Origin of the sequence: Paraburkholderia sp. BR13439, from assembly GCF_040948805.1 — a bacterium.
Lineage (GTDB): Bacteria > Pseudomonadota > Gammaproteobacteria > Burkholderiales > Burkholderiaceae > Paraburkholderia > Paraburkholderia youngii.
Genome location: NZ_JBFPKN010000001.1, coordinates 228227 through 284881 on the forward strand (window position 1 = coordinate 228227; position 56655 = coordinate 284881).

Sequence of the window (56655 nt, forward strand, 5' to 3'; positions counted from 1 at the left end):
CGCTGCGCATGCAGGGGTTCGCGCTCGTGCAGGATCATGGCGTGCTGAAAGTGGTGCCCGAGGCCGACGCCAAGCTACAGGGCGTGCCGACCTACGTCGGCAACGCGCCGACGGCGCGCGGCGACCAGGTCGTCACGCAGGTCTTCACGCTGAGGAATGAGTCGGCCAACAATCTGCTGCCGGTTCTGCGTCCGCTGATCTCGCCTAACAACACGGTCGCGGCCTACCCCTCCAACAATACGATCGTCGTCACCGACTACGCCGACAACGTGCGGCGCATCGCCCAGATCATCGCGGGTGTCGATAGCGCGGCCGGCCAGGCGGTTGCAGTCGTGCCGCTGAAGAACGCGAATGCGATCGACATCGCGCAGCAGATGAACAAGATGCTCGATCCGGGTTCGATCGGCAGCACGGACGCGACGCTCAAGGTGTCGATCTCGTCCGATCCGCGCACCAACTCGCTGCTGATGCGCGCGTCGAACACCGCACGCCTCGCGGCGGCCAAGGAGCTCGCCAAGCAGCTCGACATGCCGACCGCGATGCCGGGCAACATCCACGTCGTGCCGCTACGCAATGCCGACGCGACGAAGCTCGCGCGCACGCTGCGCAGCATGCTCGGCAAGGGCGGCGGCGAGGGCTCGTCGGGCGGCGCGAACGAGGCGAACTCGTTCAACCAGAACACGAGCGGCGGCGGTGGTGGTGGTGGCGGCGGTGGCGGTCTGTCGAACAGCAGCTATTCGACGGGCTCGTCGGGCACGCCGCCGTTGCCGTCGGGCGGCCTCGGCGGCGGCTCGATGAACTCGCCGATGGGCGGCGGCGCTTCGGGCTCGAGCAGCAGCAGCGGTGGTTTTCTGAGCAGCGACAAGGAGAAGAGCGAGGACCAGGGCGGCGGCATGATCACGGCCGATCCCGCGACCAACTCGCTGATCGTCACGGCGCCCGAAGCGACGTACCGTAACTTGCGCGCAGTGATCGACCAGCTCGATGCGCGCCGCGCGCAGGTATACATCGAGGCCCTGATCGTCGAGCTGAACTCGAATACGAGCGGCAACCTCGGCATTCAGTGGCAGGTCGCGAACGGCAACCTGTTTGCCGGTACCAACCTGGCGACTGGCTCGGGCAACAGCATCATCAACCTGACGGCCGCGGCGGCCGCGGCGGGCTCGACCGGCGGTCTCGCGACGGCGCTGGGCAGCCAGGGCCTGCAACAGGGCCTGAACGTCGGCTGGATCCACAACATCTTCGGCGTGCAGGGTCTCGGCGCGCTGCTGCAAGCGCTGTCGCAGACCGCCGACGCGAACGTGCTGTCCACGCCGAACCTGATCACGCTCGACAACGAAGAGGCGAAGATCATCGTCGGTACCAACGTGCCGATCCAGACCGGTTCGTACTCGAACCTGACGAGCGGCACGACGAGCGCGGCGTTCAATACGTTCGACCGTGTCGACGTCGGTCTGACGCTGCACGTGAAGCCGCAGATTACCGACGGCGGCATCCTGAAGCTGCTGCTCTACACGGAAGATTCGGCGATCGTGAACGGTACGAACAACGCGGCGACGAACCCGGCGGGCCCGGAATTCACGAAGCGTTCGATCCAGTCGACCGTGCTGTGCGATAACGGCGAGATCATCGTGCTCGGCGGCCTGATGCAGGACAACTACCAGGTCAGCAACAGCAAGGTGCCGCTGCTTGGTGACATTCCGTGGCTGGGCCAGCTGTTCCGCTCCGAGCAGAAGACGCGCAACAAGACTAACCTGATGGTGTTCCTGCGCCCGGTCATTCTCGCCGACCGCGACACCACGCAGGCCGTCACGGCGAACCGCTACGACTACATCCAAGGTGTGCAGGGCGCGTACCGTCAGGACAACAACATCATGAGGGATCGCGACGATCCGGTCGTGCCGCCGATGCCGCTCGGCCCGAGCCAGGGCGGGGTGCCGGCGTTGAACCTGTTCGACCTGAACCAGATGCGCCGCCAGCAGATGATGCCGCAGCAGGCACCGCAACAGGTGCCTCAACAGGTACCGCCGCAGGCCGTACCGCAAGCCGGCGCGCCGGCCATGCCGCAAGCGGGCGTCCAGACCACCACCCAACCCGTGCCCCAGACGGTGCCGCAAACCATGCCGCAACCGGCCGTCGTCGAGCCGGCGAGCGGCCCGGTGCCGAGCACGGTGTCGCCGGGAGCGCGTCCGTGACGCAGATGCCCGCGCAAACCGCGCCCTCGCAACGTCCGCTGAACGGCGATGCCGCGGCCGGCGAGCGCGCGGCGCCCTCGCCGCTTGCCGCCCGGCTCGTGCCATACGGTTTTGCGCGTAGCGGCCAGATCCTGGTCGCGCATCAGCATGCCGATAGCCTCGAAGTCTGGATCAGCGAACGCACGAGCGAAGCCGCGCTTGCCGAAATCGCGCGCAACTACGGCGTAGTGTCGGTCGTGCGCGTGCCCGCCGACGATCTCGCGCAGGCGATCAACCAGGCCTATGCGCGCCAGGACGGCAGCGCCGCGCAGGTGGTCGGCGAAGTGGAAGGCGAAGTCGATCTGTCGCGGCTGATGCAGGACATCCCCGAGGTCGAGGATCTGCTCGAATCGGAAGACGACGCGCCGATCATCCGCATGATCAACGCGCTGCTCACCCAAGCGGCGCGCGAGCAGGCATCCGATATTCATATCGAGCCGTTCGAGAATGCGTCGGTAGTGCGTTTTCGCGTCGACGGCACGCTGCGCGACGTGGTGCGGCCCAAGAAAGCGCTGCACGGCGCGCTGATCTCGCGGATCAAGATCATGGCGCAGCTCGACATCGCGGAAAAACGTTTGCCGCAGGACGGCCGCATCACGCTGCGCGTCGGCGGTCGTCCGGTCGACGTGCGGGTATCGACGCTGCCGACGGGCCACGGCGAGCGCGCGGTGCTGCGTCTGCTCGAGAAAGACGCGGCGCGGCTCAATCTCGAAGCGCTCGGCATGGCATCCGACACGCTCGGCCAGTTCGACAAGCTGATCGGCAAGCCGCACGGCATCGTGCTCGTGACGGGCCCGACCGGCTCAGGCAAGACGACGACGCTGTATGCGTCGATGTCGCGACTGGAGACGGCAACCACCAACATCATGACGGTGGAAGACCCGATCGAATACGACCTGTCCGGCATCGGCCAGACCCAGGTCAACGAGCGGATCGGCATGAGCTTCGCGCGCGCCTTGCGCTCGATTCTGCGTCAGGACCCGGACGTCATCATGATCGGCGAAATCCGCGACCTCGAAACCGCGCAGATCGCGGTGCAGGCATCGCTGACCGGCCACCTGGTGCTCGCCACGCTGCACACGAACGACGCGGCATCGGCCGTCACGCGTCTGACCGACATGGGCGTCGAGCCGTATCTGCTCGCATCGTCGCTGCTCGGCGTGCTCGCGCAGCGGCTGGTGCGGCGGCTGTGCCCGGTGTGCCGCGAAGAGCGCACCGAAGAAGATGGCAGCAAACGCTGGCATCCGGTCGGCTGCGACCGTTGTGGCCAGTCCGGTTACGCGGGACGCCGCGGCGTCTACGAGCTGTTGCTGATCGACGAATCGATCCGCTCGCTGATCCACCGCAACGCGGCCGATGCCGAAATTCTCGAAGCGGGCCGCGCCCAAGGCATGCGCACGCTGCGCGAGGATTCGGAGCGCTGGCTCGCATCGGGACTGACGTCGCTCGAAGAAGTGATTCGCGTGACGGGCGGAGCATAAGCGCATGCCGGCATTCCGTTTTGAAGCGATCGACGCGGCGGGCAAGGCACAAAAAGGCGTGCTCGACGCCGACAGTGCGCGCGGCGCGCGCACCAACCTGCGTTCGCAGGGACTCACGCCGCTCGTCGTCGAACCGGCGGCGTCGCGCACGCGCGGCGAGCGCAATCAGCGGCTCGCGCTCGGGCGTCGTCTGTCGCAGCGCGAGCAGGCGATTCTGACGCGGCAGCTCGCGAGTCTGCTGATCGCGGGCCTGCCGCTCGACGAAGCGCTCTCGGTGCTGACGGAGCAGTCGGAGCGCGACTACATCCGCGAGCTGATGGCGGCGATTCGCGCCGAAGTGCTCGGCGGTCATTCGCTTGCGAACGCGCTGCAGCAGCATCCGAAGGATTTCCCCGAGATCTACCGGGCGCTCGTCGCGGCCGGCGAACACACGGGCAAGCTCGGCCTGGTGCTGTCGCGGCTCGCCGATTACATCGAGCAGCGCAATGCCCTGAAGCAGAAGATCGTGCTGGCGTTCACGTATCCGACGATCGTCACGATCATCGCGTTCGGCATCGTTACGTTCCTGCTCAGCTATGTGGTGCCGCAGGTCGTCAACGTGTTCGCGAGCACCAAGCAGCAACTGCCGTTTCTGACGATCGTGATGATGGCGCTGTCCGGTTTCGTGCGGCACTGGTGGTGGGCGATGCTGATCGGCGTGATCGTGGTCGTCTATCTGGTGCGCGCGACGCTCAGGCAACCGGGGCCGCGCCTTGCCTTCGACCGCTGGCTGCTGACCGCGCCGCTGCTCGGCAAGCTGGTGCGCGGCTATAACACCGTACGCTTCGCCAGCACGCTCGGCATTCTGACCGCGGCGGGCGTGCCGATTCTGCGCGCGTTGCAGGCCGCGGCCGATACGCTCAGCAACAACGCGATGCGCGAGAACATCGACGATGCGATCGTGCGGGTGCGCGAAGGTACGTCGCTGTCGCGCGCGCTCGGCAACACGAAGACGTTTCCGCCGGTGCTCGTGCACCTGATCCGCTCGGGTGAAGCGACCGGCGACGTGACGACGATGCTCGATCGCGCGGCCGACGGCGAAGCGCGCGAACTGGAGCGTCGCACGATGTTCCTGACGAGCCTGCTCGAGCCGCTGCTGATTCTGGCGATGGGGGGCGTGGTACTCGTGATCGTGCTTGCGGTGATGCTGCCGATCATCGAACTGAACAACCTCGTGCAGTAGCAGCAGCCGTAGCGCGAGGAAGGAAAAGAAAGGATTGGCGCGGCGTGCCGTATCAGCCGCGCAACCGCTTCAAGTTTCAGCGCACGTAAATGGTGGGACCGCTGGAATTGGCGGGCAGGAAGATTTCCGAGTGGGCGCCATTGCGGTCGATGATGATCGAGCGGGCGCGAACTTCGGAGAGCCTGGTGCCTTGCATCAGCGTGCTGCCGAGCGACACCGCGTGCGGCGGCTCGCCACCGACGCTGACGATCGCCGCGGCGCCTTCGCTCAACGCGAGGATGCCGAACAGATGGATGTCCTGATTGACGTTGCGCGCGAGCTGTCCGCCGAACAGCGTCGCGGCCTGGTCGGTCGAGACCTGCGCGTGTGCGGCGGCAGCCGGCAGCGGCGCGCCGGACATCGTGGTGAGCGTGATGACCCAGTAGGTGAGCGTCGCGCAGAAAGCGGCGAACAGCGCGAGCGACAGGAGGCGGATTTGGATGGCGTTCATGCGCACATTGTACGGACTATTGTGAATATTGCGGTGGGTTGAAAGCCTTCAACTGCATGACATTAAAATGACCGGCCCGGCGTGTTCAATTTGACAACCCGAGCCGAAAATTTCACCTGAAAAGAGGTAGCAAGCTATGCAACTGTCGACCATTCGCCGCGCTGACAACGCGGGTTCACGCGGCCGTCGTCAACGCGGTTTCACGCTGATCGAAATCATGGTCGTGATCGCGATTCTCGGCATTCTAGCCGCGCTGATCGTGCCGAAGATCATGAGTCGTCCGGACGAAGCGCGGCGCGTCGCCGCGAAGCAGGATATCGGCACCGTGATGCAGGCGTTGAAGCTCTATCGCCTCGACAACGGCCGCTATCCGACCCAGGAGCAAGGCCTGCACGCGCTGATCGAAAAGCCGTCCACCGACCCTGTGCCGAATAACTGGAAGGACGGCGGCTATCTCGAGCGTCTGCCGAATGATCCGTGGGGCAATGCGTATCAGTATCTGAATCCGGGCGTGCACGGTGAGATCGATGTGTTCAGCTACGGTGCCGATGGCAAGCCGGGCGGCGAAGGCAACGATGCCGACGTCGGGTCCTGGCAATAAGCACGGCGAACAGAGCATCCCGCCAGGCTCGATGATGTTCACGCACGCGCCCTCGTTGCCACTGGGTTGGCCGCTGGTTTCACCGGGCGCCCTGCCCGCCGCGCCGCAATTTGCGTGGCGCGACGAAGCGTGCGTGCTTCACCGATGCATTGCTGTTTGAATATTCGTTGATCGTCGATGGCCGGCACTATGCGCACGTCCGCTTGCAAGTCCCGTGTGGACACTCCGTGTACGGCTTCACGGCCGCGCTCCCGGCAACGCCGCGGCCGCGCGGCTGGCTTCACGCTGCTCGAAATGATGGTCGTGCTCGTGATCGCGGGTCTGCTCGTGTCGCTGACCGCGCTGACGATGACCCGCAATCCGCGCACCGATCTGAACGAGGAAGCGCAGCGTCTCGCGCTGCTGTTCGAATCGGCTGGCGACGAAGCGCAGGTGCGGGCGCGGCCGATCGCGTGGCAGCCGTTCGAAGGCGGCTTCCGTTTCGATCAGCGCACCCAGGACGGCTGGCGTCCGTTGCGTGACGATCTGCTCGGGCCGCGCAAGTGGGAAGGCGGCGTGACCAGTGTCGCGATCAGTTTCCCGGGTTCGGATTCGCACGCCGATCGCATCGTGTTCGGTACCGAGGCGATCGACGTGCCGGTGCAGGTCACGCTGTTTTCGGCGGCCGGACAGGCGACGATCGTCAGTACCGGCAATGGCCGCTACGAGGTGCGCTGACATGCGGATGCGACGTTATGGCAGGCCCGCCCATGCCTCTTCTCCTTGCAACACGCGCGCTATCGCGCGCCGCAACCAGCGCGGCTTCACGATGATCGAGGTGCTGGTCGCGCTCGCCATCATCGCGGTGGCGCTTGCCGCGTCGCTGCGCGCGGTCGGCAGTCTGGCGAGCGGCGAAGCGGATTTGCACCGGCGTCTGCTCGCCGGCTGGAGCGCGGACAACGCGCTCGCGGACCTGCATCTGAAGCATGCATGGCCGGACATCGGCTCGACGAGCTTCGATTGCTCGCAAGGCAATCTGCAACTGCGCTGTACCGAGCATGTGACGGCGACGCCGAATCCGGTGTTTCGCCGTGTCGAAGTGATGGTGACGATGCCCGGCCAGTCCGGCAATCTCGCCCAGATGGTCACGGTGGTCGCGAATGAAATCAACCGCTCGCTGTGAGCGCCGCCGCCGTTACGGCGCGCGCGGCTTCACGCTGATCGAACTGCTGGTCGCGATCGCGATCCTCGCGGTGATCGCCGTGCTGTCGTGGCGCGGGCTCGATCAGATCATCCGTGCCCGCACGACGATCACGAACGCGATGGAAGACGAGCGGGTGTTCGCCCAGCTGTTCGACCAGATGCGCATCGACGCGCGCCAGGCCGCCAGCGACGACGAAGCCAGCCAGGCCGCGGTCTCGGTCTCCGGCAACACCCTGCAGATCGTGCGGCACATGGTGCTACCGGGCACCGCGCCGCGTCTGCAGGTGGTGCGCTATCAGATCTCGAACGGCCGCGTGGTGCGCTATGCGTCGCCGCCGATCGGCAACGTCGGCGACTTGCGGCGCGCGTTGCACGGCAGCGACGAAGATTGGACCGCGGTGCCGCTGATGGGCGGCGTCGGCTCGATCTCGGCGCGCATGTATGTGCCGAAGCTCGGCTGGACCATCCAGATGAACGACGTGCAAACCGCGATGAACCAGGCCGTCAACAATCTGAAGGTGCCGCAACTCGGCAACGCGCCGATGCCACGCTCGGTGACGGGGCTCCAGATCAGCATCGGCGCGACATCGCTCGCAAAGCCGGTCACGCGCGTTTTTCTGGTCGGAGAATGACATGACGTTCTCCTCGTCGTTGCCGAAGAAGTCCCCATCCGCTTCGCGCGCACGTGCACGCGAGCGAGGCGCCGCCATCATCAGCGCGCTGCTCGTCGTCGCGTTGTCGGCGATCCTCGTGTCCGGCATGTTGTGGCGCCAGCAGGTGCAGATCCGCCGCATCGAGAATCAGCGGCTGCTGTCCCAGGCGCAATGGGTCGCGCGCGGCGCGCTCGACTGGACCCGGCTGATCCTGCGCTCCGAAGGCGACACGTCGGCGGGCATCACGTATCTGGGCGGCTTGTGGGGCGTGCCGATCGCGAAAACGCGGCTGTCGGATTTTCTCGGCCAGATCGGCGAGGTGCGCGCTGAGCAAGGCGCGGCCACGTACCTATCGGGCTCGATCGAGGACGCGCAGTCCAGATTCAATCTACGCAATCTGGTCGCGAGTCCGGCGCCCGGCGTGACGCAAATCAGCGCCGAGCAGATGGCCGCGTATCAGCGCCTGCTGGTGTCGCTCGGCCTGAGCGGGCAGCTGGCCAAAGTGACCGCGCTGCACGTGCGCGCGGGGCTGTCACAATCGGCGACGCGCTTTCAGACCGGCACGTCCATCAGCAGCTCGCCGCAGGTCGGCGGCGGCGGGATGACGGGCGGCAACTTCACGAACCAGCCCGGCATCGAGGACGGCGAGGACAACGTGGCGGTCGCGCCGCTCTTGATGACGGGCGTCGATTCGCTGCTCGACATTCCGGGCTACACACCGGAGATCGTCGCAAAGCTGCGGCCGTTCGTCTCCGTGCTGCCGACCGTCACTGCGATCAACATGAACACCGCGTCGGCCGAAGTGATCGCGGCGGTGGTGCCGGGCATGACCGTGTCGCAGGCGCAGGCCTTGGTCGCGCGGCGCCAGACCGTGTTTTTCCGCAACGCCGGCGACGTGCAGCTCGCGCTGACTGCCGCCGGCGTGCAATCGGCGTCGATCGATCCGAATCAGTTCGACGTCAATTCGAGCTACTTTTTAGTCCACGGCAGTGTGCAGCACGAGCGCGCCGAAGTGGATCGCACGACACTCGTCTATCGCGATCCGCTGACTCACACTACGCGTATCGTGCGGGTACAAGACCAACTATGAATAACGCAATCCACAGAGAGAGTGGCCTTTGAGCACGCTGATCGTCCTATTGCCGCCGCGTGATCCGGCGGTGCCCTCGCAGGAGTGGCAACTGCCCGAGCTGCCGTTCGTGCTGCTCGACAAGGCCGAGCGCACGCAGCGCGCCGGGCGCTCGGCGCTCGCGCTGCTGCCGCGCGCGAACACGACGGTGCTGATGGTCGCCGCGCGCGACCTGCTGCTGATGCCCGCGACGCTGCCGCCGCTGCGCGGCCCGAAGCTGCGCCAGGCGCTGCCCAATATCGTCGAGGATCAACTGATCCAGGACCCGCAGACCTGTCATATCGCGGTCGATCCGCAGGGGCTTGGGGAAGGCCGGCACCTGCTCGCGATCATCGATCGCGGCTGGTTCCGTTTCATCTGCGAGGCGTTCACGGCGGCCGGTCATCGCAGCCTGCGCGCGGTGCCGGTCACGCGTTGCCTGCCGCCGGCGCCGGTGACCGAAGTCGCCGGGAACGTCGACGAAACCGCCGAGGCGCGCGAGCCGGTGATGGCTGGCGCGGCGAGCGTCGCGACGTCGCCGCCGGGCGTCGCGCCGGTGGTCGCGCCCGAAGCGCCGTCCATCGTGCCGATGGTGGCCGCGGTGCTCGGTGCGGTCGTGCAGACCGCGCCCGCGCTGCTGGTCGAAGGCGCGGTCGACAGCGGCGTGCCGCGCGTCGAACTGGCGATTGCGCGCGGCGTGCAGGGCGAGGGTCTCGCGGCCCCGGCCAATGCAGTGAACGCGACGCTCTCCGCACTGGCGGGAGCGGCGCCGGTGTCGCTGTACATGCTGACCGAAGTGCCGGGTACCGAGCCCAACCAACCCGCGACGAGTCCCGCGCGGCTCGCCTCGCATATCCACGGCGCGAGTCCGCTGCCGTTCGAGCAGCTCGCTCGGCGCGCGCTCGAATGCCGCTTCGACCTGTGCCAGTTCGAATTCGCGTCGCAGCCGTGGCGCCTCGATCGCGCGACGCTGCGGCGTCTGCGTTTGCCGATCGTGCTCGCGGTCGCCGCGCTCGTCGTCGCGATCATCGGCGCGAACGTGCAGTGGCTGATGCTCGCGCGTCAGCGCGACGCGATCAACACGCAGATGACGGAGCTGCTGCTCAACACGTTCCCGAAGACGACCGTCGTGCTCGACGCGCCCGATCAGATGGCGCGTCAGTTGCAACAGCTGCGCGTCGCGGCGGGCGAGCTGTCGCCGGAGGATTTCCTGTCGCTCGCCGACGGCCTCGCACGCTCGTTGTCGCCGCTGCCGGTCAACGGCATCGCCGCGCTCGACTATCACGAGCACCGCCTCGACGTGACCTTCAAACCCGCGATCAAGGTCGACCCCGACTTCGCCAAGCGCCTCGCGCGCAACGGCCTGACCGGCGCGATCGACAGCAGCACCGGCAAGTGGACCATCAGGAACGGACAATGAAAGCTGAACTCGCTCAAACATGGGCTGGCTTCTGGGACCAGCGCACCGATCGTGAAAAGGCGCTGCTGACTTGGGGCGGCGCCGCGCTCGCGGTTGCGATCGCGTGGTCGGTGCTATGGGCGCCCGCGCAGGAAGGCCGCGCGCATTTGCGTCAATCGCTGCCCAGCCTGCAGCGGCAGCTCGCGCAGATGACCGCGCAGGCGAACGAGGCGCGTTCGCTGTCGGCGGCCGCGCAAGGTGTCGCGCCGACCGGCGCGGCGCTGAAGGACGCGCTCTCCGCATCGCTCAGCGAGCATGGCCTCGCCGCGACGCAGGTGCAGTTCGTCGGCAACGCGGTGCAGGTGCAGATGAAAAACGTCGCGTTTCCGGCCTGGACCGCGTGGGTCGATGACGTGCGAAAGCAGTTCAAGGTGCAGGTCTCCGAGGCGCATATCACCGCGTTGAAAGACGACGGCCAGGTGGATCTGACGGTCGCGCTGCAACCGTCGAGCGCGAAATAACGACGCGCCGCTCGCTACAGGATCTCGCATGAATTACTGGATGTGGCGCCTGCGTAGGGCGCTGCCGTGGCTGGTGGTCGCCGTTTTGTCGGTGGCGGCCGTGACGCTCGCGTTGCTGCCGGCCGCGTGGATTACGCCGCAGTTCGCGCGCCAAACGCACGGGCACGTCAATCTCGTCGACGCCGAGGGCTCGCTGTGGCACGGCTCGGCGACGCTGATGCTGGCCGCCGGCTCCGATATGAGCGCGGCGACGCTGCTGCCTGGGCGGATCGAGTGGCGCACCGCGTTCTGGCCGCTTTTCACCGGACGCGTGCGCATGGTCATGCGCCATAGCGAGGCAATGCCCGACCCGATCACGGTCGATGCGACGCCGCGCGGCGCAACCGTCACGCCGGGCGTGCTCGCGGTGCCGGCGTCGCTGCTCGCGGGGCTTGGCGCGCCATTCAACACGCTCGATCTGCAGGGCAACGTGCAGTTGTCGTGGACCGACTGGCGCAGCTTCAACGGCGAAGCGTTCGGCCAGCTGACGATGACGCTCGACGACGTCAGCTCGCGTGTGTCGCTCGTGAAGCCGCTCGGCTCGTACCGGGTCAGGTTTCAGGCGCAGGGCAAGTCGTCGGCGCTCGATCTGAGCACGATCAAAGGACCGTTGACGCTGACCGGCAGCGGCACGATGTCGGCCACATCGACGTCGTTTCGTGGCACGGCAAGCGCCGCGCCGGAACAGCACGATAACCTCGCCGGCCTGCTGAATCTGCTTGGCCGGCCGAGCGGGCCGGATACGGTGGCGCTGACGTTCATGCACTGAGGTGCGCTTCGCGCGCGTAGCGCGATGAAAAAAGAGGCATGGCCGCGAATCGCGGTCATGCCTCTTCTATATTGCGATTCGCTGCGCGCCGGGCGCAGCGGGCAATTATTTGCTTTGCACCCGCGCTTGCGGCGCGTTGCCCTGTGCGATGGACGCCGCGCCGACTGCCGCTGCCGCAGCCGCCGGAGCCGATGCCGGCAGCGGCGCGGGCGCCGCGACATCGCCGGTCTCGCGATTCATCTGCGACGCATCCCAGCCGCCGCCGAGCGCCTTCACGAGCCCCACCGACGACACCATCCGCTGCCCGGCGATATTCTCGAGCTTCTGTTCGGCCGTGAACGCCGTGGTCTGCGCGGTCAGCACGTTGACGAAGCCGACCGTGCCCGCCTTGTACTCGTTCGTCACGATGGCGAGCGCCTGGCGCGCCGAGTCGACCGCCTGCCGCTGCACGACGATTTCCTGCTCGAGGATGCGCAGCGACGCAAGGTTGTCCTCGACGTCCTGGAACGCGGCGAGCACCGTCTGCCGGTAGGTCGCGACATCCGCGTCATAGGTGGCGCGCGCGGCCTCGGTTTGGGCCTTGCGCAGGCCGGCGTCGAAGATCGTCCCGGCCAGTTGCGGGCCGAGCGTCCAGAAGCGCGACGGCAACGTCAACAATTGCGAGAACACCGAGTTCTCGAAGCCTCCGGTCGCCGACAGCGTGAGCGACGGGAAGAACGCGGCGATCGCCACGCCGATCTGCTCGTTGGCCGCCGCGGCCTTGCGTTCCGCCGATGCGATATCCGGCCTGCGTTCGAGCAGCGCGGACGGCATTTGCGCGGGCACGGCGGGCGGCGTCGCGGTGAGCGGCATCGGCGGCAGCGAGAACATCGACGCGGGCACGCCGATCAGCACCGCGATCGCGTGCTCGTCCTGCGCGCGCTGGATGCCGTTCTCGATTGCGGCGGCCTGCGCCGATTGCAGCTGCGTTTGCGCCTGGATCACGTCCGAGCGCGCGGCGACGCCGGCCGCGTACTGATTCTGCGTGAGCTGCAGTGAGCGCTGATAGGCGAGAACGGTGTCGTCGAGCAGCTTCTGCGTGGAGTCGAGCGCGCGTAGCAGGAAGTAGGTCTGCGCGAGCGTTGCCTGAGCGGACAGGCGCGCGTTTGCGAGTTCGGCGGCCGCGCCCTGCTGGCCGGCTTTTTGTGCGTTGACCGAGCGCGTGACCGAGCCCCACAGGTCCGGCTCCCAGCTCGCCGTCATCTGGACGTTGAAGCTGTTATTGATGCCTTCGCGACTCGTCGCCGTCGTCGCATTGCCGCCGGTTTGCGTGCCGTTGCCCGAGCGGGTCGCACCCGCCGACGCACCGATGGTCGGGAAGTACGCGGCCCGCGCTTCGCCGACGAGCGCGCGCGCCTGCCGGTAGTTCGCGGCGAATTGCGCGATGGTCTGGTTCGCTGCGTTGAGCTTGTCTTCGAGTTCGTTGAGCTTCGGGTCTTCGTAGATCGCCCACCAATCGCCGCGGTCGTGTTGATCGGCGGGCTCGGCAACCTTCCAACCGGGCGCGGCCTCCTTGAACGACGCGGGGATCTCGGTGGCCGGCCGCTGATAGTTCGGGCCGACCGCGCAGGCGGCGACGAGTGCCGCGCAGGCCGCGCTGACGGCAAGGGATAGGACGCGCGGTGCAAATGCCCGCGCGCGCGAGATTCGAACAGACTGCATGCAATGAATTCCTTCTGGACGCCGCGGTATGGCTGGGGAAGGGCGCCAGCGACCGGGCGAGATCGTGGTCTGCCGGAATGTTAGCGTATGGGCCCGCGCGAGCGCGGGAAACCGAAAGCTGAAAGGTTAATGCGAGGCGGTGCGCAGGTGTGTTACTTGCGGTGACGCGATGGTTACGCGTTGTTACCGGCGGAGCGAGGGGCAGCGGGTTTGCCCTGTTTGAAATGGCGAGAAAGGCGCGGCGAATCGGTACCCCTTCAGAGCCTCGTTTCCGTGGATTGGGTCTGCTGGCGTTGACGCTGACGCTGACACGCGAGCTTGCCAGCCGAGGCCCGGCACGACGCACCACCGGATGCGATGCAAGCGTTGCCGCTGTTGGCTGTCGCGGCGACGACGTTTTCCGTCTCAATCGCGAAGCTTTCCTTCGGCAATACGATTTCGCTGGATTCCACGATTACTGCGTTGCCCTTCTTCGCCCGCTTCGTTTCCCGTCGATGCTCGGCCCAAGCGAGCAGCGCGACGCCCACGGACCCGCCCGGCAGCACGAACAATCCCGCGAATAGCGCGAGCTTCCACCAGCGGTGCCGGCCCTGGAAGCTATGGAGTGCGGAATCGGTCAGTGAGCGGCTGAGGCCGCCAAGCGTGTTTTTGAGGTACAGCATTGGGGAAATCCTTTGGCGCGCGTCGCGAGGCGGGCGACGTGCGGTCGATCGGTCAGAACATGGTCTCGAATGGCGCAGGACGCGCGAAACTCATTGCTTATCATAATATTGACCATGCAATCAAATTTCAAGATACTGTGGGGTGCAAATGATTCGACTGTTGTTTTTAGGCTGGCTCGTTGCGCACCGCAAAATGTGATTTGACTTGTCTGCTTAGGCAGCTAAACTTCGTCTTGCGTGGATGTTTCGGATACCCCATGGTTGATGGCCCCTACAAAGCGGACGAAGTCGAGCTCACGAGCAGTCTTGGCTACTACCTGACGAAAGCGCGCAATGTGCTGGTCGAGCGCACGGACCGTGCGGTCAAGCCGCTCGGACTCACCGCGCAGCAGATCGGCGTGATTCTGATGCTGTCGTCGCGACGCGCCAGCACGCCTTTCGAGCTGTCGCGCGCGATGTCATATGACAGCGGCTCGATGACGCGACTGCTCGATCGCCTGGAAAAGAAAGGCTTCGTCGTGCGCACGCGCAGCAACGACGATCGACGCATGGTGAAACTGGAGCTGACACCGCAAGGCCATGAGGCCGCGCGGCAACTGCCGAACCTTGGCGCGACCGTGCTGAACGACCAACTGCGCGGCTTTACCGCCGAGGAGCACGCGACGCTGATTCACCTGCTCGCCCGTTTCATCGCAAACGGTCCCGAGGGCGAAGCCGACGTGGATTGCGGACCGGCGCCACCGCCGGACGAGCCGCGGCGATGAGCCGAAGCATGCGTCGAGGCGCGGTCGTCGTCGGAGGGCCGCGGCGCTTCATCACGAAGTACTAGCAAGACAATCACAAGGCGCCTTTCCAAGGCGCCATTGTCATCAGATATCTGTCTGGGCAGAGGGTGATGCGGCATATAAGCATCCTGCCTGGGACGCCCGATAAAGCTGCCACGACAAGCTTTTGCCGCCTGAGGAGAACCAAAATTATGGATGCCACGGCTTCCAACGCCGCGCTGCCCGCAGCAGAACCCGCTCCGCTCGAAGGCGGCACGCTCGCGCTGCTGACCGTCGGCCTTGCGCTCGGCACCTTCATGGAGGTGCTCGACACCTCGATTGCGAACGTCGCAGTGCCGACCATTTCCGGCAGTCTCGGCGTCGCGGCCAGTCAGGGTACCTGGGTGATCTCGTCGTACTCGGTCGCTTCGGCGATTGCCGTGCCGCTGACCGGCTGGCTCGCGCGACGCGTCGGCGAGGTTCGGCTCTTCACGCTGTCGGTGTTGCTGTTCACGATCGCGTCGGCGGCCTGCGGTTTCGCGCATAACTTCGAATCGCTGATCGCATTCCGGCTTGCGCAAGGGCTCGTGTCCGGGCCGATGGTGCCGCTGTCGCAGACGATCCTGATGCGCTCCTACCCGCCCGCGAAGCGCGGCCTCGCGCTCGGCTTATGGGCGATGACGGTGATCTGCGCGCCGATCTTCGGCCCGGTGATGGGCGGCTATATCACCGATAACTTCACGTGGCCGTGGATCTTCTACATCAACGTTCCGATCGGCCTGTTCTCGGCGTTCTGCGCGTACCTGCTGCTGCGTGGCCGCGAAACGCAGACGACGCGCCAGCGCATCGACGTGGTGGGCCTCGTGCTGCTCGTGACGGGCGTGTCTTGCCTGCAGATGATGCTCGACCTCGGCAAGGACCGCGACTGGTTCAACTCGACGTTCATCGTCGCGCTCGCCGTGATCGCGCTCGTGTCGATTGCATTGCTGCTCGTGTGGGAGTTGACCGAGGAGGAGCCGATCGTCGACCTGTCGCTGTTCAAGGATCGCAATTTCGCGCTTGGCGTCGTGATCATCTCGTTCGGCTTCATGGCGTTCTTCGGCTCGGTGGTGATCTTTCCGCTATGGCTGCAAACGGTGATGGGCTACACGGCGGGCCTCGCGGGTCTCGCCACGGCACCGGTCGGACTGCTGGCGTTGTTTCTATCGCCGATGATCGGCAAGAACATGCATCGGCTGAATCTGCGCATGGTCGCGAGCTTCGCGTTCATCGTGTTCGCGATCGTGTCGTTCTGGAACTCGACGTTCACACTCGACGTGCCGTTCGGCCACGTGATCCTGCCGCGGCTCGTGCAGGGCATCGGCGTCGCGTGCTTCTTCGTGCCGATGACGACGATCACGCTGTCGAGCGTGCCCGACGAGCGCCTTGCGAGCGCGTCGGGTCTGTCGAACTTTTTCCGCACGTTGTCGGGCGCGATCGGCACTGCGATCAGCACGACGTTCTGGGAAAACGACACGATCTATCACCACGCGATGCTCGCCGATACGGTCAGCACGTATTCGGCCAACACCAACGCCTATACGAATGCGCTCGCGGGCGCCGGGCTGTCCGGCGACAGTCTCACCGCGCAGCTGAACCAGGTGGTGACTAGCCAGGCGTACATGATGGCCACCAACGATTTTTTCCGCATCTCGTGCGCGGCGTTTATCGTGCTGGCCGTGCTCGTGTGGATCACCAAGCCACGCAAGGGCAGCGGGCCCTCGTTAGGACACTGAAGCAAACACGCGGCAGCGGCGAATGCATTACCGCCGTCGCCACAGCTTCAGCTATTGCGACATCGCCTCGCCATTCGGCAGCCTGGTGGTCTTTCCGGGCATCGTCTCCGGATGCGTCGCATCGGGCGCGTTCTGCGATGGCGTCGCACTGCCTTGCGGCGCGCTGGCGGCTGTGCCCGTGGTGCCTCTCACATACTGCTTGAAATCAGCACCGGCTTCCCACGGATTCGGCTTGCAGCCGAGCGAGCTGTCGCAGTGCGCGGAAAAGCCGATCGTTACGGTGCCATCGGGTTCCGAGGCGCGCGTGATCTGAAACGCGAGAGCCCGCTTGCCACCGTCGGGGCCGGCGGTCTGGATCAGCGAGTCGTTAGCGGTCTCGATCTTGTACTTCGAATGACTCGCGACCCACGATTGCGCCCGTTGCCACCAGAGGTCGCATTCGGCCTTGTTCGAACACGTCAATGGCTTGGTCGCGATCTGCATGACGTCCGGATTGACCTGACCCTGCGTTGAGCATCCCGCAGTCGCTACGAGGCACAGTGCGGCCAACAGAGCTTTGTTCTTCACGTCGGTACCTCCCCTGCGAAGCCTGTCATAACATTTTGGACCACCCCATCCAGGCGGTGTTTCACTCAGATCAGAGAATCGCGACGGCGCGTGGAGAATTTGCCGATTGCGCGCGCTCGAAGAGAGCAATCCGTAGAGCTTACTTGCGGGTTTCGCACGACAAAGAAAAAGCGGCCACGTGGGCCGCTTGATCACTTCTCGAGTTGTTGTGGTCCGAGCGCTCAGACACTGAAGCGATTGAGCGTATAGGCCCGATACGCGGCGACGAACGCGTCGAACGAACCAACCTCGTCGCGTTCGAGCTTCGCCTGTTCGTCGAGCGATTGCACCGCGAGGTCCGCAAACGCCTTGGACTGCACGGCATCGAGCGGACGCGCGCGGAAGTACGCGGCGTGCGCTTCGCTTTGCGCGAGGCCGAACGCGAGAAAGCTCTGCTGCTGGTCACGCATAGTTTGCAGCACGCGCGCCGATGGCGTGAGCGATACGTCCGCGAGCTTCGCGCGTTGCGCGGCGACCGCGCGCGCGTGTTCGTCGCCGCCCCTCAAGCCGTCGAGCACGGTCGCCGCGGCGTCGATTTTCACGAGCAGTTCGTCGGCCCATTCGGTCATCGCGACCGGCCTGCCGTCGCGAACCAGTTCGAGGCCTGGCTTGCGGCCTTCCATCGTCACGCGGCCGAAGTTCTGATTCGCTTCGGTGTAGGCGGCCGGAGGCAATGGCGCGCTGTCGTCGAGCGCGCACACCAGCAGGTACGCGTCGAGAAAGCGCGACGTTTCGAGGGAAATGCCGCTCGGCTCGAACGGATCGATATCCATGCAACGCACTTCGACGTATTGCACGCCGCGCACGGCAAGCGCATGGAGCGGCCGCTCGCCCGGATAAGTGACGCGCTTCGGACGGATCGTCGAATAGAACTCGTTTTCGATCTGCAGCACGTTGGTGTTGATCTGCACCCACTCGCCGTCGCGTTGCGTACCGATCTGCTCGTAGGCGGGATACGGCTGGCTCACGGCTTTCGCGAGCGCGTCGAGATAGCCGGGCAGCGTGTCGTAGTCGGCGTGCAGCGCGGCCTGCGCGGTCGTGTTCGAATAGCCGAGATCGCTCATGCGCAGGCTCGTCGCGTACGGGCGATACAGCGTGTCGGCGTCGAACGTGTCGAGCGTGTGTTTGCGATCGCGGAGGAATCGACGATCGAGCGCGGGCGACGCGCCGAACAGATACATCAGCAGCCAGTTCGTGCGGCGGAAATTGCGGATCAGCGCGAGGTAGCGGTCGGACTGGAAGTCGACGGCGTTCGCGGTGGATTGCTGCTCGGCGTGCAGCAGGCGCCACACTTCTTCGTTCAGCGAATAGTTGTAGTGGATGCCCGCGATGCACTGCATCGTGCGGCCATAGCGCAGCGCGAGGCCGACCCGGTACACGTACTTCAGCTTGCCGATGTTCGACGTGCCGTAGTGCGCGATCGGAATGCCGTCGTCGGTGGCGGGTAACAGCCCCGGCATCGAGTTGTTCCACAGGATCTCGTCGCCGAGCTCCGCGTAGACGAAACGATGCAGCACGTCGAGCTGCGCGAGCGTTTCGGCGGCGTCCTGCTCGGCCGGCGTGATCAGCTCGAGCAGCGCCTCGGAGTAGTCGGTCGTCAGCGACGGATGCGTGAGCGCCGAGCCGAGCGCGCGCGGATGCGGCGTCATCGCGAGCTGGCCGTCGCGCGTTACGCGCAGGCTTTCCCTTTCGATGCCGCGCAGGCCGCGTATCAGCGCATCGCGCTGCGGGCTCGAGTCGAGCACGGACAGGCGGTGCGAAAGCACGTCGGTCGTGCCGGATGGTGTGGTGTTTGGCATTGATGCAGGTCGGGCGTTGCCGGTCGCCGTGTATCGCCAGACGATTCACAGGCGATACAGCGGCTGACAACGTTCGGCGGAATTTTCAGTAGCGGGCACTTTAACATCTCGCCAGATCGGCTGCTTGCGGCCGCTTCGGCGGGGTTTGAGCGCGCATGGCGGGGTCGCGCTGAACTGCGCCATCGCCATCAGCGCGTCGTGACGACGCTCAGCTCAACTCACCCGCCGCGCGCCGCGCCCGCCCGATCCGCTACCTCGTTCCACAGATGCATCGCGGCATACGCGCGATACGGCCGCCACGCGTCGCTGCGGCTGCGCTGCTGTGCTGGCCGTATCAGCGAAGGATCGCGCGCACAGATCGACTGCATCAGCACAAGATCCGACGCGGGCCATGCATCGGGATCGCGCCATGCGCGCATCGCGACGTATTCGACAGTCCATGGGCCGATGCCCGCGAGCGCGAGCAACGCGGCGCGCAGGCTCGCGGCGTCGACGGTGTCGCTGCTGTCGAGCGGGACGTCGCCGCTCGCGACCGCGCGCGCGAAGCCCTGTAACGCGGCGACGCGTTTGCCGGGCATGCCGATCTGCGCGAGATCGACTTCGGCGAGCGCGGCCGGCGTCGGAAAACGCCACGCGGTGTCCTGGTGCGGATGGCCGTCGATGCGTTGGCCCGCGCGCTGCACGAGCCGTCCGATGATGGTCGTCGCGGCCTTCACGCTGACCTGCTGACCGACGATCGCACGCACCACCAGTTCGAAGCCTGACCATGCGCCCGGCACCCGCAGGCCAGGCACCGCGGCGACGAGCGGCGCGAGCCACGGGTCCGCGGCGAGTCCGGCGGCGATCTTCTTCGGATCGGCGCGCAGATCGAACATCTTCGCGATCGGCGCGGCGAGTGCATCGGCATGCCGGCTCGCCGGCCCTTCGATGCTCGCGACGATGCAGCGCTTGCGCTGATGCAGCCGCACGCTGAGTGTGCCGCTGTCGCCGTTCCAGTCGATCGCGCGACGATACGCGCCGTCCTCGACGGCTTCGACGCCAGGCGTCGCGCGGCCGCTGAAAAAACGCAGCAGCCGCGGCCAGTCGAAGGGTGCCTTGAACGGTAATTCCAGAGTTGCGACGTCGTTAAGCGTGCTCAAGCGGCGTGATCCAGGTTGGAGTGGCGGGAATCGGCGTCGGGGCGGCTTGCGCGGCGGCGCGGCGCGTCGCCGGCTGAAGCGCCGCCTGCGTGCTGCGACTCATTGTCGAGCAACGCGGCCTTGCGCGGCAGCCCCCAGCGATAGCCGGCGAGCGCCCCGCCCTTCTGCACGACGCGATGGCAAGGAATCGCGAGCGCGACCGGATTTGTCGCGCAGGCACTTGCGACGGCGCGTACCGCGCGCGGCGAACCGACCGCCTCGGCGATCTGCGAGTAGCTGCGCGTTTCGCCGTACGGGATGCGTCGCAAAGCATCCCACACGCGCTGCTTGAACGCGGTCGACGCGATGTCGAGCGGCAGGTCGAAGTCCTGGCGCGTGCCGCGCAGGTACGCATCGATCTGCGCGATGAACGGTGCTAGGCGCCCAGCGTCCTCGCGCAGCTCGGCGTTCGAGAACTCGCCGCGCAATTCGTCGATCAACAGCGCGGTGTCGTCGCCGAAACCGATCTTGCAGATGCCCTTATCGGTCGCCGCGACCAGCACGAAGCCGAGCGAGGTGGGCGCGCTCGCATAGCGCACCGTGAGCCCGGCGCCCTTGCGCCGGTAAGCGGAGGGCGCCATGCCGAGCTCGGCCGGCGCGCTGTCGTACATGCGCGAAGGCGAGCCGAAACCGGCGTCGAGTGTCGCTCGCGTAACATCGGCGCCGCCCTGTAGCGCGTCGCGCAGCGCGGCGCCGCGCTGCGCGGCCTGGTACTGACGCGGCGACACGCCGACGACGCGCTTGAACAGGCGCTGCAAATGAAACGGGCTCACGTGCACGGCGTCGCTCAGTTGCGCGAGCGTGAGGCGCTGCTGCGGATCAGCGTCGAGCGCCGCGCAGGCCCTCGCGACGATGTCAAGCTCGCGTGGCAGGCCGCCCGGCTGGCAGCGCTTGCAATCGCGGAAGCCCGCGGCGCGCGCGGCGGCGGCATGGGTGAAGAAGGCGACGTTTTCGCGGCGCGGCTGGCGCGACGCGCACGACGGCCGGCAGAACACGCCGGTCGTCCTGACCGCGTAGAAGAATGCGCCGTCGGCATCGTGGTCGCGGTGGGTGACGGCGTCCCAGCGCTCGTCGTCGGTGCGCCACTGGGTCGCGTCGGCGTCCGCGGTGGTGCGCATGGGGGTGGAATGGCGAGTGGTGGCGTTCATGATGTCCTGGGGCCCGGATGGGCAATCAGTGTCGATGCTCATCAATCTAGGCCTGTTCGCTACACAGTACGCGCCGGTTCTTGCTCTGTCATTCGGACGCGCTTGTCCTCACCCATAGTGGGGTTAAACCGGGCAAATCGCAGTCCGAAACGCCGCGGAACGCCCCGCGGCCGGGCGTTTTGCCTCAAACTGCGACAATTTTGCACGATATCGGGTTTTCCCTTAAAAAGTTATTGCGTCGCACCAAGCCGATGTGTATATTAGTACCTGTCTCCTCCATGTCTCCTCCTGATATGGATTCAGCCCGCTCCATTTGAGCGGGCTTTTTTTTGCCCGCCGATCCGCCCCCCCGCCCATTCTCCTACACTTCCTAATCGGTTCTCCGAACTAGCAAAAGGGCGTTCAACATGAAAATCCACATTCGCGAGATCGACCACGTCGTGATCCGGGCGACGCACGTCGACACCCTCGCGCGCTTTTACTGCGACGTACTCGGTTGCAGCGTTGAAAAGGAGCAGCGCGAACTCGGCCTCACGCAACTGCGCGCGGGCCGATCGCTGATCGATCTGCTGCAGGTCGGCGCCAAGCTCGATCGCGCGGAAAACGGTGAGGCGGGCACGGGGCGCAACATGGATCACCTGTGCCTGCGCGTCGAGTCGTTCGACGCCGACGCGCTGAAGGCGCATCTGAGCGCGCATGGCGCGCGGCTCGGCGAACAGGGGGTGCGCTATGGCGCGGACGGGTTTGGACCGTCGCTGTATCTGTTCGACCCGGAGGGCAACATGGTCGAACTGAAGGGGCCGCCGGAGGCGGCGCGAATCACGTCGCTCTGAAAGCGAAAGCGAAACTGCGCAAAAACCGGTTCAGGCCGGTTCCATCACGCGTCGGCGGGCGCTTTCAGTACGGTCCAGTCGATCTTCACCGCGTCGGCTTCGGCACTGCCGAGCCAGGCTTCGCCGTCCTGCACCGTGCATTGCAGCCGCATCGTGCGCTCGGCGAGTGAGCCGAGCGATGCCGCGACGTCCTCGCCGAGCGTCCAGACCGTCACGTTGCGCAGGCGCTCGACCTTGTTGCGCACGCCCTGCCACCAGATTTCCGAGGTCCGCCCGCCATACGCGATCACGATCACGTGACTGGAACGGCCGCTCGCCTTCGCGATGCGGCGCTCGTCGGGCTGGCCGACCTCAATCCAGGTGTCGATCGCGCCGGTCAGATCCTTCGCCCACAGATCCGGCTCGTCGACATCCGACAAACCTTTGCAAAACTCCAGCCGCTCCTGTGCGAACAGCGCGAACGCGGCGACGCGGACCATCATCCGTTCGTCGGTTTCCGAGGGGTGACGGGCGATCGTCAGTGAATGGTCGGCGTAATAGTGCCGGTCCATGTCCGCGATCTGCACTTCGGCCTTGTATATCGTCGATTTGAGAGCCATGCCGTTGCTAAACCAGGCGCTCGCTCCACCGGAGCGCAGCGAAAATGAATCGTCGACGGCGCGTTGCCGTTTCTTGTGTTTGCTGTACATCGTCTGTTCCTCCCGCGCCGTCGGCCGGTGCCTATGACACGAAAGGAAGCATTTACCGGGCCACCACCGGTTCCATGGCGGTGCCGTACACGTCGCGAGCCGCCTCCCGCAGCGCCTCGAGCACGACGGCGGCCGCCGGAGACAACAGATGCGACTGGCGCGTGATGATACCGAATGTGTCCATCCTGCACGGTAAATCAATCGGTACGCGTTTCAATACCCCGTACTGTTGGTACTGACGCGCCACTTCATCGGGCAATACAGCCAACATGTCGCTTTGCAGCAGCAAGCTCGAAATCGCGAGGAAGTTATTCGTATTGACGACGTTCTGCGGCGGATTCAGGCCAATCTGCGAAAACATCAGATCGAAGCGGTGGCGCAGCACGCTGCCAGGCGGATGCAGCACCCACGCCGCGTTGACGATACCGCGCAGCGTCAATCCCGTTTCGTTTTCGAGCGGATGGCCAGGCCGGGCGACCACGCACAGCGGTTCGTCGGCGAGCGGCTCGTAGCGCACGTCGGTCTTGAACTGATTCTGCCGTTCGAGCACGCGGCCGATCATGATGTCGAGGTCGCCTTCGGCGAGCCGCGGCAGCATCACGTCGGAGGTCTCGACCTCGGTCCAGATCTGCAGCTGCGGATAGCGCTCCTTCACGCTCGCGATCGCGCGCGGCACCATCGTCGCGGCAGCCGCGGCGATCACGCCGATGCGCACCTGACCCGCGAGCCCCGAGCGCAGCGCCGAGATTTCGTCGTGCGCCTGGCTAAGGTTCGACAGCACCATGCGCGCGTGGCGGATCATCACCTCGCCGTACAGCGTCGCGTGCATACCGTGCGGCGTGCGGTCGAACAGGCTCACGCCGAGCATGTCCTCGAGTTCTTTCAACAGGCGCGACGCGGCCGGCTGCGTCATGCCGAGCACGTCAGCCGCGCGGCGCACGTTGCCCTCCTCCTCCATCGCGGCAAGCAGCAGCAACTGGCGCGTCTTCAGGCGCGCGCGCACGAACCAGTTCGAATAGCTACGCGTCATCGCAGGGGTCTCCAGGTTTTTACGGGCGATGTTTGTACGTTCTGCTTTGAAGTTCCCATGATGCCATATCGAAACTGATATCGGAGAAGCCTAAAAAGGGATTGGAAAGTTATTGGGACGACTCATACCATTCGTGGACTTTTGTGAACTTCCGGTGCGCCTTTTCCGCCGATGAACCGCGATCCGCTCGTCCCCCTCGTTACCAGCCCGTTTCGCCATTACATCAATGGCGGATGGGAGACGGGTGCGACCGCGGGCGTGTCGCTCAATCCGTCGGACCTCGACGAACCGGTCGGCGAATACGTGCGGGCCGACGTGCGGCAGACCGACAGCGCAATCGAGGCGGCGCACGCGGCGTTTCGCGACTGGTCGCTTGCCTCCGCGCAGCGCCGCGCCGACGCGCTCGACGCGATCGGCAGCGAAATGCTCGCGCGCCGCGAGGAACTGGCGCGTCTCCTCGCGCGTGAAGTCGGCAAGGTGCTGCCCGAGGCGCTCGCCGAAGCGACGCGCGCGGGGCAACTGTTCAAGCTGTTCGCCGCCGAGGCGCTGCGCGCGTTCGCCGAACCGCTCGCGTCCGCGCGTGCCGGCGTCGAAATCGACGTGACGCGCGAGCCGCTCGGGGTGGTCGGCGTCATCGCGCCGTGGAGCGCGCCGCTCGCGATCGCCGCGGCGAAGATCGGTGCCGCGCTCGCGCATGGCAACTGCGTCGTGTACAAGCCGGCCGAATCGGTGCCGGCCTGCGCGGCGGCGCTCGCGTCGATCGTCAGTCGCGCGGGCTTGCCGGCCGGCGTGTTCAACCTCGTGATGGGCAGCGGCCGCAAAGTCGGTGCGCGAATCGTCGCGCATCCGCTCGTCGCCGCGATCAGCTTCACCGGTTCGTCCGATACCGGCACACGTGTGCTACAGGCCGCCGCGACGCGCCAGGCGCGCGTGCAGCTCGAGATGGGCGGCAAGAATCCGTTCGTCGTGCTGGCCGACGCCAATCTCGACGGCGCGGTCGATGCCGCGCTGACCGGCGCCTTCAGCGCGACGGGCCAGCGCAGCACCGCGGCCGCGCGGCTGATCGTCGAGCGCGCGGTGTTCGCGCAGTTCGTCGACGCGTTGCAGGCGAAGCTCGCGAAACTCACCGTCGATCACGCGCTGAAGCACGGCACCGACATCGGCCCGGCGGCGAACGCCGCGCAGCTCGAACGCAATCTCGAATACGTGCGCATCGGCGAACAGGAAGGCGCGCAATTGCTGCGCGGCGGTAGGCAGCTGCAGCGCGCGACGCGCGGCTATTTTTTCGAGCCGGCGCTGTTTGTCGGCGAACCGGAGCATCGCATCGCGCGCGAAGAGATTTTCGGGCCGCTCGCGGTCGTGCTGCGTGCGGACGATTACGAACACGCGCTGCATCTCGCGAACGACACCACCTACGGTTTGTGCGCCGGCATTTGCACGCGCTCGCTCGAACGCGCGCGGCATTTCCGCCGCCACGTGCAGAGCGGTCTCGTCACGATCAACCTGCCGACCACGGCCGTCGAACATCACGGACCCGGCGGCGGGCGCAAGGCGTCGGCCTATGGCGCGAGCGATGCCGCGTTCTGGACCGCCGTGAAAACGGCGTACGTGGCGGGCTAGAACCGATGAGCCGCACCACGGTTTTCGCCGCGCCACTGGCCGTGCGCCCCGCTTCACGAATCGCCCGGCTTGCCGAGCCGAGATCCACCCCGATCCGCGCGTCGGCTGGCGCCGCCCGCGTTACCCCGCTGCAACTACCACGACATCAATGCAGCTTTTCAACCTCAGGAGACAGTAGATGACCAGCAAGCTTCGCCGTTTGACTCTGACCGCGATCGCCGCCGCCGCCCTCGCCGCGCCGTTTGCCGCGCAACTGTCCGCGCATGCGGACGAGCCGCTCAAAGTCGGCTTCCTCGTGAAGATGCCGGAACAGGCATGGTTCATCAACGAACAGAAAGCCGCGACCGCGCTCGGCCAGAAGGACGGATTCTCGGTCGTCAACATCGGTACGCCCGACGGCGAAAAAGTGCTGGCCGCGATCGACAACCTCGGCGCGCAAGGCGCGAAGGGCTTCGTGATCTGCGCGCCCGACGTGCGTCTCGGACCGGCGATCCAGGCACGCGCGAAGCGCTACAACATGAAGTTCGTGACGGTCGACGACCAGCTGGTCGATTCGACCGGCAAGCCGCTTGCCAACGTGCCGCACCTCGGCATGTCCGCGTTCAAGATCGGCAATCAGGTCGGCACGGCGATCTCCGAGGAAATGAAGCGCCGCGGCTGGAAGCCCGAGGAAGTCGGCGCGCTGCGCATCACCGACTACGAACTGCCGACCGCGAAGCTGCGCACCGACGGCGCGACGCAGTCGCTGCTCGCCGGCGGCTTCAAGAAGGAAAACATCTTCGACGCGCCGCAGAAAACCACCGACGACGAAGGCGGCTTCAACGCGGTGTCGCCGGTGCTCGCGCAGCATCCGAACATCAAGAAGTGGGTGATCTTCGCGCTCAACGAGGAAAGCGTGCTCGGCGGCGTGCGCGCGACAGAACAGCTGCACATTCCGGGCACAGACGTGATCGGCGTCGGCATCAACGGCGCGGGCGAGGCGTTCGCCGAGTTCCAGAAGAAGGAACCGACGGGCTTCTACGGCACGATCGCGGTCAGCTCGACGAACCACGGCAAGGAGAGCACCGAAAACCTCGTCGAATGGATCAAGGACGGCAAGCAGCCGCCCGCCGATACGCAGACCACCGGCAAGCTGATGGTCCGTAGCAACTGGCAGGACGTGCGCAAGGAACTGGGTATTTAAGCGAAGTTCTCGCAGCAGACGGCGGGCCGCATCGCGCGTTGCGTTTAGCGTGAGCGTGGCCCGCTCTGGTTACATCCGTTCGAGGTTTTTCCGATGACGTCCTTATTCACCGGGTCTCATGCCGGCGACGCGGCGCTTGCGCCCTCGCCTGCCCCGACGCCCGCATCCGACGCTCCCTATCTCCAGCTCGAGGGGATCACCGTGCGCTTCCCGGGCGTGCTCGCGCTCGACCAGGTGTCGCTCGAAGTGCGCCGCGGCGAGGTGCATGGCCTGATGGGCGAAAACGGCGCCGGCAAGTCGACGCTGCTGAAGGTGCTGTCCGGCGTCAATCACCCCGTGTCGGGCACGCTGTCGCTCGATGGCGTCGAGCAGCAGTTCGCGACGACCAAGGCGGCAATCGCCGCGGGCATCGCGATCATCTATCAGGAACTGCATCTGGTGCCGGAGCTGACGGTCGCCGAGAACCTGATGCTCGGCGCGCTCCCGAATCGCTTCGGGGTTCTGGACGAAAAGGCCTTGGTCGCGCGCGCGATGCGCGAGCTCGAACGGCTCGGCGAAAAGCTCGATCCGTCGCAGCAGGTCAAGCATCTGTCGATCGGTCAGCGGCAGATGATCGAAATCGGCAAAGCGCTGATGCGCGACGCGCGGGTGATCGCGTTCGACGAACCAACCAGCTCGCTGTCGTCGCGCGAAACCACGCAATTGTTCCGCATCATCCGCGCGCTGAAGGCCGAAGGCCGCGCGATCATTTACGTCACGCACCGGATGGATGAAGTCTATGAACTGTGCGATCGCGTCACCGTGTTTCGTGACGGCCGCCGCATCGACACCTTCGAGGCAGGCGCGGGACTCGATCGCGATCGGCTGATCAGCTGCATGGTGGGCCGCTCGATCACCGATGTGTACGGCTATCGCGCGCGCGAGCACGGCGACGTGCAGCTTCAGGTCGACGGCCTGATGGGGCCGGGCCTGCGCGAGCCGGCATCGTTTTCGGCGCGCAAGGGCGAGATCGTCGGCTTTTTCGGGCTCGTCGGCGCGGGCCGCTCCGAGTTGATGAAGCTGATCTACGGCGCGGTCAAGCCGAGCGCCGGCGGGGTCGCGCTGAAGGGCAAGCGCGTGCAGTTCGCCACGCCGCGCGACGCGGTGCGCGCCGGTGTCGCGCTGTGTCCCGAGGATCGCAAGCAGGAAGGCATCGTTTCGATTGCGTCAGTGTCGGACAACCTGAACATCAGCTGCCGCCGCCACTTCAGTCGCTTCAACGTGCTCAACGGCCGCAAGGAAGCGCAGACCACGCGTGAGTTCATCGGCAAGCTCGCGATCAAGACCCGCAACGGCGACACGCCGATCGGCACGCTGTCCGGCGGCAATCAGCAGAAGGTGATCCTGTCGCGCTGGCTCGCCGAAGAGATCGACGTGTTCCTGATGGACGAGCCGACGCGCGGCATCGACGTCGGGGCTCGCAGCGAGATTTACGGGCTGTTGTATGGGCTCGCCGAGGCGGGCCGCACGGTCATCGTCGTATCGAGCGATCTCGCCGAAGTGATCGGCGTGACCGATCGCGTGATCGTGATGAAGGAAGGCCGCATCGTCGGCGATCTGCCGAAGGCGCAAGCCACGCCGGATGCGCTGATCAAGCTGGCGTTGCCGCGCTGATCGGCTAACGGCTCTCGCCACCAGACCTCTTATCGAATACCGCAACGAAAACGGCATTGAATGGAACAGACATCATGAGCATACCTTCCACCGATTCCTCGACCCCCGCCGTCGCCTCTGCCGGTTTGACCGCGCGTGCCGCGCGCACCTGGGACCTGATCAACAAATCCGGCATCGTGATGGTGTTCATCATCCTGTTCGCGGTGCTGTCGTTTACGGTCCCGGGCTTTCTGAGCTCGCGCAATATCCAGGGCTTGCTGCTGTCGGTCACGCTGATCGGCTCGATCTCCGTCACGATGATGTTCGTGCTCGCGCTCGGCGAGGTGGACCTGTCGGTCGCGTCGATCGTCGCCTTTTCCGGCGTGGTGGCTTCTGTGCTGATCACCGCCACGCATAGCGTGTTCGTCGGCGTCGCGGCCGGCGTGCTCGCGGGCGGCGCGGTCGGGCTCGTCAACGGCACGCTGGTCGCGCGCTACAAGATCAACTCGCTGATCGTCACGCTCGCGATGATGGAGGTCGTGCGCGGCCTCGCCTACATCACGTCGAACGGCGACGCGGTGATGATCTCGGAGGAGCGCTTCTTCGATCTCGGCGGTGGCTCGTTCCTCGGCATTTCTTATCCGATCTGGAGCAACATCATCGGCTTCGTGCTGTTGGGCTTCCTGCTGAAAAAAACCGTGTTCGGCAAGAACGTTCTGGCCGTCGGCGGCAATAGCGAAGCGGCCGTGCTCGCGGGGCTGCCCGTCACGCGGATCAAGATCACCGTATTCGTGCTGCAAGGGCTCGTGACCGGCTTCGCAGGCGTGATGCTCGCGTCGCGCATGAGTCTCGGCGATCCGAAGACGTCGGTCGGGCTCGAACTCGGCGTGATTTCCGCTTGCGTGCTCGGCGGCGTGTCGCTGACGGGCGGTGTCGCGACGATCTCCGGCGTGCTGGTCGGCGTGCTGATCATGGGTTCGGTACAGGACGCGATGAGCCTGCTTAACGTGCCGACGTTCTATCAGTACCTGATCCGCGGCGGCATCCTGCTGCTCGCGGTGCTGTTCGACCAGTTCCGCCGCAGCAAGCGCGTGCACTGACGCGCCGCTGCACCTGGCCGGTTTCCTGCGCTTTGCGAGAAGGCGTACTGCCGATGCGGGTCGATAAAACCCGCATCGGCTTTTTTATTACGCGTGAAGCCTGGCCTGTATGAAAAGTAATAAAAAAACGGCTTGGCATCTGAATGCCCAAGCCGTCCTTTTTTAGCTCACGCGTTCACGGCTGCGACTTTAAAGCCGCAGTGGAGACGCATGCGACCGTGTTCCGGCTTTTGCCGGAATACCGGTGTTGTACTTATTGCTTGATAAATCGGTCGTTCGCCCAGAGCCCCTCGGTGTCGCTATTGGCCGCATTTACGAACTCGACGTCGTGGCCGACCACGCGCACCACCCGGAAACTCGAGTCGGTCGGTGTCGATACGCATTGATATCCGGAGAAGAATTCCTGCATCTGCTGCTGTTCACCGGCTTGCGCATGGTGATCGACGGCATCGAGCTTGTCCTTCGATACGCAGCCATACGCATTGGCCTTGAACTGGATCGTTTGCTGCGGCTTGATCACGACGTCTTGCGCCGGAACGCTAGCGGCAGCCAAACCCGCGATGGCGAAAACAACGGCAATTCGAGTTTTCATTTATTCCTCCGGGGTGGGCCGAAAAAATACTCGGTTAGCTATGTATTTAACTTTAACGATGGACCCACAGCTTGCACTTTAGGAGAATCAGGAAGAACGACAAGCACATCTTGTGTGCGGTCGCAACAGTGGCTAATTGTCGCACCCGCTGTCAGGGCTGATTAAAGCTTGAGCAGACGCGCGATCGAATAGCAATGAAAAGAATTACTAAAATTCCACCTCGCTCATCGCTTTAGCTGGTAAAGCTTTGCGCCCGCATTCGCGTAAACGCGTAGGGCCAATTAAGTGATTTAGTACAATTTAATCAACTTGTTTGTGCATCGCACACAAAGTCATTCGGCGGGCGAAAGCCGCTACGTGCAATAACGCGGCAGGTGCAGAAAACAAATAGTGCCAGCCGTCTCTCGCAGCTTTCGTGAAGGGCCTGCACCGGCTTGCGGGTACAGGCGCTGCTCTACAATTGGAACAAATCTCCCGGACCTGGAGGCTATCGTGAACGAGCACGTAATACTCGGGATTTTTCTGGTCGTTCCGCTGCTCATCGTGATGTTTCTTTTTTCCGACGAACTGTGGCAAGAACATCGCGACCTCCACGACGGTCGGCCGTTGTCACCGCGTCCCCGGCGCATCGACTGGCGGCATCCGCTACGCCGTTCTCGTGATCGGCTCTGAGACTGCGAGCGGACCCCTGAAGAAAAAAGCCTGCCACAAGGGCAGGCTAAAAAGAGATCCACACTCAATGCCTTGAACACAAGGCAATAGCAGTCTAGTCGCGACGCGCCAATCGGTGGTTTCAACGGCTTTTACAGTTGTTACCGCACGTGACCGTTATGGCTGGCGCGGCAATGTGTCGGCAGGCCCACACGTCGCGCTTCAATGGGCGCGCCAGTGTGCGCGAATCCGTTTGGCGAGCGCTTCAAGTGTGTCGGCGTCGGCGACCTCGCGCGCATGCAGCTTCAGCGGCTGGCCTTCCCAGCGCGGAATCACATGGAAATGCACATGCGGCACCGTTTGTCCCGCCGCCGCGCCGTTGAACTGGCCGATGAACACACCGTCCGGACGCAGCGCCGCGCGCACCGCGATCGCGAGCTTTTGCGCCATGCGCGCGGACGCGACGAGCGCCACATCCGACAGATCGAAAATCTCCGCGACCGCTTCCTTCGGCACGACGAGCAGATGACCGTCGGCTTGCGGCATCAAGTCCATGAAAGCCAGCGCCTGGTCGTTTTCGGCCACCTTGATGCACGGTAGTTCGCCGCGCAAGATTTTGGCGAACGGGTTGCTGTCGTTGTAGCTCATCGCGTTTCCTTTCGTTTGATCTGGTTTCGATTCATGGGTCGAGCGGGACGCTGCTGTTTCGCGCAGCTTCGCATCGCGGGCTTCCTATTTTCTACCCGAATGCTTACGGCACGCGTGCGGCGCGCCGGATCGCTTGAGGCGGCTGGCCGAACGCGCGCAAAAACGCGCGCCGCATCCGCTCGGGGTCGATGAAGCCAGTGTCGGCTGCGACCGTTTCGATCGAATGACGCCCGGTTTCGAGCATCGTGCGGGCCGCTTCGACGCGCAGCGCCTCGATCGCGCGGGCCGGCGACTGGCGAGTCTCGTCGCGAAACGCGCGGCTGAACTGACGGGGGCTCAGATGCGCGACGTCGGCGAGCTGCTCGACGCTCAGCGGCTCGCGCAGATGACTCTTCGCATACGACAGCGCGTTCTGGATCCGATCGGATTTCGGTTCGAGATCGAGCATCGCCGAGTATTGCGACTGCCCGCCGGTGCGGCGGTGATAGACGACGAGCTTTTTCGCGATCGCGCGCGACGCCGCGACGCCGAGGTCGTTCTCGACCAGCGCGAGGCACAGATCGATGCACGCGGTCATGCCGGCCGACGTCCACACCGAGCCGTCGACGATGAAGATGCGGTCCTCGTCGACCCGCGCGCGCGGAAAGCGCCGCTGCAGATCGCGTGCATGCGCCCAATGAGTGGTCGCGTGGCGGCCGTCCAGGATGCCAGCTTCGGCGAGGACGAACGCGCCGGTGCAGATGCTCGCGGTGCGGCGTGAGGCGGTGAGGGCGTCGTTCAGAAACGCGAGCAGTACCGGCGATGACGGCGCGATTTCCATCGCGCCGGTGACGATCACCGTGTCATAGGCGGGATCGCCGAACGGCCGCGTCGCGACCTCGACGCCCGCCGAACTGCGCACCATGCCGCCGTGCTCGGAGATCACCGTGACGTCGTACGGGGGTTCGTCGGTGTCCTGATTGGCGAGTTCGAAAATCGATACCGCGACCATGTCGAGGATCTGGAAGCCCGGAAACACCACTACACCGATGCGTTTCATTTACGATGTCCTGAAATGAGGGAAATACGACGTTTGAGACAAGACGGTACGCGCCTAGACTCAGCTCGTCAACACCGCCGGCCCAGCGCGAAACCCGCGAGACGGCGAGTTCACGGATGTTCCCATTCACCAGTCAGGGCGGTCGCATCGTGCGCAGCCCACAAGGAGAGCTTCAATGGCAACGCAGGCAGAGAAGGGCGTACAAGGCGATTCGAACGGAGGTAAGGGCACGGCGGTGGTCACTGGCGCATCGTCGGGGATCGGTGCGGTGTACGCGGACCGGCTCGCGCGACGCGGCTACGATCTGCTGCTGATCGCGCGCGACGGCGCGCGCCTCGGCAGCCTCGCCGAGCGGCTGACGAAGGAGACGGGCCGGCGCGTGAGCACCGTCAGCGCCGATCTGACCAACAAGGCCGACGTGCGCCGCATCGAGAATCAGTTGCGCGCCGAGCGCGGCATCACGATGCTGGTCAACAATGCGGGCGTCGGCGCGACCGCGACGCTGCTCGACTCCGATATCGATGAACTCGAGAAGATGATCGACCTGAACGTCACGTCGCTCACGCGCCTGACGGCGGCCGTGTTGCCGGGTTTCATCGCGCGTGGCGCGGGCACGGTAATCAATATCTCGTCGATCGTCGCGCTGTCGCCGGAATTGCTGAACGGCACCTATAGCGGCACCAAGGCGTACGTGCTGAACCTCACGCAGTCGCTGCATCACGAGGTGGGTGGCAAGGGCGTGCGGTTGCAGGCGGTGCTGCCGGGCGCGACGAGTACCGCGTTCTGGGATCGCGCGGGTCTCGCGGTCGAGAACCTGCCTGCGCAGATCGTGATGAGCGCCGAGGACATGGTCGACGCGGCGCTTGCCGGTCTCGACCAGGGTGAGTTGGTGACGATCCCGTCGTTGCCCGATGCCGCCGACTGGGAGCGTCTGAACAGCGCGCGTCTGCATCTGCAGCCGAATCTGTCGCGCAGCGCGCCGGCCGAGCGCTATACGCGCGCCGTGGCGGCGTGAAACAAAGGGGGTAGGGCAGCGCAAGACTCAGCCGCTCACCGCGACCTGATTCTTGCCGTCGTGTTTCGCGCGATACAGGCCGACGCTGGCGGCCTCGATCAGCGACGTGACCGGTTCGGCCGCCGACGGCAGCACCATCGCCGCGCCGATGCTGATCGTGACGACACCCTCTGCCGAGCCTGCATGCGTGATCGCGAGGTCTTCGACCGCGATGCGGATTTTCTCCGCGAGCAGGCGCAAGCCGCCCGCCGACGTGCCCGGCACGACCACCGCGAACTCCTCGCCGCCGAAGCGCGCGGCGAGATCCGGTGAATGGCCGAGGCACGCTTCGATCGTGTGGGCGACGCTCTTCAGCACTTCGTCGCCGGCGACGTGCCCGTAGGTGTCGTTGTAGGCCTTGAGGTGATCGACGTCGATCATCAGGAGGCCGAGGCCGGTCTTGTCGCGCGTGCCGCGGCGCCATTCGTCGGCCAGATGCTGGTCCAGGTAGCGGCGGTTCGACAGGCCGGTCAGACCGTCCGAATGCGTGCGCCGCTGCAACTCCAGATTGGTCGCCAGCAGTTGCTGCTGTGACTGCCGCAGCGCGCGGTATGCCTCGTCGCGCTGCTGCAGGTTCAGATACGAGCGCGAGTGATAGCGGATGCGCGCGATCAGCTCGATGCGATCCGGCAGCTTGACGAGGTAATCGTTCGAGCCGGCCGCGAACGCCGCGCTTTTGACGAGGGGCTCTTCTTTGGTCGACAGCGCGATGATCGGGATGTCGCGCGTGGCCGGGTTCAGCCGATATTGCCGCACCAGCGTCAGACCGTCGGCGCCCGGCATCGCGAGATCTTGCAGAATCACTGTCGCGCGCGTTTCCTCGGCGCAGCGCACCGCGTCTTCCCAGGACGCGCAGTAGTGAAAGTCGACGCCCGGCTCGTCGGCGAGCGCCTCGCGCACCGCGTCGGCGATGACCGGCTGGTCATCGACCAGCAGCACCGTGATCGGGCACTCGCCCGCCGGCGGCTCGGCGAGGATGCGCGCGAACGAGTCGTCGATGGCGAGACGCGGTGGATCCTCCGCGACGAGCGCATGCGCGTGCGCCTGTACTTCGTCTGCGGGATGCAGCGTTGCGACGTTCTGGGGCGGTTTAGAGGTGTCCATGTGGTTCAGCCCGAATGACGGTCAGGGAAGGCACGTTGCGGAGAGGCGGGGCGCTCTTTGACCATTGCCCTTGGTCAGATAATAGTCGGCGGCCGCGACAAGACCACCCCGGCTGAAGCCACGCAATGCTCTGCGTGGGCTGACGCATCCGACGTTATGCGCCTGTTACAGAGTTAATGTCCGGTTACCAACTGCAGCATCTATTTCCGCCAGCGCCAGCGACAATTCGTCCATGCCTGAACGGCGGGAGCTCAATATGAAAAAGATCGCAGTGGCGTTGGTAATGGCGGGTAGTTTGACGGTGGCGGGCCAGGCGTCCGCGCACGGACACGGTGACGACGTGGTGGGTGCGCTGATCGGCGGCGCGGTGCTGGGCGCGGTGGTCAGCTCGGCGTTGACGCCGGCACCAGTGGTCGCGTATCCGCAGCCGGTTTATGCCGAGCCCGCGTATCAGCCCGCGCCGGCCTACGTGGCACCGCCGCCCGGGTATTGCTATGACCAGTATCAGCGCGCCTATGTCGCGTGCGGCGCACCGCCGCCGGGACAGTACGGCTATGCACAGCCGCAACCCGAGCCGCAGTGGTGAACGTGGCATGGCTGTGATGCGCGGAAGATCCAGACTGGCAGCGCGCAGACAAAAAGGCCGTCGCCCGATGCGACGGCCTTTTTTCATTGAGGCACGCCTTAATGCTTGTGATGCAGCCACTCCGCGTAATGCGTGTCGAGCCAGCGCTCGAGCTTGGGCGGTTTGGACGGGTCGCGGTGACGCGACATCATCCAGATGGCAAAGCCGACCACCAGCATGACCGCAGGCCCCATCAGATAGGCGAGCATTGATTCAGGCATCGAAACCTCCGTATCTGCTTGCATCCATCTCTCAGTGTAGGCGAAGGAAGCGGGGAAAGAACGATGATGTGAAACAGTCGTGAATAGCGGAAAAAGGCGCATTTTCGCGCGGTTTAGAAACCTTATTTTTTAATGACTTTCCTTTGTTCGATTAGGTTTGCGACGAGGTCGCATCGGCCTGTGTACCATCCCGCTTCCGGCATGGCGGCAAGCGTCACATCTCGCCAAAACCCATGACGATGCCGTCAAGCCTTCCCGTTCGCGGTCTGCCGTGCGATTTCCATCTGGCTATCGACAAAGTCCGCCCAACTCTGAAGCATGCGACGGTCCCGCGCTGCGTCGTCGGTTGCTTCACGATTCGTGATGTCGCGTGTCGCGGCTGATTGCTGCTCCATGTCGCGCAGATGCGTCGACGCGGTGCGACGAAAGTCATGCAGCACGAAATGCTCCACGTCGAGCCCCAATGCCTTGACCGCCTGGTTCAGCGTACTTTTCGCGATCGGCCGATCGTCGCCCCTGACGCTCGGGAACACGAACGTCTCGCTGGCGCGCGCGCGCTGCAGCTCGCTCAGCAGCGCAACCGCCTGCCGCGGCAGACGTACGATGCGGTCCTCGCGCGCGTGCAGGCGGGCAGCGGGGATTGTCCATAGCGCGTTGTCGAGATCGAACTCGGCCCATCTGGATTCGATGAGGTCCGATTTGCGCGCCATCGTCAGCACCAGCAGGTGCAGCGCTAGCTTCAGCGGGCGGCGGATATTCGACGTATCGATGGTGCGCAGCATGACGCCGATCTCGGCGCCGGACAGCACGCGGGTGCGGCTGTCGAAGGTCGCGATCGAGCGCGCCGGCACGACTTCCGCGGGGTTGCTGGTCGCAAGCTGACGTGCGATCAGGTATGCGTACAGGCGCTTCACGACGTTGCGCGTGTGCAGCGCCATTTTCGGCGCGCCACGGCTTTTGATGCGCTCGCAGATCGCGACGATGTCGTCAGCGGTGACCGCGCCGATCGGCTTGTTGCCGATCGCGGGCAGCACGTCCTTGTCGAGCGCGCGCCGGGTGGTGCGGCGATATTCGTCCGACTTGCCGGCCAGCGCCGTCGCGACATAAAGCTCGGCCGCTTCGCGCAGCACGTCGGCCTTGCTTTCGGCACCTCGATCGCGCCGCGCGGTCGCGACCGGCGAGATGCCCTGCGCGACAAGTGCCGCGTACCTCTGGGCCTTCGCGCGCGCGACGCGCAGCGAAATCATCCGGTAATCGCCGATCGTCGCGAGCGGCTGACGCTTGCCATTCAACGTATAGCGGAAGCGCCAGACCTTGGTGCCGGTCGTCATGACTTCGATCACGAGGCCGTTGCCGTCGGCGACACAGTAGCGGGTCGCGCGCGGTTCGAGCGCGCGGATCTCGGATTCGGTGAGCGGGGTGGCGAGGCGGGGCATGCTGTGGGGCGCTGTACGTCGTTTAGGTTCGGACAGCGGGGATTTTAGACTTTTACCACGGTTGTGTACCAAAAATCTGAGGGGTTTTTGGTTGACAGAATGCAATTTTCGATTGCCTGGCAGTAGCGGCTATTCGACCGCAGAACGTCATGCCGCCGCGCAATCTTGCCGATTCACGAGTTCGGCGTTACTTGCCGATGCAGAATCGGCTGAAAATCACTCCGAGCAGATCGTCCGAGCTGAACTCACCCGTGATCGAATTCAACTGATCCTGCGCGAGCCGCAATTCCTCGGCGAACAGATCGAGTGCCTGCGCGTTCTGCTCCGCATGCGCGGCGGCGGTCGCCAGATGCTCGCCGGCCGCGCGCAATGCAATCAGGTGACGCTCGCGCGCGAGATAGACGCTCTCCGCGCCCGCCTGCCAACCGGCAATCCGCAGCAGTTCGTCGCGCAACAACGAGACGCCGTCACCCTTCTTCGCCGACAGCCGCACCTCGCTGAGTTCGAGATCGGCGTCGAGCGCCTGCGTGGCGGGCGCGAGTCCGGTCAGGTCGGTCTTGTTCAGCACACGCACGACCGGCACGCCGCGCGGAAAACGTCCGGCGATCGTTTCGTCGTCGGTCGTCATGCCGGCGCGCGCGTCGAGCAGATGCAGCACCACGTCCGCGCGCTCGATCTCGCCCCATGTGCGCTCGATGCCGATCTTCTCGACCTCGTCCTCGGTGTCGCGCAGGCCCGCCGTGTCGATCACGTGGAGCGGGATGCCTTCGATCTGAATTGTCTGCGCGACCTTGTCGCGAGTCGTGCCGGCGATCGGCGTGACGATCGCGAGTTCTGCGCCAGCGAGCGCATTCAGCAGCGACGACTTGCCGACGTTCGGCTGTCCCGCCAGCACCACCGACAAGCCCTCGCGCAGCAGCGCTCCCTGGCGTGCCTCGCTCAGCACATCCGCGAGGCGCTCGCGAATGCGTGCGAGCTTGCCGCGCGCGTCGGCGGCTTCGAGGAAGTCGATTTCCTCTTCCGGGAAGTCCAGTGTCGCTTCGACCAGCATCCGCAGCGTGATCACTTCTTCGACCAGCGCGTGGATGTCGCGCGAGAACGCGCCGTCGAGCGAGCGGCCGGCCGAACGCGCGGCGGCCTCGGTGCTCGCCTCGATCAGATCGGCGACGGCTTCGGCCTGCGCGAGGTCGAGCTTGTCGTTCAGAAACGCGCGACGCGTGAATTCGCCGGGCTCGGCGAGCCGCAGGCCGAACGCGCGGCCGGCGTCGATGCAGCGCTGCAGGACCAATTGCAGCACGACCGGCCCGCCATGGCCTTGCAGTTCGAGCACGTGCTCGCCGGTATACGAATGCGGCGCCGGAAAGTACAGCGCGATGCCGCGGTCGAGCGGATTGCCGCTCGCGTCGAGAAACGGCACGTAGCTCGCGTGACGCGCCGCGAGCGTCTGGCCGGTCAGCGCCTGCATCAAAGGCTGGGCCGCCGCCGCGCCGGCAAGGCCGCACGAAATCCGCACGACGCCGATGCCTCCCCGGCCGGGCGCGGTAGCAATGGCAACGATGGGATCGGAGTCGGTCGTGAGCATGTGAAGTCTGCGAAACGGGAGGGGAAGGGCAGGGCCGCGTTGGTCGAGTCGGCGCGAGGCATTGTAACGCGCGCGCTTCCGACGAAAGGGCTCGCGGGAAGGACACGAAGCGGATGACGCGTCTGTTTTCGCTACCGTTTGAACATCTCAGATTTATCCCAAGTAAGCTAGGATTATTATCGCGCTACTTAAGAATAATTGAGACTTGGCAGCACCTGCTGTTCAGGCAAAGCCAAGCCAGGCAATAAAGAGATGAAAAAAATCGAATTCGCGCAACGCTTTATCGGGCGCACGCTGCAAGCTAAAACTATCTCAAATAAGAGAAAACAAAGCTTGGTCGGTTGTCAACTGGTTGAACGCTGAATTGCACAATCTCGCCCATGCCGACCGACAAAGAAAAAGCCGCCTTCGCCAAGAGGCTGAAGGATCTGCTCGAGCCGCTGAAAATCCGCGGCGGGACCAAACTCGCCGAGCAGTTCAATCTTCGCTATCACGGCGAGCGTCCCGTAACACCCCAGACCGCGCACAAATGGCTGACGGGTACGACGATTCCGAAGCCGGACAAGTTGCGCACGCTCGCCGAATGGTTGAACGTCAAGGAGCACTGGCTCCATTACGGACCGCCGCCCGGCGCCAGCGCACGGCCGATGGCACGTGGCGAAAAATATCCGCCGACACCCGAAACGATCGAGCTCGCGTCGAAGATTGCATCGTTGACCCCAAAGGATCGGAATCTGGTCGAGGAAATGATCGTGCGCTTTTACGGCGAAGATTCCGACGAAGAGTGAACGTCGAAACCGTCGCATTTGCTTCGACCGCACCATGAAAAAAGCCGCCCGGTTCGCGCCGGGCGGCTTTTCGTTTTCAGCTTTGCGACACGGCGGCCATGCAGGCCGCCGTTGCGACGCAATATCAGGCCGGCTTCGCCTTCGAAGTGCCCATCATCCGCGTGATGTAGTACTGCTGCGCGATCGACAGCACGTTGTTCACGACGTAGTACAGCACGAGACCCGCGGGGAAGAAGAAGAACATCACCGAGAACGCGATCGGCATGAACATCATCATCTTGGCCTGAACCGGGTCTGGCGGCGTCGGGTTCAGCTTGGTCTGCAGGAACATCGATACGGCCATCAGCACCGGCAGGATGAAATACGGGTCCTGCTGCGACAGATCCTGAATCCACCAAATCCACGGCGCGCCGCGCATTTCCACCGACGACAGCAGCACCCAGTACAGCGAGATGAACACCGGAATCTGGATTACGACCGGTAGACAGCCGCCGAACGGATTGACCTTCTCGGTCTTGTACAGCTCCATCAGCGCCGCGTTCATCTTCTGCGGATCGCCCTTGAAGCGCTCGCGCAGTGCCTGCATGCGCGGCGTGATCGCCTTCATGCGCGCCATCGACTTGTAGCTCGCGGCCGACAGCGGGAAGAACACCGCCTTGATCAGCAGCGTGAGCAGCACGATCGACCAGCCCCAGTTGCCGACGTAGCTGTGGATCTTCGAGAGCAGCCAGAACAGCGGCTTCGCGATGATCGTGACCCAGCCATAGTCCTTCACCAGATCGAGGCCCGGCGCGATGCCCGCGAGCATCTGCTCTTCTTCCGGACCGGCGAACAGACGCGCGGACACGCTGACGGTCTGGCCCGGCTGGATGGTCGGCATTGCCTGCTTCATACCGACGCGATACAGCGACGGATCGATCTTCTCGGCGTAGAAGTCACGCTTCACGCCTTCCTGCGGAATCCAGGCCGACGCGAAGTAGTGCTGGACCATCGCGACCCAGCCGTCGTTGGCCGACGCCACGAAGTTCTGCTTGTTCTTGTCGAGATCGCTGAACGTCATCTTCTGGAAGTGATGCTCGTCCGTGTAGACGGCCGGTCCGATGAACGTGTGCGAGAAGCGCGGCGTTTCGACCGGCTGGTCGTCGCGCACGAGCTCCATATAGACCTGCGGCGTCACCGGCGAGGTGCCGACGTTCTGGACCTTCGTCTCGACGCCGATCACGTAGCTGCCGCGCGTGAAGGTGTACGTCTTGATGACCCGGAGGCCGCCCTTTTCCGGCGACTCGAAACTCATCTGGAACGAGTTCTGACCTTCAGCCAGCTGGGTCGGCTGATTCGGCATCAGCGTGAAGACGTCGTTGTGATTCGGGAAGTCACCGCCGAGCAGGCCGGTGCGTGCGAGATACGTGTGGCTGTTGGTCTTGTCGAACAGCGTGATCACGAGATCCGGCTGCTTGCCGTCGCCCTGCTTGATGAGCGACAGGCGCGACAGTGTGCCGCCGCGGGTGTCGATTTCGCCGGTGTAGACGTCTGTGCCGAACTTCACGAGATGCGATTGCTCGGCCGCCGGCGCGTTGCCGGGCGCGGCCGCGTTAGTGGCCGGCAGGTCGGCCGGCTGGGTGCCCGGCGTCGTGGTGCCCGGCGCGGCAGTGCCGGCGGTCTGGGTCGGCGTCGTGCTCGGGAAGAACATCGACGGGCGTCCGTGGTCGCGTTGCCAGTTGTCGAACAGCATGACAGCTGACATAAAAAAGATGACCCATAGGACGGTGCGTTTGATATCCATGCGTTGTCTCAGTGTCGATGGAACGGCGCGTCAGCGCTTTTCAGAAGTGGGTGGCGGGACGAGATCGATGCCGCCCGCGGAAAACGGGTGACAGCGGCAAACACGCCTCACGGCGAGATAAGTCCCGCGCGCGGCGCCATGATACTGGATTGCCTCGCGCGCGTAATCAGAGCAGGAAGGGTAAAAACGGCACCGGTTGCCGAGCATGGGGCTCACGGCAAGCTTGTAAAAACGCAATAAAGCGAGAAGTACCGTTTGCATGGCAGATGCGGCCGTACGGCGCCGCGCAACGTGAAGTACCGGGCGACGCCCGCGCCCTGTAGCTGCCGGCGCAACGCCCGTTGCGGCGACCGCTGTGCGGGCGGTCACTGCGTCATTCCGTCCTGGGCGCCTCCGCGGGCGGCGCCTGACGACGGGTAATTTCGCGCGCTGCCTTGTCGAGCAACGCCTCGATTTCGCTGCGGCACAGCGCCTTCAACGGCGGCGATGACGCGCTCGGCAAAGCTTTTTTGTCGAAACGCGTGTGTAGACGCAGCAGCACATCCCAACCGCCGAATTCCGCGCGACGCAGCCGGAAGGCTTCACGCGCGATACGGCGCACCAGATTCCGCGTGGCCGCGCGCGGCGCATACTTCTTGCCGATCACGAGGCCAAGACGCGCCTCGTTGCCGGTGGGCCGGCCGTACACGACGAAGTGCGCGGTACGGCGCCACGGCCGCAAACGAAAAACGGATGAAAATTCATCCGTTTTTAGCAGCCTTGCGGCTTTGGGGAAGGCGGCTTGCGCTCGCAACGGAACCGAGCCCGGTTGCTGCGCCCCGGCCGCTCCCGCTTCGCCGCGGGCTTCGGTCACAGCGCGCAATCCGCTTGCCTTAGATCGCGAGGCGCTTGCGGCCCTTCGCGCGACGTGCGTTGATGACCTTGCGGCCGCCAGCGGTCTTCATGCGAACGCGGAAGCCATGGGTGCGCTTGCGACGGGTAACGGAAGGTTGGTAAGTACGTTTCATGTTGCTCTCACTTGATCGAAAAAAACCGCGCGATCATCGCTGAAAGCGCAATGGCCGGTGGTTTACTGGAATTGGTTTTCGCGGAACCCGCTATTTAAACCGGTTTTCCGTTGGCCGTCAATAGTTTAGCCTGCTTCTGACGCAGCCGGGGTTTGCCGGGCGCGGTGATCGGTCCCTGTGGATAACTCACTTTCGGGTCCGTTTTGGCGTTAGAATCTCGCCTTACTTCCCAAAAATGTTGCACGTCGCTCCGGCACGCTTGTCCCGCAGACCCTTGTGGCACAAGCGCCTGGGGCCGTCACGCCTGGCTGCTCAGGGCCTTGTTGCGGGCGCGCGACAGGGGCAGCGGCGACCGCCGTGCACACCATAACGATAGCAACTTGATGAACGAATTCTGGCAACACTGTTCCGCATTGCTGGAGCGTGAGCTTACGCCCCAGCAGTACGTGACGTGGATCAAACCCTTGGCCCCGGTCGCCTTCGACGCCGATGCGAACACGTTGAGCATTGCCGCGCCGAACCGCTTCAAGCTCGACTGGGTCAAGAGCCAGTTCTCCGGCCGCATCGCGGATATGGCCCGCGATTTCTGGCACGCGCCGGTGGACGTGCAATTCGTACTGGATCCGAAGGCCGGTATGCGCGCCCCGGCGGCCGCTGCGCCGACTCCGTCGTCGGCGCGCCCGGCTTCGACCGCGCCGCGAGGCGGTAATGCCGGCGGCGTCGCAGCCGTGGATGCCGCCGTCGGCGCCGTGCAGGCCGCGCATGCCGCGCGCGCTAATCCCGCAGCCGCGGCAGCGGCGCTCGCCGCGCAAAACGCGAATCCGCGCAGCGCCGCCGAAGATGCCGCCGACCTCGATCTGCCCAGCCTCGACGCGAACGAAGCTGCCGCTGGGCGCCGCACGTGGCGGCCGGGCCAAGGCGCGGGCGCGGCGGCAACCAGCGAGAGCGACTCGATGTACGAGCGCTCGAAGCTGAACCCCGTCCTGACCTTCGACAACTTCGTGACCGGTAAGGCGAACCAGCTCGCCCGCGCTGCGGCGATTCAGGTCGCCGACAATCCCGGCATCTCGTATAACCCGCTGTTCCTGTACGGTGGCGTGGGCCTCGGCAAGACACACCTGATCCACGCGATCGGCAACCAGTTGTTGATGGACAAGCCCGGCGCGCGGATTCGCTACATCCACGCGGAACAGTACGTGTCCGATGTCGTGAAGGCGTACCAGCGCAAGGCGTTCGACGACTTCAAGCGCTACTACCACTCGCTCGACCTGCTGCTGATCGACGATATTCAGTTCTTTTCGGGCAAGTCGCGCACACAGGAGGAATTCTTCTACGCGTTCGAGGCGCTGGTCGCCAACAAGGCGCAGGTGATCATCACGAGCGATACGTATCCGAAGGAAATCTCGGGTATCGACGACCGCCTGATCTCACGCTTCGACTCGGGCCTGACGGTGGCGATCGAGCCGCCCGAGCTCGAAATGCGCGTCGCGATTCTGATGCGCAAGGCGCAATCGGAGTTCGTGAGCCTGAACGAGGACGTGGCGTTCTTCGTCGCGAAGCATCTGCGCTCGAACGTGCGTGAGCTCGAGGGCGCGCTGCGCAAGATCCTCGCGTATTCGAAGTTCCATGGCCGCGAAATCACGATCGAACTGACCAAGGAAGCGCTGAAAGATCTGCTGACGGTGCAGAACCGGCAGATCTCGGTGGAAAACATCCAGAAGACGGTCGCTGACTTTTACAGCATCAAGGTCGCGGACATGTATTCGAAGAAGCGTCCGGCGAACATCGCGCGGCCGCGGCAGATCGCGATGTACCTGGCGAAGGAACTGACGCAGAAGAGCCTGCCGGAGATCGGCGAGCTGTTCGGCGGGCGCGACCACACAACGGTGCTGCACGCCGTGCGCAAGATCGCCGACGAGCGCAGCAAGGACGCGCAGTTGAACCACGAACTGCACGTGCTGGAACAGACACTGAAGGGCTAAATGGGCTGGCCGCACGCGATTGCGAAACGGACGGCGGCACCGATCGCTGTGACATAGAGAAACGGGCAGGGGACCAACAACCCGGCGGCGCAGCCGGGTCCTGACGGGGAATGGCAAGGAACACGACGGCAAGCGGGCAGAAGCGACGCAAAAACGCGGCGAACCCGCGATGAATTTGCGGTGAAACCGGCCCGAAGTGGCGGAAAAACGCGCCTGCGAACCGCTAGCGCCGGGCAGCGGCGTGAAAAACCGTCGGCAACCCGGACTACGCCCCGCAAAATCGACCTGTTTATTCCCGAACTCGCCCCCATTTTAGTGAGGCGGTCCCGTTTTCAGGCACAATACAGGTTTAACCGCCCGGCGGCGACGGGCGGATTTCACGCCGTGTCGGGCGCTTTTCAGGGCGCCGGCGGGGAGCCGTGGCTGCACGCTGAAATGCTTGTCCCGTAAGGCGTGCAGGCCGTTATATCAACGAAGGAACCCTATGCAACTGGTCAAGACCGAACGCGACAACCTCCTCAGGCCGCTGCAAACCGTGAGCGGCATCGTCGAACGCCGCCATACGTTGCCGATCCTCGCCAATTTGCTGATCACCAAGAACGGTCCTGACGTATCGTTCCTGTCGACCGACCTCGAGTTGCAGATCACCACGCGCGCCGATTTCGGCGTGGGTGGCGATTCGGTCGCGACCACGGTGGCGGCGCGCAAGCTCCTCGACATTCTGCGCGCCATGCCCGACGGCCAGGTCACGCTGACGTTGAACGACAAGCGCCTGACAGTGCAATCCGGCAAGAGCCGCTTTGCGCTGCAAACGCTCGCCGCGGACGAATTCCCGACCGTCGCTCAGGCTAAAGACTACGGCGCGAGCCTCGTGGTTCCGCAAAAGACGTTCCGCCAGCTGCTCGGCATGGTCCATTTCTCGATGGCCCAGCAGGACATCCGCTACTACCTGAACGGCATGCTGCTGGTGGTGGACGGCGATCAGCTGATGGCGGTCGCGACGGACGGCCACCGTCTCGCGTTCTCGTCGATGAAGATCGAGGGCTCGTTCGCGCGCCAGGAAGTGATCATTCCGCGCAAGACGATTCTCGAACTGCAGCGCCTGCTCGAAGACATCGACGACACGCTGAACATCGACATCGCGCAGACGCAGGTCAAGTTCACGTTCGGCCAGGTCGAACTCGTGTCGAAGCTCGTGGAAGGCAAGTTCCCCGACTTCCAGCGAGTGATTCCGAAGTCCCACAAGAACAAATTCCAGATCGGCCGTGAAGAACTGCAGCGCTCGCTGCAACGCGCGGCGATTCTGACGTCGGATAAGTTCAAGGGCGTGCGCTGCATCGTCGAGCCGGGCCAGTTGAAGATCATGTCGACCAACGCCGATCAGGAAGAGGCGCAGGAAGAATTGGAAATCGCATACGACGGCGACAGCGTCGACATCGGGTTCAACGTCACGTATCTGCTCGACGTGCTCGCGAACCTGAAGGTCGACATGTTGCAGGTGAGCCTGGGTGATGCCAGCTCCAGCGCGTTGATCACGATTCCCGAGAACGACGAATTCAAGTACGTGGTGATGCCGATGCGCATCTGACGCGTCCAACATCAAGAAGAACACCAAGGGGCGCAGCGCCCCTTTGGCGTTTTTATGGCGTTTTGAAAAGTCCAGAGCAGCAATCTCGCAGTAACGCAGAACCGGAAAAAATCCATGACTGACATGAACAATACGCAGCCCGATAACAGCTACGGCGCCTCGTCCATCCAGATCCTCGAAGGTCTGGAAGCCGTGCGCAAGCGGCCTGGAATGTACATCGGGGATACATCGGATGGCACCGGTCTGCACCACCTCGTGTTCGAAGTGCTCGACAACTCGATCGACGAAGCGCTCGCCGGGCATTGCAACGACATTCAGGTGATCATCCACGCGGACAACTCGATCTCGATCACCGACAACGGCCGCGGCGTGCCGACCGGCCTGAAGATGGACGACAAGCACGATCCGAAGCGCAGCGCCGCCGAAATCGTGATGACCGAGCTGCACGCAGGCGGCAAGTTCGACCAGAACAGCTACAAGGTGTCGGGCGGCCTCCACGGTGTCGGGGTGTCGTGCGTGAACGCGCTGTCGGCGTGGCTGCGCCTCACGGTGCGCCGCGATGGCAAGAAGCACTTCATGGAATTCCACCGTGGCGTGCCGCAGAACCGCGTCCTCGAAGAAATCGACGGCGTGACCACGTCGCCGATGCAGGTGGTCGGCGACACCGAAAACCGCGGCACCGAAGTGCATTTCATGGCCGATGACACGATTTTCGGCAATGTCGAATATCACTACGACATTCTCGCGAAGCGGATTCGTGAGCTTTCGTTCCTCAATAACGGCGTGCGGATTCGCTTGCTCGATCAGCGCTCGGGCAAAGAGGAAGATTTCGCGTTCGTCGGCGGCGTGAAGGGCTTTGTCGAGTACATCAACAAGAACAAGTCCGTGCTGCACCCGAACATCTTTCACATCATGGGTGAAAAGGATGGTGTGGGCGTCGAAGTGGCGATGCAGTGGAACGACAGCTACAACGAAAACGTGCTGTGCTTCACGAACAATATTCCCCAGCGCGACGGCGGCACGCACCTTACCGGCTTGCGTGCGGCGATGACGCGCGTGCTTAACAAGTACATCGCCGATCACGAAGTCGCGAAGAAGGCGAAGGTCGAAACGTCGGGCGACGACATGCGTGAAGGGCTGTCGTGCGTGCTGTCGGTGAAGGTGCCGGAGCCGAAGTTCAGCTCGCAGACGAAGGACAAGCTGGTGTCGTCGGAAGTCCGCGCGCCGGTGGAAGAAGTAGTCGCGAAGGCGCTCGAGGAATTCCTGCTCGAGACGCCTGGCGACGCGAAGATCATCTGCGGCAAGATTGTCGATGCGGCGCGTGCGCGCGATGCGGCGCGCAAGGCGCGTGAGATGACGCGGCGAAAGGGTGTGCTCGATGGGGTTGGTTTGCCTGGGAAGCTCGCGGATTGTCAGGAGAAGGATCCGGCGAAGTCGGAGATTTATATCGTCGAGGGTGACTCGGCGGGTGGGTCGGCGAAGCAGGGGCGTGATCGGAAGTTTCAGGCTATCTTGCCGCTGCGCGGTAAGGTGCTGAACGTCGAGAAGGCGCGTTACGACAAGCTGCTGTCTTCCGAGCAGATCGTTACGCTGATTACCGCGCTTGGATGCGGCATCGGCAAGGAAGACTACAACCTCGACAAGCTGCGCTATCACCGCATCATCATCATGACCGATGCTGACGTCGACGGCGCGCACATTCGGACGCTGTTGTTGACCTTCTTCTATCGGCAGATGCCGGAGATGATCGAGCGCGGGTATATCTATATCGCGCAGCCGCCGCTTTACAAGATCAAGGCGGGGAAGGATGAGCGGTATCTGAAGGATGAGTCGGAAGTTAATGCGCATATTCTTCGGCTCGCGTTGCAGGGGTCGGAGTTGGTGGCTTCTGAAGGGGCGACTCCGATTACTGGGGATGCGCTCGGTGAGTTGGCGCGGTCGTATCTGTTGGCCCAGGCGGTGGTTGATCGGTTGAGCCGACTGTACGACGCTGGCGCGCTCGAGGCGGTGATGGATGGCGTCGCTGTCGATCTCTCCAGCGAGCAGGCGGCTGAGGCTTCGGCTCGCGCGCTCGAAGCGAAGCTGCGGGATGACGCGCTGAAGCCTGATGTGACCGTGACCACGATGTATGACCCGGTGCGAGAGCTGCGCTCGCTGCGCGTCGCGCGCACGCATCATGGGAATCAGAAGATTTCCGTGATCGATGAAGAGTTTCAGCTGACTGCCGATTATCAGCAGCTTGTTAATACCGCTAATACGTTTAAGGGGTTGATTGGGGCTGGCGCTGTGATCAAGCGCGGGGAGCGGAGTATGGCTGTCACCGACTTCAAGAGTGCAATGAAGTGGTTGCTGGCTGACGCTGAGCGGAATATGTCCAAGCAGCGCTATAAAGGCCTCGGTGAGATGAATCCTGAGCAGCTTTGGGAGACGACTATGGATCCGCAAGTGCGGCGTCTTCTTCGGGTGCAGATTGAGGATGCTATTGCTGCTGATGGCATCTTTACTACGCTTATGGGGGATGATGTGGAGCCGCGTCGGGCTTTCATTGAATCTAATGCGTTGAGGGCGGGGAATATTGATGTTTGAAGTGGATGATTGGCCGGGCCGATGATTTAACCGGCGATCGGTGGTTGTCCGGGCCTGCAAGTTGCAAGACTTGCAGGCCCTTTCTTTTTTGCCGCTATCGCATGCCTAAGGGAGAGGCGCTACTCGTCAACCCGTTCGGCTTCTACACCGCCTCGTCTGGGTCGACGGAAGGCGGTGCTCATGATGAGCAGGTGATCGAACAGTGGTTCGGACTGGAAGATGAGCACGGAAATCCGGCGAAGGGGTACAAATTCGACCTGCTCAAGGACGGCATGATGCATACGCCCGGTATGCGTATTTGTTATCGCTGTCTTCACCCAGGCGCCTGTACTTCGCTTTTAACGATATTCGTCGCTACAAAAAATGACGTTAGGTTAACCTCCAACTTATCCACATCGCCCACTGGACAACTCTTGTAAAAGCCGCCGAACACGTTGTGGGCGAAATCTTGATAAAGGCTCAACGTTTACGGGTCCACAAAAAATTCTCCTGGGCTCCGTTAACCTGTCCGCCCGCGCTCCCAAGGGTTATCGATTCCGCAGCGCGTTGTTCCGTAAACGAACTTTCGAGTTATCCACAGCCAAGCGCATCACTTGTTAACTATTACTACGTATACTTATACAAAGACCATAAAAACCAGAGAAGCAAGCCGGAATCCGTGCAACGTATACGCACACGACGACGGCACGATCCCAGCCGCCCGCCCCCTCACCCCAACGGCAAACAAATCTCCGTAACCAACTCCGCAGGCGCCGTCTCCTTCGGATTATTCAAATACTCCTCGAACACCGGCGCATCCGCCGCCTCTCTGCCAGACTGCACGAGCCAGGTCCCATACAGCCACTCATAAGCCGCCCGCATATCGCTATACGGCCCAACATGCCGCAACACCGCATACTCTCCCCCGCGTATACGCGAAACCGAAACCGCCCCACCCATCCCAACAGCCGAAGCCGCTTCAGCCATCACAGGCCCCGGCAACAACACCCCCGCCTTCGACCGCAACGCAGCTTCCTCAACCACCCCCGGATCATCGAAGTAAACCCCGATCATCCGCATCTGCCCCGCAAGCAGATTATGTTTCCCAAGCCACCCAAACAACGCATCGAAAGCCTTGCCGATCTGCATATAAGGCCCGACATGATCGACCGACAGAATCTCCATCGGCTCCACATAACGAATCACGACCTCACGAATCGTCGTCATCTGATCGTCTCCTGAGAGCGCCGGCCGAAACCGGCTATGAGTGCCTTTCCTTCGATACTCCGCCGGCGGCACACCAAACACCGCGCGAAACGTCCGCGAAAACGATTGCAAACTGCTATACCCCGCACGCTCGGCGATCTGAGCAATCGGCATCGAACTATTCGCAAGAAACCCCGCTGCGTGATGCAACCGTAAGCGCCGCACGGTGGTCGCGACCGTCTCGCCATACATCGCCTGATAGATCCGGTGCCAGTGAAATGGCGACAAACAGGCAATCTCCGCCAGCCGTCCGATATCGAGCGGTTCGTCGAGGTGATCGTAGATATGGTCGAGTACGCGTGCGAGTCGCGTTTCGTATCGAGCCCGATGATCTGATTCGTGCATGACTGACTGGACCGCAGAAAATTGGCGCGAGAGGATGCGAACAAGGTACCACGCTGCCGCATGCCAGCCGTTTACCAAAACCTGCGGATTTAACGTAATCCGCGACAAGCGGATTAAGCGCCTGTTGACCGCGCGATGCGCGCGCACAAACGGGAGTGCCCCGGCGCAGCCCCGGTAGGCAGCCAACCCCGGCAACGTGACGCTGCCCCAATTTGGCGCTATCGTGTAGTGCGCACCACCAGCGGCAAGCAGCCCGCAGCATCTAGCCGCCGTTCCCATTCCTATCCGCGTCCGCGCGAAGCAATGGAGCCGCAACCATGAGCTACACCGAATCGATCGGCAGTCGCACATACCGCTTCGCCGATCTGAAAACCGTGCTCGCAAAAGCGAGCCCGCAACGCTCGGGCGACCAGCTCGCGGGCATCGCGGCAGCGAGCGAAGAAGAGCGTGTCGCCGCCAAAATGGCGCTGGCACAAGTACCGCTGCGCACCTTCCTGAACGACCCGCTGATCCCCTACGAAACCGACGAAGTCACCCGCCTGATCATCGACGATCACTCTCCCCAAGCGTTCGCCGAAATCTCTCATCTGACGGTAGGCGACTTCCGCAACTGGCTGCTCAGCACCGCCACCGACACCGACGCACTGACCCGCGTCACACAAGGCCTCACACCGGAGATGGTGGCCGCGGTCTCGAAGCTGATGCGCAACCAGGACCTGATCGCCGCCGTCCGTAAACGCCCGGTCGTCACCCGCTTTCGCAACACGGTCGGATTACCGGGCCACATGTCCGTACGCTTGCAACCGAACCACCCGACCGACGACGTCAAAGGCATCGCCGCCTCGATGCTCGACGGCCTGATGTACGGCTGCGGCGACGCAATGATCGGCATCAATCCCGCCAGCGACAATCTCGCCGCGATCACGAAGCTGCTGCTAATGATCGACGACTTCCGCCAGCGCTATCAGGTGCCGACGCAATCATGCGTGCTGACGCACGTAACCAGCACGATCGCCGCGATCGAAAAAGGCGCGCCGGTCGATCTCGTGTTCCAGTCGATCGCGGGCACGGAGAAAGCGAACGCGAGCTTCGGCATTTCGCTCGCGCTGTTGCAGGAAGCGTACGAGGCGGGGCTGTCGCTCAAACGCGGCACCGTCGGCAGCAATCTGATGTACTTCGAAACGGGGCAGGGCAGCGCGTTGTCGGCGGGTGCGCATTTCGGCGTCGATCAGCAGACCTGCGAGGCGCGCGCATACGCGGTCGCGCGCAGGTTCAAGCCGTTTCTGGTGAACACGGTGGTCGGTTTCATCGGCCCCGAGTATCTGTACGACGGCAAGCAGATCACGCGCGCGGGTCTCGAGGATCACTTCTGCGGCAAGCTGCTCGGCGTGCCGATGGGCTGCGACATCTGCTACACGAATCACGCCGAAGCGGATCAGGACGACATGGACAATCTGCTGACTCTGCTCGGCGTCGCGGGCATCAATTTCATCATGGGCGTGCCGGGCGCGGACGACGTGATGCTCAACTATCAGAGCACGTCGTTTCACGATGCGCTGTACGTGCGCGACGTGCTCGGTTTGCGGCGCGCGCCTGAATTCGAGGAATGGCTGGAGTCGATGCAGATCATCGACGAACGCGGTGCGTTGATCGGCGCATCGGCGCGGCAACCGCTGCTCGAAGGCGCGCGCGACTGGATGGGGATCGCATGAGCGAGAACGACGCACTCGACAAGGACCCGTGGAACGCGCTGCGTCGGTTTACGCAGGCACGCATCGCGTTGGGCCGCGCGGGCAACAGCCTGCCGACCGCGCCGCTGCTCGCGTTCAATCTCGCACATGCGCAGGCACGCGACGCTGTGCATCATCCGCTCGATGCGGACGCGCTTCACGCACAATTGCAAGAACAAGGTTTCAACACGCTCGACGTGCATAGCGCCGCGCCGGATCGCGAGCATTATTTGAGGCGACCTGATCTTGGGCGGCGTCTGTCGGATGAGAGTCGCACCACGCTTGCGCGTCTGCCAACGCAATCAAACGATGTGCTGTTCGTGATCGGTGATGGCCTATCGGCGTTTGCCGCATCGAAGCAGGCTGTACCGTTGCTGCAAGCGATACATCCAAAGCTGGCGGATTGGACCATCGGTCCCGTAGTGGTCGCGCGTCAGGCACGCGTCGCGCTTGGCGACGAGATCGGAGAATTGCTCGACGCGAAAATCGTCGTGATGCTGATCGGCGAGCGGCCGGGTTTGAGTTCGCCCGATAGCCTCGGCATCTACATCACGTACGCGCCGAAAGTGGGTTGCAGCGATGCGCAGCGCAACTGCATTTCGAACGTGCGCCCCGAAGGGCTCGACTATCCGCAGGCCGCGCACAAACTGCACTATCTGCTCACGCAGGCGAGGACGCTGAGACTCACGGGAGTGGGTTTGAAAGACGACAGCGATGATCTGCTGGCAAACGCGCCGACGCACCCAGCCGTGAGCGACGGTTCAACGTAGGGCGCAACGAGCGTAAACCTCGGCCCCACTCACTTTCGCAACAACCTCAACCCATTTCCCACCACCAGCAAGCTCGCACCGACATCGGCGAACACCGCCATCCACATCGTGCCGAAGCCCATCAACGTCAGCACGAGAAACACGCTCTTGATGCCCAGCGCGAGCGAGATGTTCTGCACCAGCACCGCGTACGTCGCTTTCGACAGCCGGATGAACGCCGGAATCTTGCGCAGATCGTCGTCCATCAGCGCGACGTCGGCGGTCTCGATCGCCGTGTCGGTTCCCATCGCACCCATCGCGAAGCCGATATCGGCGCGCGCGAGCGCGGGCGCATCGTTGATGCCATCGCCGACCATGCCGACCGTCGCGCCATCGTCGGACCATTGCGCGATCGTGCCGAGTTTGTCCTCGGGCAACTGATCGCCGCGCGCTTCATCGACGCCGACCTGCTGCGCGATCGCTTCGGCGGTGTGTCGGTTGTCGCCGGTCAGCATCGCGGTGATGACACCGAGCCGCCGCAATTCGGCGACCGCGGCGCGGCTCGTGTCCTTCACCGTGTCGGCCACCGCGAACAGCGCGAGCACGCGCTGCGCGTCGGCGAGCATCACGACGGTTTTGCCCTGCTCTTCGAGCGGATCGAGGCGTGCTTCGAGTTGCGGCGAGCAGCGGCCCAGTTCTTCGATCAAGTGATGATTGCCGAGCCAGTACGCGATGCCATCGATCTCGCCGCGCACGCCGCGTCCGGCGATCGCTTCGAACGCATCCACGTGCAGGTGTTCGACGCCATCATCATTTGCGGCAGCAGCAATCGCCATCGAAACAGGATGATCGGAGCGGCCCGCAAGGCTTGCCGCAAGCGTGCGGTATCGCAACGTTTCACCCGCATCGCCAACCACCTCGAACTGCGTCTGCACCGGCTTGCCATACGTAATGGTCCCGGTCTTATCGAGCGCGAGCCGGGTCAGCTTGCGCCCCTGTTCGAGGTATACGCCGCCCTTGACCAGAATCCCCTTGCGCGCGGCAGCCGCGAGCCCGCTGACGATCGTCACCGGCGTCGAAATCACGAGCGCGCACGGACATGCGATCACGAGCAGCACCAGTGCCTTGTACACCCACGCGTGCCACGCCCCACCGAACACGATCGGCGGTATCAGCGCGACGGCGAGCGCAATCGCGAACACGATCGGCGTATAGACACGCGCAAATTCATCGACGAAGCGCTGCGTCGGCGCCTTCGTGCCCTGCGCCTCCTCGACCGCATGGATGATGCGCGCGAGCGTCGTGTTGCCAGCCGCAGCCGTCACACGGTAGTCGAACGAGCCCGCCTGGTTGATCGTGCCGGCGAACACATCGTCGCCGACGGCTTTATCGACCGGCAGGCTCTCACCGGTGATCGGCGCCTGATCGACGCTCGAACGGCCCGCGACGATATCGCCATCGAGCGCGATCCGCTCGCCCGGCTTCACGCGCACCAGCGCGCCGGGCGCGATCGAGTCGACGCGCACGAGCTGCCACGCGCCGTCGGGCTGCTGCACGCTCGCCTCGGCGGGCGTGAGCCGCATGAGCCCTTCGATCGCGTCGCGCGCGCGGTCGAGCGAGCGCGCCTCGATCAGCTCGGCGATCGTGAAGAGCACCATGACCATCGCAGCTTCGGGCCATTGGCCGAGCAGTGCCGCGCCGGTCACGGCGATGCTCATCAGCGCATTGATGTTCATGTTGCCGTTGCGCAGTGCAACCCAGCCCTTACGATACGTCGTGAGCCCGCAGGAGGCGATCGCGACGACTGCGAGTCCCGCTACTACCCACACAGGTGCACCAAGCCAACTAGCGGCTTCTGAGGTCGCCGCGATCACGCCGGAGAGGATCAACGGCCACCACGGCTTCTGTACGGCGCCAGAAGCCGCAATAGACGCCGCGCTGGCATTGCCAGCGCCGGCATCGCTCGCCAGTTCGGGCGTGAAGTCGAGCGAGCGCAGCGCGGCGAGGACCGGTTCGAGCGCATCCGACGCGTGGACGACGGTCAGGACGCGCTGCATCAGGTTGAAGTCCATGCTGCGCACGTCCGGCATGCGAGCGAGTTTCTTGCGGATCAGCGCTTCTTCGGTCGGGCAGTCCATCTGCAGGATGCGGATCGCGGTGCGCAGGTCGTCGCCGACGGCCTCGGACGCCGGCAGGCGCAGCTGCGTCGGCGTGAACGCGGTGGAGGCGCAGCAGGCGCCGTGAGAGTGACCGTGGTCATGGTCATGGCCATCGTCATGATCGTGTCCTTCATGCCGATGACCACTACCCGCGTCGGCACCATGAACGTGCTCATGCCGATGCGAATGCCCGTATTCCCCATCCGTATCCCTGCCATGAGCATGCTCGTGCCGTGCATCAACCTCGCCGCAAGCCCCGTGGCGACAGGCTTCGCCCACTTCTGGACGATCGGTGGCATAGCGGTTGAGTTCAGGCATTGGTGGCTTCCTCGTGCGATTTGTGGTCTAGTAAACACCTTGAAGCCACTACAAGGTCAAGGCCGCGTGGAGGAAAGGTCCATGAAAATCGGCGAACTGGCGAAAATCGCTCATTGCACGACGGAAACCATCCGTTTTTACGAAAAAGAGCACCTGCTGCCCGAGGCGGAGCGCACCGAAGCCAACTACCGCTGTTACACGGCGAAGCACGTCGAGCGCCTGCGTTTCATCCGCAATTGCCGCGCGCTCGACATGACCCACGACGAAATCCGCGCATTGCTGCGTCTGACCGACGCGCCGGCGAACGGCTGCGGCGGCATGCATACGCTGGTCGAAGAGCACATTGCGCATGTCGACACGCGTATCGAAGAACTGCATCAATTGAAGGCGCAACTGACGACACTGCGCGACCAATGCCACGGCGAGCATCCGGTCGAAGACTGCGGGATCGTGCACGGCCTGACCGACATGGATGTGGCCGTGCCGCGTCCGCGGCATACGCATCTCGGCTGACGCTATGCCGGCCGTCGTCGTGCGCTTCGAAGGCACGACGCGGCGCCGGCGCAACAACCCCATACACGGCAAGGCCGCGCGAGCGACCTTGCCGATCGATCATCGAATCCAGTTGGAGAATCAACGTGTTCACCTGTAGAAACCAGTCCTGCGGCGCGCAGTGGGAGCAATCCGACGTCGTCATCAAGAACGAAGGCCAGGGGCTCCTGTTCCGCTGTCCGCTGTGCGGCGCGCGCAACTACGTCGAGCGTTTCGACGGCGACGACGGCGAGGTGCTGTACGAGCAGCTGCCGGGCCGCCCCGATCAGGGCCCGATGGCCGAGTAATCGCGATTTCTACAGACGACCCTATGAATAGTCCCACCCCCGCCGGCGCCGCATTCAGCGAATTGCCGCTCCCGCCCGCGACGCTCGCGAACCTGACGCAGCTCGGCTACCTCGAGATGACGCCGATCCAGGCCGCGAGCCTGCCGATCGCGCTCGCTGGACATGATCTGATCGCTCAGGCGAAAACCGGTAGCGGCAAGACCGCGGCGTTTTCGCTGGCGCTGCTCGCGCGTCTCGACGCACGCAAGTTCGACACGCAGGCAATGGTGCTATGCCCGACGCGCGAACTCGCCGATCAGGTCACGCAGGAAATCCGCCGACTCGCGCGCGCGGAAGAAAACATCAAGGTGCTGACCTTGTGCGGCGGCACGCCGATGCGTCCGCAGACGGCGAGCCTCGAACACGGCGCGCACGTCGTGGTCGGCACGCCGGGCCGTATCATGGATCACCTCGAACGCGGCACGCTCGTGCTGCAAGCGCTGAACACGCTCGTGCTCGACGAAGCCGACCGCATGCTCGACATGGGTTTCTTCGACGACATCGCGAAGGTCGCGCGGCAATGCCCGAAAGAGCGGCAAACGCTGCTGTTTTCGGCGACGTACCCGGAGGGCATCGCCAAGCTGAGCCAGCAATTCTTGCGAAACCCGAAGGAAGTGAAACTCGCCGAGCGGCACGACGACAGCAAGATCCGTCAGCGTTTCTACGAAGTGACCGAAGACGAGCGTCTGCACGCGGTCGGCCTGCTGTTGAATCACTATCGTCCGGTCAGCACGATCGCGTTCTGCAACACGAAGCAGCAGTGCCGCGATCTGCTCGACGTACTGCGCGCGCAAGGCTTTCATGCGCTCGCGCTGCACGGCGAACTCGATCAACGCGAGCGCGATCAGGTGCTGATCCAGTTCGCGAACCGCAGCTGCTCGGTGCTGGTCGCGACCGACGTCGCCGCGCGCGGCCTCGATATCGCGCAACTCGAAGCGGTGATCAACGTCGACGTGACGCCGGACCCGGAAGTGCACACGCACCGCATCGGCCGCACGGGCCGGGCCGACCAGGAAGGCTGGGCGCTGAGTCTCGCGAGCATGGACGAGATGGGGCGTGTCGGGGGGATCGAGCAGGCGCACAAACGCGACGTCGAATGGCACAAGCTGGCCGAGCTGAAGGCGGC

General features: G+C 64.1%; 53 protein-coding genes (2 of these 53 only partly in view). 31 read left to right on the forward strand and 22 right to left on the reverse strand.

All coding sequences use genetic code 11. The features are described 5' to 3' along the window. The 3 genes in view from gspD to gspF are tightly spaced (at most 5 nt apart) and all read left to right on the forward strand, a layout consistent with a single transcriptional unit that may run on beyond the window. Positions 1-2195, forward strand: partial view of a type II secretion system secretin GspD gene (gene gspD / locus AB3X96_RS01060; RefSeq protein WP_368588278.1) — the 3' portion only. 235 nt of this gene lie to the left of the window's left edge; only the last 2195 of its 2430 coding nucleotides appear in the window; its start codon lies beyond the left edge, outside the window; its stop codon occupies positions 2193-2195. Between the two features lie 5 nt (positions 2196-2200). After that, the gene (gene gspE, locus AB3X96_RS01065; protein WP_246392220.1) at positions 2201-3715 is read left to right on the forward strand and encodes a type II secretion system ATPase GspE; all 1515 of its coding nucleotides are present in this window, start codon (positions 2201-2203) and stop codon (positions 3713-3715) included. Positions 3716-3719: 4 nt separating this feature from the next. Then, positions 3720-4937 (forward strand): type II secretion system inner membrane protein GspF, encoded by a 1218-nt coding sequence (gene gspF / locus AB3X96_RS01070; RefSeq protein WP_176380597.1) that lies wholly within the window; start codon positions 3720-3722, stop codon positions 4935-4937. Between the two features lie 76 nt (positions 4938-5013). On the opposite strand, the gene AB3X96_RS01075 is transcribed toward gspF, so the two are convergent. Then, a complete protein-coding gene (locus AB3X96_RS01075; RefSeq protein WP_176109897.1) occupies positions 5014-5427 on the reverse strand; it encodes a type II secretion system protein N in 414 nt (137 codons plus the stop codon). Between the two features lie 136 nt (positions 5428-5563). Between AB3X96_RS01075 and gspG the strand changes: the two genes are divergently transcribed. The 8 genes from gspG to AB3X96_RS01115 all read left to right on the forward strand — a co-directional run bounded on the left by gspG (position 5564) and on the right by AB3X96_RS01115 (position 11699). After that, positions 5564-6028: a type II secretion system major pseudopilin GspG gene (gene gspG / locus AB3X96_RS01080; protein ID WP_176109896.1), complete on the forward strand. Its 465-nt coding sequence runs from the start codon at positions 5564-5566 to the stop codon at positions 6026-6028. Positions 6029-6205: 177 nt separating this feature from the next. Continuing rightward, positions 6206-6745 carry a GspH/FimT family pseudopilin gene (locus tag AB3X96_RS01085; protein ID WP_176380599.1) on the forward strand — a complete coding sequence of 180 codons (540 nt, stop codon included), beginning with the start codon at positions 6206-6208 and terminating at the stop codon, positions 6743-6745. Position 6746: 1 nt separating this feature from the next. Continuing rightward, positions 6747-7190 carry a type II secretion system minor pseudopilin GspI gene (gene gspI / locus AB3X96_RS01090; RefSeq protein WP_368588279.1) on the forward strand — a complete coding sequence of 148 codons (444 nt, stop codon included), beginning with the start codon at positions 6747-6749 and terminating at the stop codon, positions 7188-7190. Beyond that, positions 7168-7842, forward strand: coding sequence for a type II secretion system protein J (locus AB3X96_RS01095; protein WP_368588280.1), 675 nt, complete (start codon positions 7168-7170; stop codon positions 7840-7842). The genes gspI and AB3X96_RS01095 overlap by 23 nt, the downstream gene beginning before the upstream one ends. Position 7843: 1 nt before the next feature. Further along, positions 7844-8953 (forward strand): type II secretion system minor pseudopilin GspK, encoded by a 1110-nt coding sequence (gene gspK, locus AB3X96_RS01100; RefSeq protein WP_368588281.1) that lies wholly within the window; start codon positions 7844-7846, stop codon positions 8951-8953. A gap of 28 nt (positions 8954-8981) precedes the next feature. After that, positions 8982-10391: a type II secretion system protein GspL gene (gspL, locus tag AB3X96_RS01105; RefSeq protein ID WP_368588282.1), complete on the forward strand. Its 1410-nt coding sequence runs from the start codon at positions 8982-8984 to the stop codon at positions 10389-10391. Next, a complete protein-coding gene (locus AB3X96_RS01110) occupies positions 10388-10891 on the forward strand; it encodes a type II secretion system protein M (protein WP_176109890.1) in 504 nt (167 codons plus the stop codon). The genes gspL and AB3X96_RS01110 overlap by 4 nt, the downstream gene beginning before the upstream one ends. Positions 10892-10919: 28 nt before the next feature. Then, positions 10920-11699, forward strand: coding sequence for a type II secretion system protein N (locus tag AB3X96_RS01115; RefSeq protein WP_368588283.1), 780 nt, complete (start codon positions 10920-10922; stop codon positions 11697-11699). A gap of 105 nt (positions 11700-11804) precedes the next feature. Here the strand turns inward: AB3X96_RS01115 and AB3X96_RS01120 are convergent, their stop codons facing one another. Then, positions 11805-13400 carry an efflux transporter outer membrane subunit gene (locus AB3X96_RS01120; protein ID WP_368588284.1) on the reverse strand — a complete coding sequence of 532 codons (1596 nt, stop codon included), beginning with the start codon at positions 13398-13400 and terminating at the stop codon, positions 11805-11807. Between the two features lie 257 nt (positions 13401-13657). Continuing rightward, positions 13658-14062, reverse strand: coding sequence for a hypothetical protein (locus AB3X96_RS01125; RefSeq protein ID WP_368588285.1), 405 nt, complete (start codon positions 14060-14062; stop codon positions 13658-13660). Positions 14063-14319: 257 nt separating this feature from the next. On the opposite strand from AB3X96_RS01125, the gene AB3X96_RS01130 reads away from it, so the two are divergent. Then, positions 14320-14826: a MarR family winged helix-turn-helix transcriptional regulator gene (locus tag AB3X96_RS01130; RefSeq protein WP_368588286.1), complete on the forward strand. Its 507-nt coding sequence runs from the start codon at positions 14320-14322 to the stop codon at positions 14824-14826. Between the two features lie 212 nt (positions 14827-15038). Then, positions 15039-16601 (forward strand): DHA2 family efflux MFS transporter permease subunit, encoded by a 1563-nt coding sequence (locus tag AB3X96_RS01135; protein WP_368588287.1) that lies wholly within the window; start codon positions 15039-15041, stop codon positions 16599-16601. Between the two features lie 51 nt (positions 16602-16652). On the opposite strand, the gene AB3X96_RS01140 is transcribed toward AB3X96_RS01135, so the two are convergent. The 4 genes from AB3X96_RS01140 to ada form a co-directional block, all read right to left on the reverse strand. Continuing rightward, the gene (locus tag AB3X96_RS01140) at positions 16653-17168 is read right to left on the reverse strand and encodes a hypothetical protein (RefSeq protein ID WP_368588288.1); all 516 of its coding nucleotides are present in this window, start codon (positions 17166-17168) and stop codon (positions 16653-16655) included. Positions 17169-17389: 221 nt separating this feature from the next. After that, entirely contained in the window at positions 17390-19006 is a 1617-nt protein-coding gene (gshA, locus tag AB3X96_RS01145; RefSeq protein ID WP_368588289.1) for a glutamate--cysteine ligase, read from the reverse strand. A gap of 218 nt (positions 19007-19224) precedes the next feature. Beyond that, on the reverse strand, positions 19225-20145 hold the full coding sequence (locus tag AB3X96_RS01150) for a DNA-3-methyladenine glycosylase (protein ID WP_368588290.1): 921 nt from the start codon (positions 20143-20145) through the stop codon (positions 19225-19227). Then, complete coding sequence (gene ada, locus AB3X96_RS01155; RefSeq protein ID WP_368588652.1) at positions 20142-21302, reverse strand: bifunctional DNA-binding transcriptional regulator/O6-methylguanine-DNA methyltransferase Ada; 1161 nt, start codon at positions 21300-21302, stop codon at positions 20142-20144. The genes AB3X96_RS01150 and ada overlap by 4 nt, the downstream gene beginning before the upstream one ends. Before the next feature lie 437 nt (positions 21303-21739). Between ada and AB3X96_RS01160 the strand changes: the two genes are divergently transcribed. Continuing rightward, positions 21740-22165, forward strand: coding sequence for a VOC family protein (locus AB3X96_RS01160; protein ID WP_176367340.1), 426 nt, complete (start codon positions 21740-21742; stop codon positions 22163-22165). 44 nt (positions 22166-22209) lie between these two features. On the opposite strand, the gene AB3X96_RS01165 is transcribed toward AB3X96_RS01160, so the two are convergent. Both AB3X96_RS01165 and AB3X96_RS01170 read right to left on the reverse strand, forming a co-directional pair. Next, positions 22210-22764, reverse strand: a complete 555-nt coding sequence (locus AB3X96_RS01165; RefSeq protein ID WP_368588653.1) for a YaeQ family protein — start codon at positions 22762-22764, stop codon at positions 22210-22212. Positions 22765-22906: 142 nt separating this feature from the next. Further along, complete coding sequence (locus AB3X96_RS01170; RefSeq protein ID WP_176109880.1) at positions 22907-23884, reverse strand: LysR family transcriptional regulator; 978 nt, start codon at positions 23882-23884, stop codon at positions 22907-22909. Positions 23885-24055: 171 nt separating this feature from the next. Between AB3X96_RS01170 and AB3X96_RS01175 the strand changes: the two genes are divergently transcribed. The 4 genes from AB3X96_RS01175 (at position 24056) to araH (ending at position 29419) form a co-directional block, all read left to right on the forward strand. Beyond that, a complete protein-coding gene (locus AB3X96_RS01175; protein ID WP_368588291.1) occupies positions 24056-25504 on the forward strand; it encodes an aldehyde dehydrogenase family protein in 1449 nt (482 codons plus the stop codon). Between the two features lie 178 nt (positions 25505-25682). Continuing rightward, a complete protein-coding gene (locus AB3X96_RS01180) occupies positions 25683-26687 on the forward strand; it encodes an arabinose ABC transporter substrate-binding protein (RefSeq protein ID WP_176109878.1) in 1005 nt (334 codons plus the stop codon). Positions 26688-26780: 93 nt separating this feature from the next. Further along, a complete protein-coding gene (gene araG, locus AB3X96_RS01185; protein WP_176109877.1) occupies positions 26781-28340 on the forward strand; it encodes an L-arabinose ABC transporter ATP-binding protein AraG in 1560 nt (519 codons plus the stop codon). A 74-nt stretch (positions 28341-28414) separates the two neighbouring features. Beyond that, a complete protein-coding gene (gene araH / locus AB3X96_RS01190) occupies positions 28415-29419 on the forward strand; it encodes an L-arabinose ABC transporter permease AraH (protein WP_368588292.1) in 1005 nt (334 codons plus the stop codon). Positions 29420-29672: 253 nt separating this feature from the next. Here the strand turns inward: araH and sap1 are convergent, their stop codons facing one another. Then, the gene (gene sap1 / locus AB3X96_RS01195) at positions 29673-30011 is read right to left on the reverse strand and encodes a surface attachment protein Sap1 (protein ID WP_368588293.1); all 339 of its coding nucleotides are present in this window, start codon (positions 30009-30011) and stop codon (positions 29673-29675) included. A 492-nt stretch (positions 30012-30503) separates the two neighbouring features. Here sap1 and AB3X96_RS01200 point away from each other — a divergent pair, with 492 nt between their 5' ends. Then, the gene (locus AB3X96_RS01200) at positions 30504-30683 is read left to right on the forward strand and encodes a hypothetical protein (protein WP_176109876.1); all 180 of its coding nucleotides are present in this window, start codon (positions 30504-30506) and stop codon (positions 30681-30683) included. Between the two features lie 201 nt (positions 30684-30884). On the opposite strand, the gene AB3X96_RS01205 is transcribed toward AB3X96_RS01200, so the two are convergent. Both AB3X96_RS01205 and AB3X96_RS01210 read right to left on the reverse strand, forming a co-directional pair. Beyond that, positions 30885-31310 (reverse strand): HIT family protein, encoded by a 426-nt coding sequence (locus AB3X96_RS01205; RefSeq protein ID WP_018436978.1) that lies wholly within the window; start codon positions 31308-31310, stop codon positions 30885-30887. 103 nt (positions 31311-31413) lie between these two features. Beyond that, complete coding sequence (locus tag AB3X96_RS01210; protein WP_368588294.1) at positions 31414-32349, reverse strand: GlxA family transcriptional regulator; 936 nt, start codon at positions 32347-32349, stop codon at positions 31414-31416. Positions 32350-32524: 175 nt separating this feature from the next. On the opposite strand from AB3X96_RS01210, the gene AB3X96_RS01215 reads away from it, so the two are divergent. Beyond that, the gene (locus AB3X96_RS01215; protein ID WP_368588295.1) at positions 32525-33364 is read left to right on the forward strand and encodes an SDR family NAD(P)-dependent oxidoreductase; all 840 of its coding nucleotides are present in this window, start codon (positions 32525-32527) and stop codon (positions 33362-33364) included. A 27-nt stretch (positions 33365-33391) separates the two neighbouring features. On the opposite strand, the gene AB3X96_RS01220 is transcribed toward AB3X96_RS01215, so the two are convergent. Next, complete coding sequence (locus tag AB3X96_RS01220; protein ID WP_368588296.1) at positions 33392-34507, reverse strand: diguanylate cyclase; 1116 nt, start codon at positions 34505-34507, stop codon at positions 33392-33394. Between the two features lie 256 nt (positions 34508-34763). On the opposite strand from AB3X96_RS01220, the gene AB3X96_RS01225 reads away from it, so the two are divergent. Beyond that, positions 34764-35093: an ecotin precursor gene (locus tag AB3X96_RS01225; RefSeq protein WP_368588297.1), complete on the forward strand. Its 330-nt coding sequence runs from the start codon at positions 34764-34766 to the stop codon at positions 35091-35093. Positions 35094-35191: 98 nt separating this feature from the next. On the opposite strand, the gene AB3X96_RS01230 is transcribed toward AB3X96_RS01225, so the two are convergent. The 3 genes from AB3X96_RS01230 to mnmE all read right to left on the reverse strand — a co-directional run bounded on the left by AB3X96_RS01230 (position 35192) and on the right by mnmE (position 38371). Further along, the gene (locus AB3X96_RS01230) at positions 35192-35353 is read right to left on the reverse strand and encodes a hypothetical protein (RefSeq protein ID WP_176109870.1); all 162 of its coding nucleotides are present in this window, start codon (positions 35351-35353) and stop codon (positions 35192-35194) included. Between the two features lie 245 nt (positions 35354-35598). Beyond that, positions 35599-36789: a tyrosine-type recombinase/integrase gene (locus AB3X96_RS01235; RefSeq protein WP_368588298.1), complete on the reverse strand. Its 1191-nt coding sequence runs from the start codon at positions 36787-36789 to the stop codon at positions 35599-35601. A gap of 187 nt (positions 36790-36976) precedes the next feature. After that, positions 36977-38371: a tRNA uridine-5-carboxymethylaminomethyl(34) synthesis GTPase MnmE gene (mnmE, locus tag AB3X96_RS01240; protein WP_368588299.1), complete on the reverse strand. Its 1395-nt coding sequence runs from the start codon at positions 38369-38371 to the stop codon at positions 36977-36979. 380 nt (positions 38372-38751) lie between these two features. On the opposite strand from mnmE, the gene AB3X96_RS01245 reads away from it, so the two are divergent. Then, entirely contained in the window at positions 38752-39159 is a 408-nt protein-coding gene (locus AB3X96_RS01245) for an XRE family transcriptional regulator (protein WP_176109867.1), read from the forward strand. 124 nt (positions 39160-39283) lie between these two features. On the opposite strand, the gene yidC is transcribed toward AB3X96_RS01245, so the two are convergent. The 4 genes from yidC to rpmH all read right to left on the reverse strand — a co-directional run bounded on the left by yidC (position 39284) and on the right by rpmH (position 41949). Beyond that, positions 39284-40942 carry a membrane protein insertase YidC gene (gene yidC, locus AB3X96_RS01250; protein WP_176109866.1) on the reverse strand — a complete coding sequence of 553 codons (1659 nt, stop codon included), beginning with the start codon at positions 40940-40942 and terminating at the stop codon, positions 39284-39286. A 30-nt stretch (positions 40943-40972) separates the two neighbouring features. Further along, on the reverse strand, positions 40973-41203 hold the full coding sequence (gene yidD / locus AB3X96_RS01255; RefSeq protein ID WP_013091032.1) for a membrane protein insertion efficiency factor YidD: 231 nt from the start codon (positions 41201-41203) through the stop codon (positions 40973-40975). Positions 41204-41315: 112 nt separating this feature from the next. Further along, positions 41316-41804, reverse strand: a complete 489-nt coding sequence (locus tag AB3X96_RS01260) for a ribonuclease P protein component (protein WP_176367350.1) — start codon at positions 41802-41804, stop codon at positions 41316-41318. A 10-nt stretch (positions 41805-41814) separates the two neighbouring features. After that, the gene (gene rpmH, locus AB3X96_RS01265) at positions 41815-41949 is read right to left on the reverse strand and encodes a 50S ribosomal protein L34 (protein ID WP_004198824.1); all 135 of its coding nucleotides are present in this window, start codon (positions 41947-41949) and stop codon (positions 41815-41817) included. A 383-nt stretch (positions 41950-42332) separates the two neighbouring features. On the opposite strand from rpmH, the gene dnaA reads away from it, so the two are divergent. The 4 genes from dnaA to AB3X96_RS01285 all read left to right on the forward strand — a co-directional run bounded on the left by dnaA (position 42333) and on the right by AB3X96_RS01285 (position 48524). After that, positions 42333-43931: a chromosomal replication initiator protein DnaA gene (dnaA, locus tag AB3X96_RS01270; protein WP_368588300.1), complete on the forward strand. Its 1599-nt coding sequence runs from the start codon at positions 42333-42335 to the stop codon at positions 43929-43931. A gap of 484 nt (positions 43932-44415) precedes the next feature. Then, complete coding sequence (dnaN, locus tag AB3X96_RS01275) at positions 44416-45519, forward strand: DNA polymerase III subunit beta (RefSeq protein WP_013088024.1); 1104 nt, start codon at positions 44416-44418, stop codon at positions 45517-45519. 114 nt (positions 45520-45633) lie between these two features. After that, entirely contained in the window at positions 45634-48105 is a 2472-nt protein-coding gene (gyrB, locus tag AB3X96_RS01280) for a DNA topoisomerase (ATP-hydrolyzing) subunit B (protein ID WP_368588301.1), read from the forward strand. Continuing rightward, a complete protein-coding gene (locus AB3X96_RS01285) occupies positions 48102-48524 on the forward strand; it encodes a hypothetical protein (protein WP_368588302.1) in 423 nt (140 codons plus the stop codon). Before gyrB ends, AB3X96_RS01285 begins: the two co-directional genes overlap by 4 nt. A gap of 289 nt (positions 48525-48813) precedes the next feature. On the opposite strand, the gene AB3X96_RS01290 is transcribed toward AB3X96_RS01285, so the two are convergent. Continuing rightward, positions 48814-49695, reverse strand: coding sequence for a GyrI-like domain-containing protein (locus AB3X96_RS01290; protein WP_368588654.1), 882 nt, complete (start codon positions 49693-49695; stop codon positions 48814-48816). A gap of 317 nt (positions 49696-50012) precedes the next feature. On the opposite strand from AB3X96_RS01290, the gene AB3X96_RS01295 reads away from it, so the two are divergent. Further along, complete coding sequence (locus AB3X96_RS01295) at positions 50013-51407, forward strand: ethanolamine ammonia-lyase subunit EutB (RefSeq protein WP_368588303.1); 1395 nt, start codon at positions 50013-50015, stop codon at positions 51405-51407. After that, positions 51404-52195 (forward strand): ethanolamine ammonia-lyase subunit EutC, encoded by a 792-nt coding sequence (gene eutC / locus AB3X96_RS01300; protein WP_176109859.1) that lies wholly within the window; start codon positions 51404-51406, stop codon positions 52193-52195. The genes AB3X96_RS01295 and eutC overlap by 4 nt, the downstream gene beginning before the upstream one ends. 29 nt (positions 52196-52224) lie before the next feature. Here eutC and AB3X96_RS01305 read toward each other — a convergent pair whose 3' ends face one another. After that, positions 52225-54312: a heavy metal translocating P-type ATPase gene (locus tag AB3X96_RS01305; RefSeq protein WP_368588304.1), complete on the reverse strand. Its 2088-nt coding sequence runs from the start codon at positions 54310-54312 to the stop codon at positions 52225-52227. A gap of 420 nt (positions 54313-54732) precedes the next feature. On the opposite strand from AB3X96_RS01305, the gene cadR reads away from it, so the two are divergent. From cadR to dbpA, 3 genes are all read left to right on the forward strand, one after another. After that, a complete protein-coding gene (gene cadR / locus AB3X96_RS01310; protein WP_368588655.1) occupies positions 54733-55164 on the forward strand; it encodes a Cd(II)/Pb(II)-responsive transcriptional regulator in 432 nt (143 codons plus the stop codon). A 125-nt stretch (positions 55165-55289) separates the two neighbouring features. Beyond that, positions 55290-55490, forward strand: a complete 201-nt coding sequence (locus AB3X96_RS01315; RefSeq protein ID WP_008918000.1) for a hypothetical protein — start codon at positions 55290-55292, stop codon at positions 55488-55490. A gap of 23 nt (positions 55491-55513) precedes the next feature. Continuing rightward, positions 55514-56655: the 5' portion of an ATP-dependent RNA helicase DbpA gene (gene dbpA, locus AB3X96_RS01320; RefSeq protein ID WP_368588305.1), read on the forward strand. Its footprint extends 262 nt past the window's final position; only the first 1142 of its 1404 coding nucleotides appear in the window; it begins with the start codon at positions 55514-55516; its stop codon lies beyond the right edge, outside the window.

Excerpts from the sequence above, each read along its gene's own strand:
- AB3X96_RS01235 (WP_368588298.1), bottom strand. The coding sequence starts at position 36,789 with ATGCCCCGCCTCGCCACCCCGCTCACCGAATCCGAGATCCGCGCGCTC.
- AB3X96_RS01110 (WP_176109890.1), top strand. The coding sequence starts at position 10,388 with ATGAAAGCTGAACTCGCTCAAACATGGGCTGGCTTCTGGGACCAGCGC.
- araH (WP_368588292.1), top strand. The coding sequence starts at position 28,415 with ATGAGCATACCTTCCACCGATTCCTCGACCCCCGCCGTCGCCTCTGCC.
- AB3X96_RS01075 (WP_176109897.1), bottom strand. The coding sequence starts at position 5,427 with ATGAACGCCATCCAAATCCGCCTCCTGTCGCTCGCGCTGTTCGCCGCT.
- AB3X96_RS01115 (WP_368588283.1), top strand. The coding sequence starts at position 10,920 with ATGAATTACTGGATGTGGCGCCTGCGTAGGGCGCTGCCGTGGCTGGTG.
- AB3X96_RS01305 (WP_368588304.1), bottom strand. The coding sequence starts at position 54,312 with ATGGACTGCCCGACCGAAGAAGCGCTGATCCGCAAGAAACTCGCTCGC.
- dnaN (WP_013088024.1), top strand. The coding sequence starts at position 44,416 with ATGCAACTGGTCAAGACCGAACGCGACAACCTCCTCAGGCCGCTGCAA.
- gspG (WP_176109896.1), top strand. The coding sequence starts at position 5,564 with ATGCAACTGTCGACCATTCGCCGCGCTGACAACGCGGGTTCACGCGGC.
- AB3X96_RS01170 (WP_176109880.1), bottom strand. The coding sequence starts at position 23,884 with ATGACGCGTAGCTATTCGAACTGGTTCGTGCGCGCGCGCCTGAAGACG.
- AB3X96_RS01095 (WP_368588280.1), top strand. The coding sequence starts at position 7,168 with ATGAAATCAACCGCTCGCTGTGAGCGCCGCCGCCGTTACGGCGCGCGC.
- AB3X96_RS01210 (WP_368588294.1), bottom strand. The coding sequence starts at position 32,349 with ATGAAACGCATCGGTGTAGTGGTGTTTCCGGGCTTCCAGATCCTCGAC.
- yidD (WP_013091032.1), bottom strand. The coding sequence starts at position 41,203 with ATGCAAACGGTACTTCTCGCTTTATTGCGTTTTTACAAGCTTGCCGTG.
- AB3X96_RS01085 (WP_176380599.1), top strand. The coding sequence starts at position 6,206 with ATGGCCGGCACTATGCGCACGTCCGCTTGCAAGTCCCGTGTGGACACT.
- AB3X96_RS01125 (WP_368588285.1), bottom strand. The coding sequence starts at position 14,062 with ATGCTGTACCTCAAAAACACGCTTGGCGGCCTCAGCCGCTCACTGACC.
- mnmE (WP_368588299.1), bottom strand. The coding sequence starts at position 38,371 with ATGCTCACGACCGACTCCGATCCCATCGTTGCCATTGCTACCGCGCCC.
- gspK (WP_368588281.1), top strand. The coding sequence starts at position 7,844 with ATGACGTTCTCCTCGTCGTTGCCGAAGAAGTCCCCATCCGCTTCGCGC.
- gspF (WP_176380597.1), top strand. The coding sequence starts at position 3,720 with ATGCCGGCATTCCGTTTTGAAGCGATCGACGCGGCGGGCAAGGCACAA.
- gshA (WP_368588289.1), bottom strand. The coding sequence starts at position 19,006 with ATGCCAAACACCACACCATCCGGCACGACCGACGTGCTTTCGCACCGC.
- AB3X96_RS01175 (WP_368588291.1), top strand. The coding sequence starts at position 24,056 with ATGAACCGCGATCCGCTCGTCCCCCTCGTTACCAGCCCGTTTCGCCAT.
- gspE (WP_246392220.1), top strand. The coding sequence starts at position 2,201 with ATGCCCGCGCAAACCGCGCCCTCGCAACGTCCGCTGAACGGCGATGCC.
- AB3X96_RS01205 (WP_018436978.1), bottom strand. The coding sequence starts at position 31,310 with ATGAGCTACAACGACAGCAACCCGTTCGCCAAAATCTTGCGCGGCGAA.
- AB3X96_RS01220 (WP_368588296.1), bottom strand. The coding sequence starts at position 34,507 with ATGGACACCTCTAAACCGCCCCAGAACGTCGCAACGCTGCATCCCGCA.
- dnaA (WP_368588300.1), top strand. The coding sequence starts at position 42,333 with ATGAACGAATTCTGGCAACACTGTTCCGCATTGCTGGAGCGTGAGCTT.
- sap1 (WP_368588293.1), bottom strand. The coding sequence starts at position 30,011 with ATGAAAACTCGAATTGCCGTTGTTTTCGCCATCGCGGGTTTGGCTGCC.
- yidC (WP_176109866.1), bottom strand. The coding sequence starts at position 40,942 with ATGGATATCAAACGCACCGTCCTATGGGTCATCTTTTTTATGTCAGCT.
- AB3X96_RS01120 (WP_368588284.1), bottom strand. The coding sequence starts at position 13,400 with ATGCAGTCTGTTCGAATCTCGCGCGCGCGGGCATTTGCACCGCGCGTC.
- AB3X96_RS01295 (WP_368588303.1), top strand. The coding sequence starts at position 50,013 with ATGAGCTACACCGAATCGATCGGCAGTCGCACATACCGCTTCGCCGAT.
- ada (WP_368588652.1), bottom strand. The coding sequence starts at position 21,302 with ATGCGCACCACCGCGGACGCCGACGCGACCCAGTGGCGCACCGACGAC.
- AB3X96_RS01230 (WP_176109870.1), bottom strand. The coding sequence starts at position 35,353 with ATGCCTGAATCAATGCTCGCCTATCTGATGGGGCCTGCGGTCATGCTG.
- AB3X96_RS01135 (WP_368588287.1), top strand. The coding sequence starts at position 15,039 with ATGGATGCCACGGCTTCCAACGCCGCGCTGCCCGCAGCAGAACCCGCT.
- AB3X96_RS01180 (WP_176109878.1), top strand. The coding sequence starts at position 25,683 with ATGACCAGCAAGCTTCGCCGTTTGACTCTGACCGCGATCGCCGCCGCC.
- AB3X96_RS01245 (WP_176109867.1), top strand. The coding sequence starts at position 38,752 with ATGCCGACCGACAAAGAAAAAGCCGCCTTCGCCAAGAGGCTGAAGGAT.
- gyrB (WP_368588301.1), top strand. The coding sequence starts at position 45,634 with ATGACTGACATGAACAATACGCAGCCCGATAACAGCTACGGCGCCTCG.
- araG (WP_176109877.1), top strand. The coding sequence starts at position 26,781 with ATGACGTCCTTATTCACCGGGTCTCATGCCGGCGACGCGGCGCTTGCG.
- rpmH (WP_004198824.1), bottom strand. The coding sequence starts at position 41,949 with ATGAAACGTACTTACCAACCTTCCGTTACCCGTCGCAAGCGCACCCAT.
- AB3X96_RS01215 (WP_368588295.1), top strand. The coding sequence starts at position 32,525 with ATGGCAACGCAGGCAGAGAAGGGCGTACAAGGCGATTCGAACGGAGGT.
- AB3X96_RS01130 (WP_368588286.1), top strand. The coding sequence starts at position 14,320 with ATGGTTGATGGCCCCTACAAAGCGGACGAAGTCGAGCTCACGAGCAGT.
- cadR (WP_368588655.1), top strand. The coding sequence starts at position 54,733 with ATGAAAATCGGCGAACTGGCGAAAATCGCTCATTGCACGACGGAAACC.
- gspI (WP_368588279.1), top strand. The coding sequence starts at position 6,747 with ATGCGGATGCGACGTTATGGCAGGCCCGCCCATGCCTCTTCTCCTTGC.
- AB3X96_RS01160 (WP_176367340.1), top strand. The coding sequence starts at position 21,740 with ATGAAAATCCACATTCGCGAGATCGACCACGTCGTGATCCGGGCGACG.
- AB3X96_RS01225 (WP_368588297.1), top strand. The coding sequence starts at position 34,764 with ATGAAAAAGATCGCAGTGGCGTTGGTAATGGCGGGTAGTTTGACGGTG.
- AB3X96_RS01290 (WP_368588654.1), bottom strand. The coding sequence starts at position 49,695 with ATGCACGAATCAGATCATCGGGCTCGATACGAAACGCGACTCGCACGC.
- eutC (WP_176109859.1), top strand. The coding sequence starts at position 51,404 with ATGAGCGAGAACGACGCACTCGACAAGGACCCGTGGAACGCGCTGCGT.
- AB3X96_RS01165 (WP_368588653.1), bottom strand. The coding sequence starts at position 22,764 with ATGGCTCTCAAATCGACGATATACAAGGCCGAAGTGCAGATCGCGGAC.